Below are 55,128 nucleotides of genomic sequence, written 5' to 3'. Positions count from 1 at the left end.
ATCACCGGCCATGCCGGCGAGCGCGACCGCCGGGTGGCGCTGGAGAAGACGCCGCGCTTCGGCATCGTCGGCCAGAAGCAGGCCGTGACCTTCAAGGTGACCGACGAGGGTGCCCCCGCCGGCGCCCGGGTGGTGGTCACCATCCGCCGCGACGGCGAGGTTATCGCCCGGCCCACGGTCACCGCCGGGCGCAGCACATCCGTGGACGTGGACATCACCCATGCCGGGCCCAACATCGTCGAGTTCGAGGTGCCCGCGCTTGAGGGCGAACTGACGCTGGTGAACAACCGCACCGCCGTCGCCATCGATGGCATCCGCGACAAGCTGCGGGTGCTGCTGGTCTCCGGCGAGCCGAACGTGGGCGAGCGCACCTGGCGCAACCTTTTGAAGAGCGACGCCAATGTGGACCTCGTCCACTTCACCATCCTGCGCCCGCCGGAGAAGCAGGACGGCACGCCCATCAACGAACTCTCGCTCATCGCCTTTCCCACGCGCGAATTATTCCAGACCAAGATCAAGGACTTCGACCTGATCATCTTCGACCGCTACGCCCAGCAGGGCGTGCTGCCGCAGGTCTATTTCGACAATATCGTGCGCTATGTGCGCGCCGGCGGCGCGGTTCTGGTGGCGGCGGGCACGGACTTCATCGACACCGGCTCGCTCTACAACACGCCGCTGGAGGAGATCCTGCCCGGCGTGCCGCGGGGCGAGGCCACCGACGCGCCCTATCACGCCCGCCTCACCGATCCCGGCAAGCGCCATCCGGTAACCCGCGCCCTGCCCGGCTCGGAGACCGACCCGCCGCACTGGAGCCGCTTCTTCCGCGTCATCGACGCCCAGGTGCGCTCCGGCACCAACCTCATGTCCGCCCCTGGCGACAAGCCGGTGCTGCTGGTGGACCGGGTGGGTGAAGGCCGCGTCGCGCTGCTGCTGTCCGACCACATCTGGCTCTGGGCGCGCGGCTATGAGGGCGGCGGCCCGCACATTGATCTGTTGCGCCGGCTCTCCCACTGGCTCATGAAGGAACCTGACCTGGAGGAAGAGCGGCTGAAGCTCACCATCTCCGGACGCGATCTTGTGGTGGAACGCCAGACCATGGCAGACGGCGTTCCCACCGCCACCATCACTACGCCGTCGGGTGCGCTGCGCACCCTCACCCTCACACAGGCCGAGCCCGGCCTGTGGCGGGCGGCAACCCCGGCCGACGAGCTGGGCCTGTGGCGCGCCACCAACGGCACGCTCACGGCGCTCGCCAATATCGGACCGCTGAACCCGAAGGAATTCGCCGAAGTGACCAGTACTCGGGACGTGGTGGCGCCGGTCTCGGCGGCCACCGGCGGTGGTGTGTGGCGGCTCGCGGACCTCGGCGGCTCGGTGCCGCGCCTGGTGCAGGTCTCCGCTTCCGACCGCCTCGCCGGCGAAGACTGGATGGGCCTGCGCACCCGCGATGTCTCGGTGGTGCGGGGCATCGGCTTGTTCCCGCTGTTCGCCGGCCTGTCCGGCCTGCTGCTGCTGCTCGGCGCGCTCACCGCCGCCTGGGTGCGGGAGGGGCGGTGATGGCCATGGGAACGTCTATGGGTACGCCTGCAGGCTCGTCTGCCCTTCTGTCGCGTTCCCTCCTGTCGCGCCGGCGCATGCTCGGTGCCGGCCTGCTGCTCACCGCCCTTTGGGGCGCACCGGCGATGGCACAGGACATGCCGCTCACCCCCGTCGGCGCTTGGCTGGCGGAGGATATCGGCGGTGGCGGGGTGCTGGACCGGATCCAGACCACGCTTGTACTGGGCGCGGATGGCGCGGTTTCCGGCTCCGGCGGCTGCAACAGCTATAGCGGCAAGGCCAAGCTGTCGGGGGCTTCCCTGCGGTTCGGCGGCCTGTCGTCCAGCCGCATGGCCTGCACGCCCGCCGTAATGGCGCAGGAGCAGAAATTCCTGCTGGCGCTGGAACGAACCCTGGCCTGGCGGATCGATCCGCTGAAGCGCAAGCTGATCCTCATTGACCTCACCGGTACCGAGCTGGTCCGCTTTTCTACCAGGTAAGCAGAGCCGGGCGGCGGCGACATGGCGGCCTCCAGCGTTGCGCCACAGGGATGCAGACAAGCCTTTCTGCGGCCCCCTCGGCAGTACCTACCCCGTCATGGCCGCGCGCTCTTCCGCCTGGCGCTGGTTCTCCGCCCGCTTGGTCATGACCGACGCGATGATCACCACCACCGTCACGATGGCGATGAGGATGGTGCAGACCGCGTTGATCTCCGGTGTCACACCGAGACGCACCTGCGAATAGATGCGCATGGGCAGCGTGGTCGCCCCGGGCCCGGTAGTGAAGCTGGCGATGACCAGATCGTCCAGCGACAGGGTGAAGGCCAGCATGAAGCCGGACACCACTGCCGGCAGGATCAGCGGCAGGGTGATCTTGAAGAAGGTCTTGAACGGCGGGCAGCCGAGGTCGAGGGCCGCCTCCTCCAGCGCGCGGTCGAAGGTGACGAGGCGCGACTGCACCACCACCGCCACGAAGCACATGGTGAAGGTGATGTGGGCCAAAAGCACGGTCCAGAAGCCGCGATCGAAATTCACCGCCACGAACAGCAGCAGCAGGGACAGGCCGGTGATCACCTCGGGCATGACCAGGGGGGCGTAGATCATGCCGGAGAACAGGGTGCGACCGGGAAAGCGGCCGTAGCGGGTGAGGGTCAGCGCCGCCATGGTGCCGAGCACGGTGGCCACCAGCGACGAGAAGAAGGCGATGCGCAGGGTGACCCAGGCGGCATCCATGAGCTGCTCGTTCTCAAGCAGCGCCCAATACCATTGGGTGGAAAATCCCGCCCACACGGTGACCAGCCGCGAGGCGTTGAAGGAATAGATCACCAGCAACAGGATGGGGATGTAGAGAAAGGCAAAGCCCAGCACGATGGACGTGATGTTGAACCAGGTGAGGCCTTTTCTCATTTTACCGCCTCCGGCTCGTGTCTCATTTGCCCGCCTCCAGCTCGCGCTGCTGGATGTTCTGGTAGACCACGATGGGGATCACCAGCACGAGCAGCAGCAGCACCGCCACCGCGGACGAAACCGTCCAGGACCGGTTCACGGTGAACTCGGTCCACAGCGACTTGCCGATCATCAGCGTGTCCGAGCCGCCCAGGAGATCGGGAATGACGAACTCGCCCACCGCCGGGATGAAGCACAGCAGGGCCCCCGCGGCCACGCCCGGTAGCGAGAGCGGAAAGGTGATGGTCCAGAACGCCTTGGCCGGCGGGCAGCCCAGATCGGCTGCGGCTTCCAACAGCGTCAGATCGAGCTTTTCCAGCGCCGCGTAAAGCGGCAGCACCATGAAGGGCAAATAGGAATAGACGATGCCGATATAGACGGCGAGGTTGGTGTTGAGAATCTCCAGCGGCGTATCGATCACTCCCAGGGCCAGTAGGGCCTGATTGAGCAGCCCTTCCTGCGACAGGATGCCGATCCACGCATAGACGCGAATGAGGAAGGAGGTCCAGAATGGTAGGATCACCAGCATCAGCAGCGTCGGCTGGATGGAGCGCGGCGCCCGCGCCATGGCATAGGCGATGGGGTAGCCCACCAGCAGCAGCAGCACGGTGGAAATCGAGGCGATGATCAGGCTGGAGCCGTAAGCCTCAAGGAACTCGTTCGAAAAATCCAGCACATAGCCGTAATTGGCAAACGACAGGCCCGACAGGAACTCGGTGAAGCCGGCCCACCCCTGCGCCAGATCGAGGGTTGGCGCGTAGGGCGGCTGGGCCACCACATCCTGCGACAGCGAGATCTTGAACACGATGAGGAAGGGCGCGAGGAACAGCGCCAGGAGCCACAGATAGGGCACCGCGATCACGAACCAGCGGCCGCGCCCCTTCTCCCCCGCCATCGCCATGGTTGCCTCCCGGCGGCTCCGCCAGATGAAAACGCGTCAGAACACTCAACTCAGCCCGTCGCGCGATGGCGCGCGCCGGTTCCCGATCAGGTGAGCACCACGCCCGCGTGGGGTGCGAAGGTCACCCAGACCTTGTCATCCCACGAGATCGGGCGCGCCACCATGCGTGACAGGTTGGGCTGCGAAACCTTGATGCGTTGCCCGCAAGCCAGTTCCACATGGTAAATTGAAAGATCACCCAGATAGCCGATGTCCCAGATCTCGCCTTCGAAAAGGTTCTCGGAGGGGTCGGCCGGCGGTTCCAGCGCGATGCGCAGCTTCTCGGGGCGGATGGCGATGCAGGCGGTGTCCCCGGCCTTGCAAGCCACGGTCTGTGCCACCACCAGCGGAAAGCGCGTCACCGGCGAGGAGATGCGGGTCTCGTCGTGGCTGGCCTGGGTGATGGTGCCCTCGATGAGGTTCACCTCGCCGATGAAGTCGGCCACGTAGCGGCTGGCCGGCTGCTCGTAGATCACCGAGGGCGGCGCCACCTGCACCAGCACGCCGTTGTTCATCACCGCGATTCGGTCGGCCACCGTCATGGCCTCTTCCTGGTCGTGGGTCACGATCAGGAAGGTCATGCCGAGGTCCATCTGCAGGTCCATCAGCTCGAACTGGGTTTCCTCGCGCAGCTTCTTGTCGAGGGCGCCCAGCGGCTCGTCCAGCAGCAACACCTTGGGCCGCTTGGCGAGCGACCGGGCCAGAGCGACGCGCTGGCGCTGGCCGCCGGAGAGCTGGTGCGGCTTGCGCTTCGCGAACTTCTCCAGCTTCACCAGCTTCAACATCTCCTCGACGCGGGCGTCGATCTCGCCCTTGCCCATCTTGTCCTGCTTCAGGCCGAAGGCGATGTTCGCCTCGACATTCATGTGCGGGAACAAGGCGTAGGACTGGAACATCATGTTCACCGGCCGCCGGTAGGGCGGCACGCCGGCCAGGTCCTCCCCCGCCAGGGTCAGGCGGCCCTCGGTGGGCTCCTCGAAGCCGGCGAGCATGCGCATAAGGGTCGTCTTGCCGCAGCCCGACGGTCCGAGCAGGGCGAAGAACTCGCGCTCGTAGATATCGAGGCTCACGTGATCCACCGCGGTGAAGTCGCCGAAGCGCTTCACCACATTCTCGAAGCGAATGAGCGGCGTCTTGGTGGGATCGGTCCAGGGGGCGAACGATCGCCGGACAGCGCCGATGGTTTCCTTTCGCGCCTTATCCGCAGCCATACTGTCCCCCGATCTGGCCTCGTGGAATGGAGGCTATCCGGGGAACCGCAAATGCTCAAGCCGCGTGCACGCGCAAAAATGCGTCGCTGCATCTGCTCAGAGGCGCGCAAAGGCGGCACCTGGGGAGAAGTCGCCTCATCACCCTTCAAGATGCATCACCCCCTTGCACCCGCCCCCCGCCTGTGGCAGAGGAAGCCGCCTGACGACGGCATTGCCCGTCGCCTTTCCGGGCAGGCGGAATTTTCCCTCACGGGATATTCAAGGCCACCCGGTGAGCTGCGGTAGCTCAGTGGTAGAGCACTCCCTTGGTAAGGGAGAGGTCGAGAGTTCAATCCTCTCTCGCAGCACCATCCCAAAGCGTTGCAAACGCTAGAAACCCTTGCAAATCCTCACATCCTGTCCAAAGCTCCGTCCAAAGTTTGTCCAAAACCGAGGCGGACATGGCCGGCAAGGCGAAGTGGTTGAGGCAGCGGGGCACCACATGGTTTGTCCGCGTGGGCGTGCCGAAGGATCTGCGCGAGATCGTAGGGAAGTCAGAGCTTCATGAGGCTCTAGGCGGCAATCAACGCGAGGCGGAACGCCGCTCCCACGCGGTGCTCACCCGCTTCCATGCCATTTTGGACGAAGCCAAGCTAAAGCTGGCACAGGGCAGCGGCACCCCTCCCCGGCTTGCTCGCACCCTGGACGCCGCGAAGCTTGCCCACCACCACTATCAAAGTCAGCTCGACGAGGACGCGGCCCTTCGCGACAGTGGCGCCCTGGCCAAGATCGGGCACGACCGAGCCACCTATCGACGCCTGTTTGAGGGCGGGTACACATCTGCCTTAAGGGAAGTCGTTTCCGGCATCGCGCCAGATGACAAGATCGGCGCGACCATCGGATGGGCCATTGACGCCTATGCCGCCGACAAGCTGACTAAGGCTGAGCCCGGCACCCCCGAATGGCGCGCCCTGGCTCGCACCCTTGCCGGAATCCAATTGGAGGTTCTTCAGCGGCAGAAAGAGCGCGACGAAGGCCAGCCCGAGGCCGAACCGGCACACCCGGCCCTGAAGCCCTCCGCAGCGCCCGTGCAGGCCAAGCGCGACCGCGTCTCTATCCTCGACCTTCTAGACGGCTACCTCGCGGAACTTCGCGCCTCTGGACGCGGGGCAGAGGCAGAGAAGCGCTGGACGCCCGGCTTTAAGCAGTTCGTCCGGCACCTCGGACATGATGACGCTTCGCGCCTAACCAAGGCGGACGTGGTCGCCTGGAAAGACGCCTTGCTCACCACCATGTCGCCGAAGACGGTGCGCGACACCAACGTTGCGGCCCTTCGAGCCGTCTTCCAATGGGCAGTGGACAATGACCGCCTGAAGGCGAACCCCGCGAAAGAGGTGAAGGTGCGTGTCCTGAAGAAGGTACGCAACCGCGAGAAAGGCTTCACCCTCGACGAGGCGAAAGCCGTCTTGAAAGCAGCGCGCGACCATTCCCCCGCGCACTCCGACAATCCCCGCACCCGTGAATCAGCGCCCATGACGGCGGCGAAACGTTGGGTGCCCTGGTTGTGCGCGCATACCGGCGCCCGCGTCGCCGAAATGACGCAACTCCGGAAGCAGGACGTGCGCGAGGAAAACGGCATTGCCTTTGTGCGTATCGCGCCAGAAGCCGGCAGTGTGAAGTCGGGCCAATATCGCGACGCGCCGCTTCACCCGCAAATTGTCGAGATGGGCTTCCTCGACTTCGTGAAGGCCGCGCCAGACGGCCCGCTCTTCTATGTCGATAATCCGAACCGCGCCGGGAAGTCCCATCCCTCCAAACAGATTGCGGGGCGGCTCGCCATGTGGGTTCGCGCTCTGAACGTCATTGCTGCCGAGGTGGACCCGAACCACGGCTGGCGCCACCGGTTCAAAACAGTGGCCCGCGAGCTTGGGCTTGATCCACGCGTCATAGACAAGATCCAAGGCCACGCCGCACGCACGGCAGGCGAGGACTATGGCGACGTGACACTCAAAGCCGCCTACGCGGCAATCAAACAAATGCCACACTATACAATCGCGAAAAAGGCCGACCAGAGCGCCGCCTAGATAGGAGCGCACGGCCGAATATTCAATATCAACACAGATTGACAGCGGCGCCTTCTAGGCTTCCGTCAATCTCACTCCGCTATCTGCGAATTTTTCTCAATTAATTCGACGAAACGGTCTATTCCACGCGATATTCGTGTTATCCTATTGGCTAATACGAATTGGACGCGTTCTTTCCGAATGGGTATTTTCGATTTCTGGCCCTTTCCTCGCCAGCAGGTGACCGAAACCAAAGCGGCGCCGTCTCTTCCGGCGCCCACTCCGCTCACCAGCACCGATGCCGCGTGGCTCTCGCAGTTGATCGGCGCCACGCTTCCGGACACCGGAACGCTTCAGGTTACGGTCAACGAAGGCACCGCAATGAACTGCACCGCCGTCCGGTGCGCCGTTCAGTCGATTGCGGAGGCCGTTGGACAGCTTCCGCTGATCACTTACAAGCGCGGCAAAGATGGCTCCAAGGATCGAGCAACAGAACACGCGCTCTTCAATGTCCTGCGCTATCGTTCCTCCGACGTTTATTCAGCCCAGCATTTTAAGGAACAGCTTACGCGCGACGCATTGCTCTACGGCAATGGCTTCGCGCTGATTAATCGTTCCGGTGACTTCGTTGAGCTGTGGCGTATCCCGCCTACCGCCGTCACCGTTGAACTCGATGAAATCACTTACGCGCCGTTCTACAAGGTCCGCCACGGCGACAATCGCGAAGTGATCTATCAGCCCCATGAGATCTTTCACCTCATGGGACCGTCGCTTGACGGTCTGATCGGCGCCTCGGCGATCCAGCAAGGCAAGCACGCCATTGAATTGGCGCTGATCCTGGAAGAGCACGGGCTTGCGCTTTTTCGCAACCGTGCTGCGCCAAGTGGCGTCGTCACAGTTGATCCCAGCCTGAAGGCCGACCAGCTTAAGGCCCTCAAGGAAGCGTGGAAGGCGGCAGTCGGCGGACGCAAGAATGGCGACATCGCCATGGTGCCCGGCGGCTCCGGATTCACACCGTTCAGCTTCACCTCGACCGACGCTCAATATCTGGAACTGCGCCGGTTTGCGGTCACTGAGATCGCACGTCTCTTTCGTGTCCCGCCGCACATGCTCTTCGATCTTGAGCGCGGGACTTGGGCGAACGTCGGCGAGATGGGTGCGGAGTTTCTGACGTATTCCCTTCGCCCGTGGCTCGCACGATGGGAAAATGAAGTGGCAATGAAGCTCTTCCGTGAAGATGAGCGCGACACCTACTTCGCCGAATTCCTGTCGGATGACCTCACCCGCATGGATATCGCGGCGCGTGCCGACGCTTACAGTAAGCTCATTTCTTCGCGCGTCCTGTCGCCCAATGAGGCCCGCGCCAAAGAAAACCTTCCGCCTTACGATGGCGGCGACGAATTCATCAATCCAAATACCACGTCTTCCACCATTCCGGATCAGAACAATGCTGACAAACCTGCCTGAAATCGCTGCGGCATTTGCCGCCGCACACGGTCCATTCTCCCAGGCCGTGACCATGCTCAAGAGCGTCGCGACCTCTGGCGCGCCCCTGCCGCCCGCAAATCGGAAATGCGATTTCGCCAAGCACGCTGAGCGCCAGCATGACGGCCAGATCGTGCTCGATCTGGACAAGCTCGGAGTCGGTGCGTGACTTCCACCAAGATTAAACGCTTTCTCGGCGACGGCCAGTATGAGTTCAACTTGTCCAGTACGCAGATCGTGAAGCTGGAAAAGCTCTTGAATGTCGGCATCGGCGAGCTTTCGCAGCGCGTCGTCAGCGGCCGATTTCATCACGTCGAGTTGGTCGAGACCGTGCGCCATGGCTTGATCGGCGCGGGTACGTCGCACGAACAAGCCGCAAACCTCATTGCCGTCTACGTGGACGGCTCGCCGCTCAAGCCCGTGCACGCCCTCGCAGTCGAGATCTTGGCTGCCGCTTGGGACGGCGCCCCGGAGCCGGAAGGTGAAACCCATGAGTGACCCTCTGGAAATCGCCTTCACAGTGGACGATGCCGGGATTGAACGTCTGTTTAAAAGCCCGATGTTCAAGCATGTCCACAACATCGCAGAAGGGCTGATCGCACAGGCCGAAGAGGAAGACGCCATTCCCGGCGTACTTGTCTTCGCGCTCGATGCTGCGGCGAAGCGCGACCTTATCGTCGAAATGCTTCAGAGCCTCGACCTTGGGGGCGACGCACCCACGAACACCAATTCTAAGGAGTAATGTGAATGGCTTTTTCAGGTATTGCCGTGCTTCACGGCCGCATCGCACGAGTTGGCGGCAACACCGATATTTTCTGTGACGCGGTTTGGTCGGAAGATCTTCCGGCCCCGGCCACGACCGTCAACGTCGCGACCCTGCCTGACTTCAACGATCGCCTTCGTTCGCAGTCCGCATTTCTGATTCAGGCGGCTGTGGATGCCAAGGTCTATGTCGGCCCCAATCCAGCAGCGGCGGGAACCCCGACGTATCGGTGCTATGCCGGCGCTGAGCGCATCATTCCTGCGAACAAGGGCGACAAGGTTCGTTGGGCGGCAGCTTGAACCGGCTTGAAACCAAAGCCGCGTTTTCGGCGCAGCCCACGGGCGAAATCTCCGGCATCGCGTGGGTGTTTGGCCTTCCCGATGGCGCAGGCGACGTGATCGAGAAGGGCGCTATCGGCGACTTCACCGGCCTTCCGATTCTCTACCAGCACGACACAGCGCAGCGCATCGGCACTTGGGTTTCAGCCGAGGAAACCGACCTCGGACTGATCGTGAAAGGCGTGCTGGATATTGCCAGCAACTCGATTGCCAGGCGCGTTCATGCCGCCGTGAAGGCCGGCAAGCTCACCGGCTTGAGCATGGGTTTCAACCGCCCTGCCCCGCACGAAATGAAGGCCCGACCTGAAGGTGGCCGCGTCTTCTCCAAGATTCACCTCGTTGAAATCTCGGTTGTCCCCGTGCCGTCGCACGGGAGCGCTCGCATCCTCGAAACGAAATCTGCAAAGGGAACTGAAGTGGACGACCTGAACACGGAACACGACGATACCAACACGGCGGACCTGTCCGCCCTGGAAACCAAGATGGTCGGTTACGATACCGAGCTTTCCGGCATCAAGGCGGACCTCGCCAAGATCGCGGCCACCAATGCACAGATTCAGAACCGCCTGAGCCGCCCTGGCATCATCACCAGTAAGGGCGCCGACGAGACCAAGGCCGCCGAACAGAAGGCGTTCGCGACCTATCTGCGCTTCGGCAATGCGGCGCCGGCCGACGAACTGAAGACCCTTCAGGTTTCGACCGACACCATGGGCGGCTATTTCGCCCCCGCCGAGGTGTCCGCCGAGTTCGTCCGCAACCTCGTGGAATTCTCGCCGATCCGTGCGTACGCCAGCGTGCGACCCACCAGTTCGCCGAGCGTCATCTATCCGAAGCGAACCGGCATCACCAACGCCAAGTGGAAGGGCGAGCTTCAGGCTTCCGAGGGTTCCGAGCCCAGCTTCGGCCAGCTTGAAATCCCCGTGCGCGAGTTGACCACGCACGTCGATATCAGCAACCAGCTTCTCGCGGATTCGGCCGGCGCCGCGCTCGCCGAAGTCAATCTCGCTCTCTCCGAGGACTTCGGCAAGAAGGAAGGCGCCGCGTTCCTCAACGGTGACGGCGTGCTTCAGCCCATGGGGCTGCTCTCCGACCCGAACGTGACCGCGCTCGATTCCGTACGGCTGAACGCTCTCGATCCGAATGATTTCGTCGCGCTGAAATACGCTCTTCCGGACGCATATCGCCAGCGTGGCATCTGGCTGATGAACAGCACCACGCTGGCGACAATCCGAAGCTGGCAGACGGCGGACGGCCTGTCGCTATGGCAACCGTCCTTTCAGGAAGGCCAGCCGGAAACCATCCTTGGTCAGCGTGTGGTGGAAGTCCCCGACATGCAGGACCCGGAAGCCGACGCTTTCCCGATTCTCTTCGGCGACATCGCGACGGCCTATCGGATCATTGATCGCGGCTCGCTTTCGACGCTCGTGAATCCCTACGTCCGGGCCGAATTCGGCGAGACGCGCATTCACGCAACCGTCCGCGTCGGCGCTGGCGTGATCCAGCCTGCCGCCATCAAGAAGCTGCGCATCAAGCCGAACATTTGAGGAGATTCAGAACATGCGTGACCTTGCGAACAACATCGGCACGGTGCTGGCGATTTCGCCCGCCGTGCTCGCCGCGACCGTGACCGGCGCGGCCCTCGACCTTCGCGGCTTCAACAGCGCCGTGCTGGTGGTGAACACCGGCGCCATCGTCGGCGCTGGCGCCTTCACCGTGAAGCTTCAGGAGAGCGACACCGACGTTGCCGGCGACTTCGCGGACGTGGCCGCTGCCGACCTTCACGGCGCCTATCCGGCCAGCCTCGCGGCCGACAGCGTGGTGAAGGTGGGCTATCGCGGCTTCAAGCGCTACCTGCGCGCCGTCATCACCAAGAACAGCGGCACCAGCATTGCAGCCGGCGCCGTGCTGGTGAAGGGCGATGCAGTCGCCCGGCCGGTTGCCTAATGCGCCTTCTAGACGAAACCACGACTCTGAAGCTGGACGGCTCCACCGTCCGGCTTCGGCCGACGCTTCGATGCGCCCTGAAGATTTCCGAGGCCCACGGCGAACCCGTGGATTTCTGCAACAAGATCCTGAAAAACAACGTGTCGCTGATCGGCGACCTTTTCGCCCACGGGATCGAGGATGACGACGAGCGCCGGGACGCCCTGGCATGGCTCGCTTACAGCCCGCAGCCGCTCCGCAAGCGTTTGGAACACGTCGCGCTCGACCTCTACGCCTTCACGCTGCACCTCGCTGGCATTGATCCGAATGAGAAGCCGAACACGTCCAAGGCGTCCGGCCCTTCCATGACTTTCAACCGGGAACTTGGTAAATTCTTCAGCTTTGCGACTGGCATCCTGCATTGGGCACCTGAATCGGCCTGGAACGCCACGCCGCGCGAGATTGCCCACGCCATGCACGTTTGGCGTCGCACCCAGCCCGACTACAAGCCGACGGATGAAGAGCGCGAAGAAGCGCGCGCCGAACAGGCCCGAGAACAAGCCATGGACGTCACATTTGACCGCGTCGGCCTTCAGGCGCTGAAGACTTTAGCTTAGGGGGCGGATCATGACGGCGACGTGGCCAGTCGAATAGCGAAAAGTCACCTCCCTGCCCCCGCCGTTCTGGAGAGGCCGGTAAACAAGGGTCAAGGTGACAAGGCCACATCTTTTCATTTCAACGGGAATACTATGGCGTTCGCGGCACCAAGGCGTTGTTCATGTGGCAAGATCGTTCCCTATGGGATGAAATGCGAATGCCAGATTACGCGAGATCGTGCACGCAAAGCCAAGGCTGATCAAAACCGCCCAAATGCTCGCCAGCGCGGATATTCCACGAAATGGGATCGAGCACGCGCCGGCTTTCTCGCTAAGCACCCCATGTGCGCCTGCGGCGCCAAGGCCGTGGTGGTGGACCATATCCGACCCCATCGTGGTGACAGCAACCTGTTCTGGCAGCGTGAGAACTGGCAACCGCTCTGCGTCCGCTGCCATTCCAGCCGCAAGCAAAGCGAAGAGCACCGCAGCGGCAGCAACCCGCTGAGCCATCCCTTCATTGATCGCCCGCCCAACTGCCCCGTAACAATCGTTGCCGGTGCCCCAGGTAGTGGCAAAAGCACCTATGTGGCCAACCGCGCCGGCCCTGACGATATCGTCGTTGATATGCCGACGATCATGGCGAAGCTTGCAGGCACGGCCCTTTATGAGGCACCCGGCAGCTTCGCCCGTGAAGCATTGGAGATCCGGAACAAAGCCCTGCGCATGCTTGGTGAGCGCAACAGCTACAAGCGTGCATGGTTCATCACAGCTGATCCAGATCCCGCCGCACGCGCCACATGGTGCCGTAAGCTGAACGCCCGCATGATCGTCATGCCGGCAACTCTTGATCAGTGCATTGCCCAGATCGAGGCCGATCCTCGACGCGCCCACTGCAAAGAGAAGCACGTCGAGCTTGCACGCGAGTGGTTCGCGAAGAACACCGATGCAGTGAAGGGCAAAGCACAATCGTTCCTCGACTGGCGCAAGGCGAACCAAAGCTCCGACATTGATCAGAAGCCGATACGCAAGCGTGCCCAGCCGATGGACATGCACCACACCGAAGACGTTGACGGTCTCTTCTCTGATCCCGGCGAACGTATCCGTTCACGAACGATCAGTCGTGCCCTTATGGACCTCGACACCATCACGCTCGACGAATCAGACGTGATCCCCAGTGAAGATGAATGATGATGAAGTATGTCAGTCAATACTGACTTACTGTACAATAGTGTAACCCCGGGGGTAGTGAAAAACTTCTCACGATTGACTAGGGACCGGCGCGGGCAGGCTTGCGCGAGTCTCTGTGGAATTGGAGTTTTAAGAATGGCCGTGACGCTGGAAGATCTTAAGGCACACATCCGCGACCTTGGCGATGAAGACGACGCCATTTTGACTCGGAAACTGGCCGTCGCAACCGACATGATCAAGCAGAAGGTCGGCGGTTTCGACAAGTTTGATGGCAGTGTTCCGGCCCCTATCGAGGAAGCAATTCTCATGTACGCCGCGCACCTATACCAGCACCGTGAAGCCACGATTTTCGGCGGACAGGTGTTCATGCTGCCGCTTGGTGTCGAGGATCTTATCTCGACCTACCGCGACGGCTGGACCTACTGAAATGGCGAACATGAGTGATCAGTTCCGCGCGTTTCTTGTAGCCAAAGAGCCCGTCATTCTTGAAGGCGCACTGAAGTCGCAGGAGGCGAACGCGAAGGAATTCGCCCGTGAGGCGCGCCGAAAGGTGCCCAGGCGCTCCGGAGATCTGCGGAAAAGCATCGTTGTCACCGGCCCCGGACAGCGCACGCCTGCCTATTCGCGTGGTGGTGCAAAGACTGTCCCGGCGAACACCTATGTCGTCACGGCCGGCGATGCGAAGACCCGTTACGGGCACATCGTCGAGCACGGAAGCAAAAAGATGAGGGCGCGCCCGTTCTGGTGGAATACTTACCGGACACTTAGGGCGAAGTTCCGCCGTCGCCATAAGGCCGCACTGCGGAGGGCTGTGAAATGACCCTTGATCCTGTGCTTTGCCTTACGAAAATGGTGCGCCAGCGGCTCATTTCTAGCCCCGAATTCCTGGCCCTTTGCCCAGCCGAACGGGTGCTGGACTCGTTTACCGAGACCGGCGCCGGCCCCCTTGTCGCCATCGGCAACGGCGATGCGGTGCCGCCGGACCTCTATGAGACGTGGCACCATCGCGCCTACCTCGACCTCGACGTGTGGACGCGCGGCGAGGGCAGCGCCGTGCTGTGTCGCCGCATCACCCATGTCATCACGAAGACGTTGTCAGGCGTCGCGTGGGCGCCGTGGCAGGGCGACGGCTGGATTGTGCACGGGCTTTCCGCGAGCGTCACGACCGACCGAGACACGACCGAGGCGGACCTCGCGCATGGCGTCGTGTCCCTTGATGCGATCATGCAGGAGGTTGCGCAGTGAAGAACGCACCCGTTCGCGCCGGCTCCCTTCTGGAAAAACTGACGGTCGAGCGCGCCGCTACTGCCGTGGGCGATTTCGGCAACACCGTCACGCTCTGGACGCCCATTTTTGACGTGCGCGCCGAACTGATCGAGCACACGCAAGAGGAAGAGCCTGCCGACACGGGAAGCCGGATCACCATCCGCGCGTCCTTCAGCATCCGCCACACGTCCGCATTGACGATGACGGATCGAGTCATTTGGGGCGGCGAGGCTTTCGATATTGTCGGCCTGAAGGCGCTCGGTCGAAAGCAGGCCCTTCAGGTGGATGTGCGGAGGGTAGGCCCGTGAAGGGACGGAAACCGAGCACGATCAACAGCACGGCCGGCGCCCTGGTGAAAGCCCCTGCCCCGCCCGCTTGGCTTTCCCCGGAGGCCAAGAAGGAATGGAAGCGCTGCATTCGCCCGCTGATCGAGCGCCGCATTCTCACCCAAAGCGACCTTGGGCAACTTGAAAATTATTGCATCGCGCAAGGTCGTGCCCGTGAGATCGAGGGCATGTTGCAGATCAGCTTCGACCTCGCCTTGTGCCGTGCCCAGGACAAGGCATTGGCGACCGCGCGCCAGATCGCTGCGGAGCTTGGCCTTACGCCCGTGAGCCGCAGCCGGCCGGTACTTGCCGGCAACGAAGAAGACGATGCTTCGCCCTATTTGGATTGATGACGGCTCGCCCATCCCGGACCCGTTCGGCTATGGCGAGCGCGCGGTGGAGTGGCTGCGGCGCAGGAAGCATCCGAAGAACCCCGCACCGGGGAGCCCCTTCGTGCTCGATCCGTGGCAAGAGCGGATCATTCGCAAAATCTATGGACCTTGCGACGCGCACGGCCGGCGCCTGGTGCGAGAGGTTTTCCTCGGACTGCCGCGCGGCAACCGCAAAACCAGCCTGTCGGCGGCAATCACGCTTCTGCATCTCTGTGGCCCCGAGATGATACCAGCTTCGCACCTTGTTTCTGCCGCCTCGACGCGGAAGCAGGCCCGCGAGTGCTTCGAAGAAGCCGCCATGATCGTCGAGGCCGACCGCAAATGGCGCGGTAAGCTGAACGTCATCGATCATAAAAACATGATCCGGTTTATCGGCTCGCGCGCCCGATATGAGGCAATCTCTGCCGATGCAGGCGGCGCCCATGGCAGCACCCTCGCCCTCGCAATCGTGGACGAGCTACATGCGCATAAAAATCCGCACCTCTGGCAGGCCGTGCGCACCGGCACCGGCAAGGTTCCCGGCAGCTTGCGCGTCATCGCCACCACGGCCGGCGCCGGCTCTGAGAATGTGTGTTTTGAGCGATGGAGCTACGCCAAGCGCGTGCAGCTTGGGGAGATCGACGACCCGCATTTTCTCCCCGTGATCTTCGCCGCCGAAGAGGGTGACGACTGGCGCGACGAGGCGCTTTGGCATGCCGTGAATCCCGGCCTTACCCACGGATACCCCGACATTTCGGCCCTTCGCGACCATGCACGCGAGGGTGAACACCTCCTGAGCGAGCGTCATGCGTTCCAGCAATTCCACCTGAACCTCTGGCAGGAGCATTCCGACGCGCCGTTCGTGACCATGGATATTTACGACAAGGGCGCCGACGCGGTGGACCTTGAGGCCCTTCGCGAGCGCCCGTGCTGGCTCGCGGTGGACCTCTCCAGCAACCTCGACCTTACCGCCGTGGTGGCATGCTGGCGCGATCCTGAGCACGAAGACGGATACATCGTGCACCCGTGGTTTTTCATGCCGGCCGACCGTGTGGATGGCAGGAAGGTGAAGGGTGACGAGCACACCGACGCATATCGGCGATGGGTGGATGCGGGTTTGATCACCACCACGCCCGGCAATGTGGTGGACTATCGAGCCGTTCAGGCGGCGATTTTCGATATCTGCGACCGCTTCGACGTGCGCCAGATCGGCATCGATCCCTGGCACGCGCAATCGACGATGCAGGTTCTTCAAGACAAGGGCTTGCCCGTTGTCGAGTTTCGGCAGGGTGCTGCATCCATGGTGCCCGCAATTTCCGAGCTGGAGCGCGCCATTGTCGGCGAGCGCTTCACCCACGGCGGACACCCGGTGCTGCGCTGGAATTTCCAGAACATCCGCACCGTCCGGAACAAGAATGACAACATCGAATTCCACAAAACCAAGAGCGTCGACAAGATCGACGGCGCCGTCGCAGCTGCTATGGCAGTTAAACTTGCGTTCGACTCGGACAATCCGGGACGTGCGATTGATGATCCAGATTTCGACTTCTCAAAATTCATGAATCTGTGAGGCACCCATGGCTGAAAATGACGGAAAACTTGAACTTGGATTTAACGTCGATAATTCAACGCTTCAGCGCGGCTTCAAGCGCTCGCAGCAGGTCGCGGACCAGTCCCTTAGCGAGATTGAGCGCCGTGCCGAACGCGCGAGAGGGCGCATCGAACGATCTATGGGCGAAGCGTCTTCCAAGGCCGGCAAAAGCCTTGCGGATCTTGGCCGAGGTGACACCTTCGCGGCCCTTGGCGGAAGGCTCGGCGGCATCGTCGCGGCGGCCTTCAGCGGCCGGGAATTGCTGCGCTACGCGGATGCCTGGACAGGCGTCCAAAACGCCCTGAAGGTGGCCGGATTGTCCGGGAAGGACCTCACCAGCGTGCTGGATCAGCTTTACGCTGCGGCACAGCGGCAGGGCGCGCCATTGAGTGCCCTGGTGACGCTCTATGGTCGCGCATCGCAGTCGGCCAAAGAGCTTGGCGCCACCCGCGAGGAATTGATTCAGTTCTCGGAAGACGTAGCGACGGCCTTGCGCGTCGCTGGCACCAGTCCGGAAGAGGCTTCCGGTGCATTGCTTCAGCTTTCCCAGCTTCTCGGTAGCGCCCGTGTGCAGGCTGAAGAATTCAACAGCATTAACGAAGGTGCGCGCCCGATCCTTCAGGCCGTTGCGCGCGGGATCGACGAAGCCGCCGGCAGTGTCTCCAAACTGAAAGCTTTGGTCACTGAGGGCAAGATTTCTAACACAGCGTTTTTTCGTGGTTTTCAGGCTGGCGTCGGCGAGCTTCGCGACCAAGCCGCGACTGCGGAACCCACCATTTCGCAGGCCACTGAGAAAGTGAAAAACGCGATCATGCGAATGGTCGGCGAGGTGGACAAGTCGGCCGGCTTCAGCCGTGGGCTTGTCTCTGAGCTTGAGAGTATGTCGCAGGGCTTCGAGAAGGCTTCCGAGCCGATCAAAGAGGTTATCGCCCTTCTGCAAAAGCTTGCGGACCTCTACAATTATGTAAACGCGAACGGCCTGAACCTCGGAAAGAAGTTCAATCAGGCGATCTTCGGCACGGACACCGTCGAGGACTTCGTGTTCCCGCCTACTCCAAAGACGACCGGTGGCATCGGTAGTGATCCGGATCGAAATATGCGGACGGCAGCACCTACAAAGCCAATAAAGGCGGCGGATTATCCCGTCATCGGCGGGAAGACGAAGGGCGGCGGCTCGGACAGCCTGGACGAATACGAGCGGGCCATTCGGTCGATTCAGGAGCACACTCGCCTTACCGAGGCCGAGACGGCAGTCGTGGGCAAGTCCACCTACGAGATGGAGCGCGCACGGGACGTTCAGAAGCTTTTGAATGCTGCGAAGGAAGCGGGTTTGGAGATCACGCCGCAGTTGACGGCGGAAATCGAGAAGGAAGCCAATGCTCATGCCCAGGCGACGCAAAAGCTCGCCGATGCGGAACACAAGACGCAGCAGATTCATGACCTACAACAGGCCGTTGGCGATCAGATGGTCGACTCGATTCACGGGCTGATCACCGGTGCCAAATCGCTGAATGACGTTCTCGCGGACGTGCTCGACAACCTGATCAAGCTCGCGCTTCAGGGCGCACTTCTCGGACAGGGGCCGCTTGCGGGCATCCTTGGAGGCGGCACTGGTGGAGGCATCGTCGGCTCGCTCTTCTCTGGTTTTGGCGGCGCCCGTGCTGGTGGTGGCGACGTTGCGTCCGGCAAGTCCTATCTCGTGGGTGAGAAGGGGCCGGAACTTTTCTCGCCTGGACGCTCTGGCACCGTGATTCCGAATGACGTGCTCGCCAACATCCGCGCACCCTCGATCAACATCGCCCCTGCCCAGCCCGCGCCCTCGATCAATTTCGCGCCCACGGTGCATGTGAACGCGAACGGCGGTTCGCACGCGCAGAACGCGGACCTCGCCAAGCAGGTGACAACCGGCATGCAACGCATGGTGCGTGACACCATCATCGAGGAAATGCGCCGGCAGCGTCGCCCCAACGGAGCACTCGCCTGATGGCCCTCGAGACCTTCGTTCCGCCGATCCCGCCGTCGCCCAGCACTGGCAACAAGCCAGAACTGAAGCTCCTGGAAGCCCAGTTTGGCGACGGCTACACGCAGACCACGCGTGATGGCATGAACCACATCCGCGACAACGTCAGCCTGACATGGGACCTCCTATTGCCCGCCCAGGCCGACGCAATCGACGCATTTTTCCGGACCAAGGGCGGCGACACGCCATTCCTTTACAAGCCGGTGATGTTCGCGGCGCCAGTGCGCTGGACCTGCAAGGAATGGTCGCATGACGTGATCGACAACGGCTTCCGCACGATCACGGCGACGCTGAAGCGCGATTTCAATGTTGCGGTTTAGCTGATTGCCGAAGCGCTAGGGCGATGCGCCCGCTATAGTATGGAGTTGCGGATAAAAATGACCGTCTGGTGCGGAGAAACACCAGACGGTCGGAAGCACGTCAGTCAGTCAGGAAATCAAACGCGGTTCAGGAGGCCGCATCTGACATGGGAGATTATAGCAACGATAGCGCCGCTGCGCGCGAAAATTTAGAAAAATTCTCCACACTCTGGCGCGACAAAGAACAGCGTGACAAAGAGATCAAGCGGAAGCTTGGTAGAGTTGCCAAGGAAGCTCGCCAGCGAGATCCATTAGAACGCCGGAGGGATAAGACCCGCGAGCGTGTGGCTCGCTACCGAGCCGCCCACAAGGGGACTTGGGCGCCACGGCCGGTTGACCTCGATAGACTGAGAGATGAGGCCCAGGCGCTGCGCCAGTGGCTCGAACAGTCCGGACAACGCCAAGCACAGCTTCGCGCGCGTGCGAAGGAGATCATGACGAGCCGTGCACTGTACACGTCCCACTTGGCACTCACCGGCGAGGAACCCACGCATAGGCAGCTTTCCGAGGCGCTGAGCGCGAAAACCGGGACGGCTTTCACCATCCGGCAAGGTCAACGCCTGCTCGACACAATCCACATGCTTGAAGACGCAGGCGTCTGGAAGCCGCTTCCGAGCCGGCGAGATGAGATCGTTTTGCCGGACGAGGTTAGCAAGCTTTTGGAAGACCTGGACCTGTGACCGGAGCGTTACCGATTTTCACAGCCCTTGGCGGCACCCTCGGACATGCCGGAGATTTTTCCCTTTGTTTTCAATGGATATCCATCAAACGCCGGATGTATTCAAGGAAGGGCGGTGAAAATCTGTAACGCTTTTCTCCTATGTATATAAGATTCTAAGAATCAAAGAGTCTTATAGATTCCTGGAAAGCGTTACCGATTTTCACCGCCCTCACTCCCCGGCTATGAAAATCTCTTCCGGAGGGCGTACACGGGCGTTTCTAAATCTGAAGCCCCGAACACTCACCGCCCCCAAAACACCCGCCACCGGCTTTCCCTGCTTATTCTGTTCCTGTTTTATAGCGATATAGCTTCCGGCTTCTGGCTATCCGGTAAAGATCAGTCAAAACTGACTTACATCTTTTCTATGTTCTTTGTTTTGTTTCCGTGTCATGTTCCGGCATCCAATGGAGGTGCCGATATGGCTGCGTACATCGACGACGTTTCTTACAATAATATTGTCGAATTTCTCTCGTTTCTCAAACCAGACCCCCGCACCGGCCGGATTGACCGTGACGAGATCATCCTTGCGCTTGGCGAACGCGCCGACATCTGGCCCAAGGGGATCATTCCGGACGTGGCGTGGGCGTGGTGGCACCGCTGCAACCCCTCGCCCCACGTGAATGACAGCGTGAATGACCGTGACTGACAGTCATTCACGGCGTGACTGACAGCGTGAATGACCGTCACTCACGCTCACGAAACCGTGAACGCAATCTGAGCGTGAAGGACGACCTCGCCGCTATAGCGACTCGCGAAGGGGCTGCACCGTGTGGCCCCCGCACCCGAGGTGCATATGGTCGTAACAATCGAGCATCGGCGCGCAAAGGACCGTGAGCGTCAGGCGCGCCGACTCTCCCGCCTCTCACCCGAAGAACGTCGCCAGCGCTGGCGCCACTACCAGCAAGAGCACCGTGCGCGCGTGAAGGTCGCCGAGAAAGCCCCCGCCCCTCTTCCGGCTTTCGTGCCCCCTCCCCCTCCCGTGACGGATGACGACGTTGCCGTCTTCGATGCGGAGATGGCGGCCCTCTGCGCCGAAGAGGCGCCAGCCACCTCCGAACCAGAGCCGCCCGCCGACGATGCGCCGGAAATGGATGACGATATCGTCGCCGATCTGGAAGGCACGATCAGCGAGGGCCTCGCCGATCAGCGGCACATCACCCTGGACGACTCGAAGGTCGAGAACGCGAGCATGCACCGCGACATGGAGTCGTGGCGCGGCACCTACCGCATTTAAGACCAGCCACACGATTCAGTTTCACAACACGGAGATGTATTTATGAGGATGACCATTCAAGAGCGCCGTGATTTCGCGCTCATGCGTTTGGAAATCGCGCAATTGCGTGCCGAGAACGAGCGCCTGCGGGCGACCGTCGAGCCGCTGGACGACGCGGAGTTTGAAGCCCTCCTGGCCGACCTCGCCCGCGAATTCGCGCTGAAGCCCACCATTCGCATCAAGGCGCCATCGCGCGTTCAGGCGTCCACAACGATCATTGATGTTTAAGACGCCTATTTTGATGCTTGAAACATCAAAAACTGCCTACAGGCGCCTAAAGCTTTCCGTTGAAATGTGTGATTAATAGGAGGCCTCCCAACTAGGAGGTAAAAAGTCTATGACTACGTATTGTGAAGATCTTAATGCTCTGGAAGCTCGCCTGATCGGCAGCTCAACCCCGCCGAATGGGAACGAAGCATCTGGATTAGTGGACACCCAACGCATGCCGCTTGTGGAAGCATGTATTGATTTTATCGAAGCGCATCGTCACATAATCACTCGCGATGCCGTACTTCGAATGGCTAACCACCTCACCGGCACTGAGTTTTGTTGTGTGGTGATGGAAAGCGCGCTTGGCGTTGCCGGGGCTCACTACAGGCCGGAGAACTTCCGCATTCCCCATTGGGAAGATTCTCCGGCCGAAAAGCGGCGGACGGCGTCCGACGCAGAGGCCCGCGCGGCGACGAATGCGTTATTGAACAGGGGGAAGGGCGGCGCTTCGAAAGAGATCCGGCACAACGTCGACAATCGGGCAATGGTTCAGGCATTCTTTGGAGAGGACTCCGACAACCCATAGGCATCGCCCATCGGCTACACGGCATGAAAGGCGGCACCCTCACCCGGTGCCGCCTTTTTCAGCTTGAATATGTTCCCCATTTGTTTCATGTCCACCAGATATCCGGAATGCAGACGCGCTTGTGGAGATGAACCATATCTTTAGAATTAAGCGGGCGACATTCGCCGCCGCTCTTATTTTCACCGATGCGACCCCCGACCGGCCTCACGTCAGGCATATTTCAATGGAACTGGAATGAACTCGGAAGAGATAGCAACATATATCTCAACACTCGGAACCACGGTATCCATTCTATTTTCCGGATGGGCCGCCCTTGCTGCATCAAGAGCGGCAAAATCCGCCTCTGAGCAAGCTGAAATTACGAGAAAACAATTAATATCGGATCAACGTGCGTGGATATTAAATGAAGTACTTAATATTGAGGATTTTTCTTTTAACGAAAAATCAATCAGCATGACATTCAATGTTAAAATTTCAAATATTGGAAGGACGCCCGCCCTCGACGTTACTACATATGTTAAGCTTTTAGATTACAAGAATTCCACAATACCTCTAATTGAAGATTTCGTAAAATCTCTTTGCTATGAAGAACCATATTCATCACGTCTGGTGATGCCGGGAGATACATATGTTAGGACATGGTGTCCAAGTTTTGAACTTGTTGACTCCGATTCGAATCAAATGTTCGCTTTAATAGCTATCGTATGTTGTACCTACAAAACCTTGCATGATGACAATTTCCACCAAACGGTCAGGACTTTTATGCTTAGTAAATTTGAGAAACAATCCGTTTTGTTTGATAAAGATACGATAAGTTCGGATATTACGATTTCCAATCATGGCTACGGTAGGGCGACATAGTTTATGTACCTACGTCATTCTATCCAGAATATTTCACGTACGATTTTGTTGATTGTCCAAAACCTGTCCGCCCAAGCGTCCAAAATACCTCCGCTCGCAATTTTTCTTTCATTGTTTTCAATAGCTTATCGCGTTCATTTTTGAATTCAATCCTCTCTCGCAGCACCATTCCAACCCATTGCAAATCTTGAACGATCGCAAGCCTTCGAGGCTGTTTCGGCTCGGGCGCCGCTGGACCTTCCGGGCGTTCGTGCCGGAGGAGCTGCGAGCGATCATCGACAAGCGGGAAATCTGGAAAAGCCTCGGCGCGGTCAGCTACCGCGAGGCCTTGCGCCTGTCACACGTCGAGTCGGTGAAGGCCGACGCCCTGTTCGCGGAGGCGCGGGCGAAGCGCGCCGGCGGCACGACTGACGACACCCCCGCGTCGGTGTCGGACAGGGCATCGCCAAGGCAGCCGCACAAGAGAGCATGCTGCAACTGAACGACGGCCGGGACATTCTCAGGGCCACGGAAGCCCTGCTCCCTCAAGACGAGGTCCAGCGAGCGGGTCATTCCAGTCCACCCCGCCATCGTCGACGAAGGCTTCATGGACCGGCTCAAGGCGGCGCCCGAGGGGCAGCTATTCGGCAGTTCCGCCAGTTCTTATATGAGCCGCTGGGTGCGCTCGGAGAACGTCGGCATCAAGCGCAAGGGCATCTCCCCCAACTGCGCCACCTGCTGAAGGCCCTGGCCCAGCGCTATCAGGTCGGCGACGAGGCTCGCGAATATATTCTCGGGCACGCTTCGGCCGACGTGCACCGGAAATACGGCGCGACTGATGTGATACTGCCGGGACTGGCGGTGGAGATGGAGAAAATCGCCCCCTTGGGCGTTCCGTAGGGGCGTTGCCGTACTCATCGTTCTCGCGGCATTGCCGTTGCAACCGGTTGGCGCGGGCGAGGTGGGAGAAGTCTGGCAACAGCGGTTGCGCGGTATAGAAGCGCACGCCGTCCTCGCCGGTCGCCACCAGCCCCACTCCGTGCCGGGCGAGGAGGCGCGGCACGTCGTGGCTGACGCTCGATCCGGGGCCCAGCACGACAAGCGAAACGAATTGATGCGGGGCAGACCATAGCGTCCCGCCGGCGTCACGCCGCCCCCGGCGCAGTCGAAGGTGAGACAGCCCTCTTCGACCGCCAGCCTTCCCCGGTCGAGGCTGACAAGGCCGTGGCGATCGGAGTGCGGCAGCCGCGCCGTCTCGAGTCCGAGGCGTCCGGGCAGCATTCACGCCTCCGGTGGCGAGAGCAGCAGCATGCCGTAGCCGAACGCACGGTGCCGGCCCACCCCTTGTGGAACGGTTGGTGCTTGCCAGCCATCTTGTGGGCGACGTGGAGGTACAAGCAGAGCCAACGGACGTGGCACCGATCGATGGCGGCTTTCAGTTTCGGTTCGGGCCGCGTGCATTCTTGTATGACCGTTTTGGGCTTCGCATGAGGTCCCCTCAATGAGGAAGAAGGGGCAACGTCACGCGACATCGCAAGAAAGCCGCGCTCATCTTCGGACCGGCATCCCGGTGAGGTTCGGGGTCGTCGTAAGTATCGCAAGATTTGGCTGCCACGGACGATGTCAGCACCGCCGACCCCTCTGAGATTTTGGGATCGCCTGCTGGTGATTATTTGAATTGATTTAATTGCCGAGTGGATCGTTTTTTAGGAGCCAGCAGCGATTCAAGTGCGTGGGGGCGATGGTCCTGAAGGTGTCGGCAGCGCTCAGAAGCGGCGTTGGCATGGGCAAGATTGGCCTTGAAAGGCTTCACCGCTTTTTGGCGTGTCCTGCGCCGTTCATCCGGTCCGGGGATTTCCCTGGCGGCGCCCGCTTCAATCCGCATCATGCTCGATCTGCCCCAAACGGGGCCGTCCGATCCTGAACGGGACGATCCAGAACCGCGATTGATGACATATAACGTCCAATGCCAACAATATTCTTTTAAGAAAAGATAATGTCATCATGATGTTGTCGGGTACGACTTGGACGAACTGGCCGTTGTACACGACCTTGACTGCGCACCTCGATCGCAATTTCACGAGGGACTGCACGACGCTTTTTGTTGATGAAAACCAAGGCATCAGCGCGCGAAATACACGAAATTTCACAAATCATGACAGAATGAATTAGAGTGGGCATGCAAGGGTCTATAGTGCCGGTTAGATGAGGAACATGCCGAAGCTGCCTGTGCGTGCGACCACATCGACCGCGCCACGATCACGGGGGCGTCCCTTGGAGACGGGAAAGCCCTCGCGCGGGTCCCGGCAGTTCCACGTCATCGGCGTCGGCGCTTCGGCCGGTGGGCTCGATGCCTGCAAGAAACTGCTTGCCGCGCTTCCCGCCGATCACGGAATGGCGCTCATACTGGTCCTGCACCTTGATCCGACCCATAAAAGCCTGATGGCGGATCTGCTCGCCCCGCACACCTCCATGGTGGTGCAGCAGGTGGCCGATGGCATGCCGGTGGAGCCGGATCATCTTTATGTCATCCCGCCCGGCTTCTACCTGTCGGTCAATGGCGGCCAGCTGCGCCTCTCCGCGCCTGCGGCGCCCCATGGGGCGCGACTGCCGTTCGACTTCCTGCTGAAGTCGCTGGCCGCCGAGTACGGCTCCAACGCCATCGGCGTGGTCCTCTCGGGAACCGGGACCGACGGCAGCGCGGGCCTCAAGGCGGTAAAGGAGAACGGCGGCTTCACCGTCGCGCAGGATCCGGAGGAGGCCGACTACGACGGCATGCCGCGCAGCGCGATCGCCGCCGGCGCTGTGAATGTTGTGCTGCCCGTGGAGAAGATCCCCGAAGCCTTGCTCACCCGCACCCGGCAGCCGGCCCACCCCCCCATGAACGCCGCTTTGGTGCAAATCGTTGATCTTTTGCGGTCGAGCACGGCGTTCGACTTCACCCTCTACAAGCCCGGAACGCTGCAACGCCGGACCGAACGGCGCATGGCCCTGGCAGCCATGGGCGCCGAGGACATGGAGCGATACCTCGACCTGTTGCGAAAGGACCCTACGGAACTGGACCTCCTCACCAAGGATCTGCTCATCAACGTCACCGAGTTCTTCCGCGACCCCGAGGTCTTCGCCTTTCTCGCAGACAAGATCATTCCCGATCTGGTGCGCGCCCATCCCCCAAGCCACCCCCTGCGCATATGGGTGCCCGCGTGCAGCACGGGCGAGGAAGCCTATTCCCTGGCCATGCTGGTCTTCGAAGCGATCGGGGCACTCAGGCGCAACATCCAGTTGCAGGTGTTCGCCTCGGATGTCGATCCCGATGCCGTCGCAAAGGCGAGGGAAGGCTTCTATCCCGAGGCGATTGCGCAGAGCGTCTCTCCCGAACGGCTCGAACGCTTTTTCATGAAGGACGCGGGAGGCTTCAGGATCGCGGCGGACCTGCGCGCCGCGGTGGTATTTACCGTGCAGAACGTGCTGGCGGACCCGCCCTTCTCACGCCTCGACCTGATTTCTTGCCGCAACCTGCTGATCTATCTGTCTCCCGAGGCGCAGGCCAAGGTCATTTCCCTGTTCCATTTCGCGCTTCTCGACGACGGCCTTCTCCTGCTCGGCACCTCCGAAGAGGTGGGCCAAGCCGACTGCAGGTTCGATGTGGTCTCCAAGCCGGTCCGGCTTTACCGGCGCGTCGGACAGCGCCGAACAGGAACGCTGTCCTTCCAGGTCGGCTCGTCCGATGGCGTGCTCCGCCCTTTGCGCCCAGCCAGGATTGCGACGCCGTCGCGCCAGGCCGCCCTCGCCGAACTCTGCCGGCAGGCCGTCCTGGAGGCCTATGCGCCGGCCGCGGTTTTGATCAACCGTACTTACGAATGCCTCTATTCCCTCGGCTCGACCGATCCCTATCTGCGGCTCGCGCCGGGCCACCCGACCCACGACCTGCTCTCCATGGCCCGGGAGGGCGTCCGCACCAAGCTCCGGGCCGCGATCCAGCAGGCGAGCCAGGAGAAGAAGCGCGTGGTCGTGACGGGCGGCCGGACGCGCGGGGACGGCAAGCCCCTCCCCTTCAGCATCGCCGTGCACCCGTTGCAGAGCGAAGGCGAGGAACTGCTGCTGGTCTGTTTCCTCAATGCCGCCACGCCCGGGGCCTCGCCCGAGCGACCGCTCCCGGCGCGCAATGTATCGCGCGTGGTCGAGCTGGAGCAGGAGCTCCAGTCCACGCGCACGGAACTTGAGAGCGCCATCCGCAATCTCGAATTGTCCAGCGAGGAGCAGAAGGCGGTCAATGAGGAGGCGCTGTCGGTCAACGAGGAGTTTCAGTCCACAAACGAGGAGCTTCTGGCTTCCAAGGAAGAACTGCAATCCCTTAACGAGGAGCTGACAGCCCTCAACGGCCAGCTCCAGGAAACGCTGGAGCGGCAGCGCACCACGTCGAGTGACCTGCAGAACGTGCTTTACAGCACCGACGTGGCAACCCTGTTCCTCGACATGGAGCTGAAGATCCGCTTCTTCACCCCGGCAACGCGCGCGCTCTTCAGCGTCATTCCGGGCGACGTGGGACGGCCTCTGTCGGACCTCCGCTCGCTGGCCGCCGACGGGACGCTGACCTCTGACATAAAGGCCGTGCTTGCGGGTCAAACGGCGCAGGAGCGGGAAATCGAGACCAGCGACGGGGCTTGGTATGTTCGCCGCATTCTGCCCTACCGGACCCAGGACGGCGGCGTCGACGGCGTGGTCATCACCTTCGTCGATGTCACCGAACGCCGCCGGGCCGCCGACGCGCTCGAAACCGCGAAGCGGGACGCGGAACTGGCGAACAGCGCCAAGTCCCGCTTCCTGGCCGCCGCGAGCCACGATCTGCGCCAGCCCCTGCAATCGCTGGTCCTACTTCAGGGGCTTCTGGCGAAGGTGGCGGAGGGCGAGAAGGCGGAGCGGCTGGTCACGCGCCTGGATGAGACCATCAGCGCCATGTCCGGCATGCTGAATGCACTGCTGGACATCAACCAGATCGAGGCCGGCACCATAAAGGCGGACATAACGAGCTTCGCCATCAACGATCTGCTCGATCGCATGCGGGAGGAGCTGACGTATCACGCGCGCGGCAAAAAGCTGAGCCTGAGCGTGATCGCCTGCGGCCTTTCAGTGGAAAGCGATCCGCGCCTGCTGGAGCAGATGCTGCGCAACCTCATCTCGAATGCGCTGAAATACACCCTGCGCGGCCGCGTGCTGGTGGGCTGCCGCCGGCATGGGCCGTGGTTGCGCATCGAGGTGTGGGACACGGGAATAGGCATTCCCCAGACCGAGCTGCGTGCCATCTTCGACGAATACCACCAGCTCAACAACGCGGCCCGCGAGCGCAACCTGGGCCTTGGGCTGGGCCTCTCCATCGTGCAGCGGCTCGGCCTGCTGCTCGGTCATCCTGTCCATGTGCGATCGCGTCCCGGCCATGGCTCGGTCTTCTCGATCGACGTCAAACTCTCTCCTGCGTCTGCGACGCGTCACGATGCGTCCGCCCTCGGCCCCGTCACGGTCACCGGCAAAGATGCCACGAGCCGGAAGGCCGCGGTTCTCGTGATCGAGGACGATCCCGACGTCCGCTCCCTGCTCAAGCTCCTGCTCACGACCGAAGGACACGCCGTGACGGTCGCGCCCGACGGCGACGCCGCGCTCACCTTGGTGGAGCGCAACGCCATCCGGCCCGAACTCATCCTGGCGGACTACAATCTGCCCAACGGCATGACGGGTCTCGATGCCGCAACACGCCTCCGCGCCAAGCTGCGCTGGCGCATCCCCGTGGTTATCGTGACCGGAGACATATCGACGAGCGCCCTGCGCGCCATCGCGGCTCACGACTGCGTACAGCTCAACAAGCCGGTTAAGGCGGAGGATCTGATCCGCGTTATCCAGGGCCAGCTTTCCACGCAGCCGCTACCCGTCGCGCCGGACGTCCCATCCGCGGGCGGGGAACACGCGCCGGCGGCTTCGCCAGTCATCTTCATCGTCGACGATGATGATCCGGTCCGGCAGAGCATGCGCAGCGTGCTGGAGGAGGACGGCCGGACAGTCGAGGATTACGACAGTTGCGAAGCCTTCCTCGAAGCCTTCGGCCCAGGTCGTGACGGCTGTCTGCTCGTCGATGCCTATCTGCCCGGCATGAAGGGGCTGGAGCTGCTGCAACGGCTCCATGCGACCGGTCATGGCATGCCGGCCATCATGATCACCGGCAACAGCGATGTCCGCATGGCGGTCGAGGCCATGAAGGCCGGCGCCTTTGACTTCATCGAGAAGCCGGTGGGCCGCAGGGAATTGCTCGCCTGCGTCAAACAAGCCCTCGACCAGGGGCACGACGCGGAGACGCGGCCGGTATGGCGCGCGGCAGCCGCCGAACAATTGTCGACACTGACGCATCGCCAACGCGAGATCCTAGACCTGGTGCTCGCCGGGCATCCCAGCAAGAACATCGCCGCAGACCTCGGCATAAGCCAGCGCACCGTCGAGAACCACCGCGCGGCCATCATGAAGAAAACCGGCGCCAAGTCGCTGCCAGCCCTTGCCCGCATCGCGCTCGCCGCAGCCTGGACGGCGACCGGCGAACCCTTCACCTGACGTCGACCACGTCTGCCGGGGTGGAAACGCTGCCGAGGCGGCCTCTTTCCATGAGGCCGCCCGCACCTTGAAGCACAACGCCCTTCACTTGGCGCATGTGAAATCCGGAAGGGCCTTCAGAGGCTCCTTCGTCGCGCCGGGATGGCGGCGAGACCGGGTGTCGGCGAGGTGCCCAGGCTGTGCTGCGAAGCTGAGTAGTTTCCGAGCCTGCCGCCGTGCTCTCGCGGAGCTAGAATGTGGTCGATGCAGCGTATCTGCGCAAGTGATCCGCCTGCCGCTTCGCGCGGCCTGAAGACTGCCGGGCCGGACATATCCGGAAGAGTTCCGTCAGTCGAAAATAAGTCAAGGAGGCCGGAACGTGAGCACAATACTTTTGATCGTGGTTCTTATTCTGCTGTTCGGCGGCGGAGGCTATTACGGCTTCAACCGCTATGGCGGTCGCGGGCTCGGGGGCGTACTCGGCCTGATCCTGCTCATCATCGTCGTGCTGTGGCTCCTGGGCGGGCTCCAGGGGCTTCATCTCTGACGCATTGAGAACCGGAAGAGATCAGGCGGGAGCAGCCTTGCATATGGCTGACCCGCGCGCCTGCGGGCCGCCGCTCTGTTCAGGGCGGCGGCATGTTGTCGATCATGCGCTGGATGGCGCGGGTGAGGACTTCTGGCCGAAATGGCTTCTCCACCACAACGGCTGCCGGCAGGACCGCCTTGACGCTCGCCGCATCGCCGCTGACGAAGACGTGGGGCACCTGCCGGCTTCGACAGATGGTCTCGACCGCCGAAATGCCGCTGCCTTCCCGAAGCCAGGCGTCCACGATCAGGAGGTCCGGCCGGCAGCGATCGGCGGCCGCGACGGCCTCGGCCTCCGTCGATTCGACGGCACACACCTCATGGCCCAGGTCCTCGAGCATCTCGGCGAGATGAGTCCCGATCATGAAATCGTCCTCGACGATAAGGATCCGCAGTATCATGCGCAGTATCCCGGGGCCATATGGCAGCCCACCCGCCGGAACGTCCGTCCGAGCGCGACAAGCTCCGCCAAAGTTCCATGCATGAACACCATTGGGCGCCTCCCGGTTGATGCGGCCGGAAATCCACCGGCGGCAGAACACCGCCGCCGGCAGGGCGCGATCGCGGTATGCCGCGGCGGGGGAACCGCACCGCCTGCAGGTTGCACGCTGGAAGGAAGAAAGAGCAGGGTCGGAAACTACTCACCCTGGCAAGGCCGACCCGCCCGCCTCCGGCACCACAACAGACTGTCCCGTCACCAAGGTCGAACGCGATGAACCGGAATATTCTCTACCTTGCCATCGGCGCACTCGTGCTCGCCGTCGCCGTCGTCGGATACCAGCTCTACAAGGAGCGGCAGAAGCCCTCCGGCATCGAGATCAGTATCGGCAAAAGCGGCATCTCCATCGAGGAAAAATAAGGCTGGAATAGACTGAATGCCCCCCCCGCGCGCGGCGCGGAGGGGCCGGCATCCATTCGCCTCGGCGGCGTTCCTGACCGGCGGGACGAGCCGGCGTGAGGTCGGCGCAGGCTCCCTTCAGTGCGGCCCGCCGTGGCGCTTGTCTGGCGTTTCCGAGAGGGTTGCGATCTCGCTTGATCCGGACCTTCCCCCAGATCAAAGGCCCCTTCTGTCTCGGCCGCTCGGGCTGGCACGCCCGCTTCCTGCCGGCGGGGGTGGGAGCCGCGGGGTTTCGGCAGTTTTGCTCCCACAATGGGATGGCTCAGATTTATCATCGCCAGAAAGGGACGCACGAGGCGCAGGTTGCAGAACCCGTGCGGCAGACGAACGGTGCACTGCTGAAAGTGCGCATCAAGCGATCTCCAGCACCTCCACCTCACGGCCGGCCACCATCGCCACATCCCCCACGACCTTGCTCATCAGGGCCTTCGCCAGCGGCGAGACATAGGACACCGAGCCCTTGGCCGGGTCGGCCTCGTCCTCGCCGACGATGCGAAACACCTGGCGGCGGCCATCCTCGCGGTCGATGGTGACGGTGGTCCCGAACTGGACCGACCGGGGATGGGCAACAGCTTCGACCAGCTGGGCGCTGGCCCGCCGGGCGCTGTAGTAGCGCAGGTCGCGGGTCGCCCGCGCCATGGCCATCCGGTCGGCCTGCACATCACCGGTCTGCGCCTGCGCATAGGCGGCCCGCGCCTCGCCCAGGGCCGCATCCAGCGCCGCCATCCCTGTGGGCGTCACCAGATTTGCATGGGGCGAGATCGGCCGGTCCGGGAGGTCGGCTGCGGTCGCTTCGAGGTCGTTTTCGCGCGTAAAGGCGACGGACATGCTGAACGGGATCCAGGTTGGCCAAGACCGGCGAGCATACAACGCGGCTCCCGCAAAGTCGCCCTGCTGCCCGGGCAGCGCTTCCCTGTTCGTTTCCGTGCAACCGGTTGCGTCCCGCCAAACGGCTCACCGTCCGCAGCACTTGACATAAGGTAAGCCGACGGGCTGTGATCCGCCCATGAGCGCGACGACCCACACCCTCCGCCGCCCCTGCCCCATCGCAGGACAGTAGCCCCGCGCTCGGCCCCCGCGCCCCGAGCGCCGGGGTGATGATGTCTCGCCGTGTGCCACCACGGCACACGATGACGGCGCTCCAACGCTCTCCCATTCCCCAAGCCTTGCCCGTGCCACCGCTCAACCGTGGCCGCGCGATGCCAGGCAGTCCTGCGAAGACGCTAATCATGATGAAAAAGCAATCCAACTCCTCATCCAGGTCCCCCCGCCTGCCCGCCCTCGTTCTGAGCCATCCGGATCACGAGCGCCTCGCCAACCTCGCCACGGCCGCGCTCGACCGCATCCCCGACGTGGCCGAAGAGCTGCTCGCCGAGTTGGACAGGGCCCGCGTGGTGCCTATCGCCCGTGTTCCCGCCACCGCCGTGCGGATGGGCTCCAAAGTGACCTACGAAGCGGGTGGCACCACTCGTACCGTGACGCTGGTCTACCCGGAAGACGCCGACATCGCCGCCGCCAGGGTCTCGGTAATGACGCCCATCGGTGCCGCCCTGATCGGCCTCTCCGAAGGCCAGTCCATCTGCTGGACGGCTCGTGACGGCCGCCGCCACGCGCTGAAGGTCATCCAGGTCCAGCCACCGGAGGGCAAAGCGCTCGCCTGAACTCGGGCGTCGCCTCGCCCGTCCGGTCGCTGCAACCCCTTGCACGGCCTTCAAGCCAATCCGACAGAAAGGGGCGCATGACATCCCTGCCCGGTTCGGGAAACATGCGCTCCGGCATCACAAACACCATCCAATGGGAGAAGAGGCCATGGCGGGAGACAAGGTCGCGCTGGTCACGGCAGGCGGCAGCGGCATGGGGGCGGAAGCCGCCCGACGGCTCGCAGGGGACGGCTTCAAGGTGGGCATCCTGTCATCGTCCGGGAAAGGCGAGGCGCTCGCGCAGGACCTGGGCGGGTTTGGCCTGACCGGCTCCAACCAGTCGAACGACGACCTAAAGCGCCTTGTCGATGAGGCGCTGGAACGCTGGGGCCGCATCGACGTGCTGGTGAACAGCGCTGGCCATGGACCGAGGGCACCGGTGCTGGAGATCAGCGATGACCAGTGGCACACCGGGCTCGACGTCTATCTGATGAATGTGATCCGCCCGACGCGCCTCGTCACCCCCGTGATGCAGGCGCAGAAGTGGGGCGTGATCATCAATATTTCCTCGGCATGGGCATTCGAGCCCACCGCCATGTTTCCCACCTCCGCCGTATTCCGGGCCGGCCTTGCCGCCTTCACCAAGATCTTCGCCGACACCTACGCCCCCGACAACGTGCGGATGAACAACATCCTCCCCGGCTGGATCGACAGCCTGCCCGCCACCGAGGAGCGCCGGGACAGCGTGCCCATGCAGCGCTATGGCACGAGCCAGGAGATCGCCGCGACCGTCGCCTTCCTCGCCTCCGATGGGGCGGGCTACATCACGGGCCAGAACCTCCGCGTGGATGGCGGCCTCACCCGATCCATCTGACGCGCGCCCTGGCGCCGTCAGCTCTCTGCGGATCGGGAACCGTCTCGGACAGGGGCGGCCATGCGGGGATCGGCCTTGCCCGCAAGATCCGGGCATGCCTTCAACCGGTTGCTGTGCTGCAGCCGGTTGTACCGTTTGACGGTCGCGGTCATTCCTCGTCGCGGCCGCCCTCGGCCGGGGTCAGTCCTGCCGATCACGATAGGCCAGCAGGCGCAGCGCGTTGAAGACCACCACCAGGGTCGATCCTTCATGCGCCGCGACCGCCGGGCCGATGCCGAGGCCCAGGATCGTCGCCGGCACCAGAAGCGCCACCACCCCAAGGCTGATGAGCACGTTCTGCAGGATGATGGAGCGGCTGTGGCGGCTCAGCCCCACCGCGAAGGGCAGGTGCAGCAGGTCGTCGGCCATGAGGGCGACGTCGGCGGTCTCAAGCGCCACGTCGGAGCCCGCCGCGCCCATGGCAATGCCAACGGTGGCGTGCGCCATGGCGGGCGCGTCGTTCACCCCGTCACCCACCATGGCGACCTTGGCCTCGTCCCGCAGCTTCTGGATCGCCTGGACCTTGTCCTCCGGCATCAGGTTGCCCCATGCCTCGTCCAGCCCCACCTCCCGGGCGATGGCATCCGCCACCTTCTGGTGATCGCCGGAGATCATGATCATCCGCGTGATGCCGAGAGCGCGGAGCCGCTGGAGCGCAATGCGCGCGGTGGCGCGCGGCGTATCCATCAACCCGATCGCCCCGAGGTCCCTGTTGCCGCGCCGAACCACCATCGTGGTTCGCCCGCCCTCGCGCAGGGTTTCGATGGCGCTCGCCATGGCCGCGCCGAGAGGCGCAATCCCGTCGGCGCCGAACATCTCGGTCTTGCCAATCCACACCGGCTGGCCGGCGACCGTGGCGGTAACCCCCCGCCCGGTGAAGCTCCTGAGATCACTCGCCTCGGGAACCGCGCGATCGCCCAGCCGCGCGCGTCCGTCGCGGGCGATGGCGGCGGCGAGGGGATGGTCGCTGAGGGCCTCCACGGCCACCGCCACGGCGAGAAGCTCGCCTTCCGAGACACCCTCGGCCGGCACGACATCGGTGATGCGCGGCGTGCCCTCGGTGAGCGTTCCCGTCTTGTCGAAGGCGATGGCCTTGAGCGAGCCCAGGTTCTCCAGCGGCCCGCCGCCCTTCACCAGCACGCCGCCGCGCGCCGCCCGCGCCACGCCGGAGAGCACCGCGCTCGGGGTGGCGATAGCAAGGGCGCAGGGGCTGGCCGCCACCAGCACCGCCATGGCGCGATAGAAGCTGGCGCTGAACGGCTCATCGATGACCACAAACGCGAACAGCAGCGCCACAGCGAGGATCAGAACCACCGGCACGAAGATCCGTTCGAACTTTTCGGTGAAGCGCTGAGTCTGGGACTTCTGCGTCTCAGCCTCGTTCACCATCTTCACCACCTTGGCCAGCGCCGTGTCGCTGGACAGGCGCGTCACCTCCACCTCGATGGCTCCCGCGCCATTGATGGTTCCCGCGAAGACGCGGGAGGATGAGCCCACCGTATCGGGCCTGGCGCGCGCCGCCGCCGCGTCCTCCACCGGGGACTTGTCCACCGGGATGCTCTCGCCGGTGACCGGCGCCTGGTTGATGGCCGAGGAGCCTTTCACCAGGAAGCCATCAGCCGGCAGCCGTGCGTTGGGGCGCACGACCACGATGTCCCCCACCCGCAGCTCCTCCACAGGCACCTCGTGGGTTTCGCCGCCGCGCCGCACCGTGGCGGTGCGCGGGGCGAGTTCCGCAAGGGCCTCGATGGCCTGCCTGGCCCGGCCCATGGCGTAGTGTTCCAGCGCGTGTCCGAGACTGAACAGGAAGAGCAGCAGCGCGCCCTCCGCGAAGGCGCCGAGGGCTGCCGCGCCGGCGGCGGCCACCAGCATCAGCGTGTCGATCTCGAACTTGCGCAGGCGAAGATTATCAACCGCCTCGCGCACCGTGTAGAAGCCGCCGAAGACGTATGCCGCGACAAAGCAGGCGACGGGCAGCCAGCCGGGTGCTTCGGAAACCAGCCGCTCGATGGCGAAGCCGATCCCAAGCATTGCGCCACAGGCCAGCGAGAAGATCAGCTCGGTATTCGGTCCGAGGAAGCCACCATGGGCGTGATCATGTGCGCCCTCGGCGTGGGCGTGTGTCCCGGCCCCGTGGTCGTGGCCATGGTCGTGGCCGTCCCCGTGATCATGGCCGGCGTGAGCATCCCCCGGTTCCCGCGCAGCGGCGGAACGGGCCTGCGCTACCCCCATTCCCGCCAGCGCGTCCCGGATCGCCTGCTCCGAGGCGATCCCACGGTCGAACTCGACGCGCACCATGCCCGAGGCGCTGGCCTCGGCCTCCATCACGCCCGGCAGCCCGCGCAGGCTCTCGGCGACGGTGCGCGCACGGCGTTCATGGCTGATCCCGTCGACCTGCCACAACACGTGGCCGAACCGCTCGGTGATGCGGGCGCCGACACTCAGCGCAAGCTCACGGATGCGGGGCAGGGTCACCACCGCCGGATCGTAATGGACGCAAAGCTGCACCGGCGCGCTGGCGGTGACGTGGACCTGCTCTATGCCCTCGCGCCCCTGCAACTCGCCGATCAACCGGGTGACACAGGAATCGGCGGCATCGGGCACGTTCGGCAGCAGGATCGGAATGTCCAGGCGCAGCTTTTCGGTCATCGTCTATGGTCCCTCAAGATGAGACGTGCTTCTGGGTCACGTCCACCTGGCAGTTGCGATCCCTTCGGACGGTGCCACTCTCGCGGCCCGCGTGGGATCGTGCGCCTTGCGTCCCTGGTACTTTTTTGCGTGGGGGGCGCTCAAAAATCCTTCTGGATTAACGGGATTTTTCCTTGGAGTTGGGCAATTGCCATCTGAAGCCTGGATGTGGTCGTTCTGAAAAACATGCCGCTTTGCTGGCATTTACGGAAATTGTCCGGCGTTTTCTGCTTCAAGGCCTCTCCGGCAGCCTGGCCGATGGAACTCATTTCAAGCCAGGCCTGATCCACATCGACCCCGACCGAGCGGGCGGACGCGTCCGCGGCACGCAGAACCTGCTGGGCCTCCGAGAGACTGACGGTTGGCTTGAAAGCGGGCTCGGACTGCTCCTGAAACGCTTCCGTGCAGCCTCGGATGGCAAAATACATCCCATACAGGAATTTCAGGTGACTGGTGGCCTGCGCCCGCAGATCGGCGGGCGTTGGCGGGGCCGGCGAGCCTCCTGCGGCTGACACGACCCCCATGTAAGCGGCATTCATGGCAATGAATATACACGCTGCGGAGACAATTAAAATCTTCATATGTCGGTCTCACCCGCTTTGAATTCAGGATGTGGCGAAAAGAGATGAAGTATCGCCGCATCCGATTTCAATGGCGCGGCGGCGCCAACTGGCGTCGGAGGCCATCAGGTCCGCCCGCCCCGGTGTGCCGCTGACGCCCGGCGCCGGAAGCCGGGACGCAGGGGACAGGCCGCCCCCATGACCCGCAGACGGCACGGCAGGGCTCCGCGAGGAGGCTTCACACCCCCGCTTCCTCCGCGAGGCCACCGGGATCGATCGCGGACTCATCGTGGTGCATCTGGAGGGCGCGGGGCGGGCGTGTCGTTGCGCGTCCGCTCCGCGTTGACCGGCGTGCTCCGGCCGTGGGGCGGGGGGTGGCCGAGCCCCAGTTGCGCGTCGCGGAAGTCGTGCCGCTGCTTCTCTCGATAGGTTTTCGGTTGCGGATCAAGCGCCAGGGCCGGCGATGCGACACCAAGAGCCAGCGCGCACAGGGCGCCGCGGACAAGCGCGTTCAGAACTGTCGATTTCACATTGTTCCCCTTTACGGCGCCGTGAACTTCGCCTGCCCGGACTTGCCGGCAGCGGTCCTGATGAGCAGGGTGATGGCGCTTCCCTTGGCGACCGGCGCCGGGGCTTTGCCAACCAGCGCCGGCCCCCCAGCGGCGAGCTGGATGGTCTTGCGGTCGGGACCGGAAACCAGCATGGCGGAACCGGTGAAGCCGGTGGTGTCGACCGGTTTTCCCGCCTCGTCGAGCACGTGGAAAGTCAGGCTCTCGCCCGCGACCACCAGTTCGGCATGAACACCGGCGATATCCTCCATGGGGCCGCCGTTCGGGCCCTTCTGGGCGCCATGGGCGTGCTGGGCCAGAGCCGGGGCGGCGGCGAACAGGCTGCAGGAGACGAGCAGGCACTTGAGCATATGGGGTCTCCGTCTTCGGGGTCAGTGGGGTGCGGCTTCCGCCGATGTGGCGAAGGCCTCGGGGCGCACACGCCTGGTCTCGCGCCGAAACAGCACGTAGAGCGCAGGCAGCACGAGCAGCGTGAGGATGGTGGAGGAGATGATGCCGCCGATGACCACGGTGGCGAGCGGCCTCTGCACCTCCGCCCCGGGCCCGGTGGCGACGGCCATGGGTACGAAGCCGAGCGAGGCGACCAGCGCTGTCATCAGGACCGGCCTTAGGCGGGTCAGAGCGCCTTCGCGCACGGCGGCGGCGATCTCCTGCCCGTCCTCCCGCAGGCGCTGGATGAAGGCGATGATGACGAGGCCGTTCAGCACCGCCACGCCCGACAGCGCGATGAAGCCGATGCCGGCGCTGATGGACAGCGGCAGGTCCCGCAGGATGAGCGCCGCGATGCCCCCGGTGAGCGCCAGCGGCACACCGGAGAACACAAGCAGCGCATCCGCCACCGATCCGAAGCTCATGAACAGCAGCAGGAAGATGAGCAGCAGCGCGACGGGCACCACGATGGCGAGCCGCTGGGTCGCGGAAACCAGCTGTTCAAACTGGCCCCCCCAGCCGATCCAGTAGCCCTCAGGCAGCTTCACGGTTTCGGCCACCTGCCGCTGGGCCTGCGACACGAAGGAACCGAGGTCGCGTTCACGCACGTTGGCGCTCACCACGATGCGGCGCTTGCCGTCTTCCCGACTGATCTGGTTGGGGCCGGGGGCGATGGTGAGCGTGGCAATGGCGGAAAGTGGCACATACCGGATCTGCGCCGTCGCGGTTGGTGTCCAGGCCGCCCGCAGCGGCTTGTCGGCCCCTGTCGCGGGCGGCAGCGGGATGGGGAGCGCGCGCAAGGCCTCGATGTCGGTCCGCAGGTCCTCCGGCAGGCGGACGATGATGTCGAAGCGACGGTCGCCCTCGAACAGGACGCCGGCGCTGCGCCCACCCACCGCAATCTCGATGAGCTCCTGCACCTCCGCGACGCTCACGCCGTAGCGCGCCATCACCGGACGGTTCAGGGTGACGGTCAGCACCGGCAGGCCCGAGACCTGCTCGGTCTTTACGTCTGCCGCGCCCGGAATGGTCCGGATGACGCCCTCGACCTGCCCGGCCACCCGAAGCAGCACGTCGAGGTCATCGCCGAAGATCTTCACGCCCACGTCGGAGCGGATGCCGGAGATCAGCTCGTTGAAGCGCAGCTGGATCGGCTGGGACAGCTCGTAATTGCTGCCCGCCACCTGCTCGGCCGCCTTCTCGATGTTCTCCATCACCTCCGACTTCGACTTCTTCGGGTCCGGCCACTCTGCACGCGGCTTCAGCATCACGTAGCCGTCGGAGATGGAGGGCGGCATGGGGTCGGTCGCCACCTCCGCCGTGCCGGTGCGGGCGAACACCTCTCTCACCTCCGGCACATTGAGCAGACTCTTCTCCAGCGCCTGCTGCATCTCCAGCGACTGGGTGAGGCTGGTGCCCGGCACCCGCAGGGCCTGGATGGCGGCGTCGCCCTCGTCGAGGCTCGGGATGAACTCTCCGCCCATGCGCGCGGCCGCGAGCCCGGAGGCGATGACGAGCGCCCCCGCCCCCACCGCCACGAGGGCGCGGTAGTTGATGGCGGCGTCGAGCAGCGGCGTGTAGATGCGCCGGGCCGCCCGCATGATGAAGTTCTCGTGCTCCGACACCTTGCCGGTGACGAGGAGCGCCACCGCCGCCGGCACGAACGTCATGGAGAACAGGGCCGCCGCGCCAAGGGCCATCAGCACCGTGACGGCCATGGGGGTGAACATCTTGCCCTCGACCCCGGTGAGGGTGAGGACCGGCAAATAGACCACCGCGATGATCATGGTGCCGAACAGGCTCGGTCGGATCACTTCCTTAGCGCCGGCGAGGATGGTCTCGAAGCGCTCGGCCCGCGTCAGCAGGCGGCCGCGGCGGTGCTGCTCGACGGCGAGCAGGCGCAGGCAGTTCTCGACGATGATCACCGCGCCGTCGATGATGATGCCGAAGTCGATGGCGCCAAGGCTCATGAGGTTGGCGCTCACCTTGTTCTCCACCATGCCGGTGATGGTGAGCATCATGGCGAGCGGGATGACGCAGGCGGTCACCAGCGCCGCACGGAAATTGCCGAGCAGCACGAACAGCACCACCACCACGAAGAGCGCGCCCTCTAAGAGGTTCTTCTCCACCGTGGCGATGGTGGCCTCCACGAGGTGGGAGCGGTCGTAGACGGCCCGGGCGATGACCCCCTCGGGCAGCGAGCGGGAGATCTCCTGCAATCGCGTGGCGACGCGCTGGGCCACCGTGCGGCTGTTCTCGCCGATCAGCAGCATGGTGGTGCCGAGCACCACCTCCTCACCGTTCAGCGTCGCGGCGCCGGTGCGCAGGTCGCGGCCCTCCCGCACGTCGGCCACGTCGCCGATGCGGAGGGGGGTGCCCCCCTTGGTGCTGATGACGATATCGCTGATCTGAGCCGCGTCCGCCACCTGGCCGGGCGTGCGCACCAGATACTGCTCGCCGTTGCGCTCGATATAGCCCGCGCCCACATTCGCGTTGTTGGCGGCGAGCGCCGCCATCACGTCGCGGAACGTGATGGCATAGGCCATCAGGCGGGCGGGGTCCGGCAGCACGTGAAGCTGCCGCTCGAAGCCGCCGATGGTGTTCACCTCCACCACGCCCGGAACCGTGCGCAGCTGCGGCTTGATGATCCAGTCCTGGATGGTCCGCAGCTCGGCTGGGGTGAAGGAGGTGCCGTCGGGCTTGGTCGCGCCGGGCTTCGCCTCCACCGTGTACATGTAGATTTCGCCGAGGCCCGTGGAGATGGGGCCGGGCGCGGTCTCGACGCCCTGGGGCAACTGGTCCTTGGCCTGCTGGATGCGCTCGTTCACGAGCTGGCGGGCGAAATAGATGTCGGTCCCGTCGCGGAACACCACGGTGACCTGGGAGAGGCCGTAGCGCGAGAGCGAGCGGGTATATTGCAGGCCCGGCAGGCCGCCCATGGCGGTCTCGATGGGGAAGGTGATGCGCTGCTCCACCTCCAGCGGCGAGAAGCCCGGCGCCTGGGAGTTGATCTGCACCTGCACGTTGGTGATGTCCGGCACCGCATCGATGGGCAGGCGCGTGAAATTCCACGCGCCGAACGCGCCGACGATGAGGCAGGCGATCACCACCAGCCAGCGCTGGCGGATGGAAAAGGCGAGGATGGCGTCGATCATCGCGCCTCCTCCTGATCGCGGGCTTGCGCCTGAGCCTGGGTTTCGCCCGCCTCGCGGATGCGGGAGAAGCGCTCCACCGGCGTGACGAAGACCACGCCGTCACCCCGGCGCCCGGTCCACCCGGCCCGGGTGAGGGTTGCGATCACCGTTTCCACGGCGGCCGCGTCGCAGACGATCTGCATCTGGAGATGGCGCTGATAGGTGAGGTCGTATTCGCTCGCCACATAGGTGCCGCCGGCCCCGCGCCCACGCCCCTGGCCGCGCGCCTCGGTGAGGGTGAAGCCGGGGAATTCGGGCAGTTCGTGCAGGGCGCCCACCACGCGCCCCTCCAGGTGCGGATGGATGATGGCGGTGACGAGCCGCAGGCCGTCGTCGACCACGCCGGAGGACGCCTCAATGCTCATGGCTGGCACTCCCCTTGGCGAGTTCGGCCTTCACCACGAAGCTGTTCTTCGCGGCATAAACATCCCCGGGCACGAGGCCGAAGCTCACCTCCGCCCATTCGCCGTCGCGTTCGCCCAGCTCCACGTCGCGGGGCTCGAAGGCGTCGCCGTTTCGCACGAAGACGACGGTTCGTCCCTCGACGGACTGGAGGGCACCGAGCCGCACGGCGAGGTCCACCGGCTTTTCCGAGAGCGCGATGGTGCCCACCGTGAACAGGCCCGGCCGCAACCGGAAGCCGTCATTGGGAATGACCACGCGGGCCAGCGCCGTCTGGGTATCGGCGGCGCCAATGGGCGAGACATAGGCCACCGCGCCCAGAATGGGCGGGCCACCATCCTCCGGATCCACAGCCACCTTGTCGCCCACCCGCACCCTGGAGAAGTCGTGGCGATAGACCGACAGGTCCACCCACAGCGTGGAGAGGTCCGCCACCACGAAGGCCGGTTTCTGTTCCGAGGCGTATTCCCCGAGCGCCACTTGCCGGTCCACCACGGTGCCTGCCATGGGGGCCTTCAGATCGTAGGTGGTGAGGGACTGGTTGCTCTCGATGACGGCCAGCACCTCGCCCTTCTGCACCGTGTCGCCGATGCGCTTGCGGATCTCGCGCACGATGCCCGGAAAGCGCGGCGTCACCTGCACCACCGCTTCCTGGTTGGTCTGGACGAGGCCGTTCAGGCGCAGCTTCTGCCGCAGCTTTTCCGGCCCTGCGGTCTCAAGGCCGATGCCGGCGGCGGCAAGCTTGGTGTCGTCGAGCTCCACGCCGCCTGCGCCGTGGCCACCCTCCTCGCCGTGCCCCTTTTCCGCGTGTCCCTTTTCCGGGTGTCCCTTGTCCTCATGCCCCTGTTCCCCGTGCCCGCTTTCGGCGGCCGGGCTGGCCGAGGTGAGGCGCATGGGACGATCGGAAAGGGCGTAAAACGCCCCGGCCCCGGCCACGAGGCCGATGAGGATCATGGCAAGGTCGCGTCGCGCCGGGCGGCTCATCTGGTTTTTCCCTTGCTGAAGTGCACCGGCCGCCCGGTCAGGCCTTCGATGGTCGCGAGCGCGACGTGGTAGGTGACGAGCGCATCGAGCTCGCGCAGGGCGGCATCGGTGAGGGAGGACTGGGCGTCGAGGAGTTCCAGCAGCGTATAGCGACCCTGCCCATAGCCCTCCGCGACGCCCTCAAAGGCACTGCGCGCACCGGGAATGGTGCTGGCACGCAGCAGAGCGATCTCGTCATGGGCCGCCGTGAGCTGGTCATGGGCGCGGCCGAGCTGGGAGACGAGGGCGCTGCGGGCGATGGCTTGCTCGGCTTCCGCCTTGAGCAGAGCTTCCCGGGCCTCCGAGATATTCCCCTCATTGCGATCGAAGATCGGAATGGGGACCGAAAGGGTAAGGCGCATGCCGCTGTCGGCGGTCTCGTTGTAGTGGCGGTAGCCGATGCCAAGGGTCACGTCCGGCACGGCCTTGGCCTGTGCCGAGCGCACTTCCGCACGGCGCTGCGCTTCCACGGCCGTGAAGCGCGTGAGCTGCGGGTTGCCCTGCGCTTCCTTCAGGAGCCGCGGCAGCGGGGGTGGGACATGGATCCGCAGGAGGTTACCGGTGACGCGCCCGAACTTTGCGTCCGGCTGGCCCATCAGCAGCGCCAGCTCGCGCCGGGCGGTGCCGAGCGCCGCCCGGGCCCGGTCCAGCTCCACCCGGGCGAAATCCCCGGCGACGCGGGCGCGGGAGATCTCGGCTGGAGACGAGGCGCCGGTTTCCACCCGCTGTTGGAGCAGCGGATGGAGCCGCGCGATGGCGTCCGCCTGGGTCTGCAGCACGTGCATCCGCTGCTGGGCGCCCAGCACGGAGGCGAAGGCGGCTGTGGTCTCAGCCAACACCTGGAGGCGCGTCGCCTCCCGCTCCCAGCGCGCGACACTGGTGCCGGCGCCGGCCGCGGCCATGCGCGCCTCGCGCTTGCCGCCCAGCTCGACGAGCTGGCTGATCTGGAGCGTCTGCTCGGCGAGGTCGAGGCCCTGGTAACTGTTTGAGCCGAAAGCGTTGTCCACCTCCAGCGACAGGTTCGGGTTCGGCAGGGCGGCGGCCTGCCGATCGCGGCCGCTCGCCATGCCGATATCCCGCTCTGCCGCGGTGAGGCGCGGATTGGCGGCAAGCGCACGCGCCAGGGCGCTGGTGAGGGTCAAGGGATGCGCGGGCTCGGCGCGCAGCGGCAACGCCGGAAGCAGCGCGAGCGCTGCCCCAAGCGCGAGCACGCGTCCGAGCGCGCGTCGGAGCGCGCGTCCTTGGGCACGGGGGAACATGATGTGATCCGATGTCTGATGGCACAGCGCCGACGCAAAGCGTCAGCGCGCGGACAGAATGCGGATCAGGCGCGTGGGGGGCGAAGGTCCGTCGGGACGGTACGGCCGAGAACGGAGGGCTCGGTTACGTCGGCGGACACGACGGCAAGGCGCTGGCCCAGGGAGGCCGAATGCGCCGGCATGACCGCCACATGGCAGCCGTGGCAATCATGAAGCACGGAGGTCTGCGATTTCGCTGGCGACTGTGTCTCGGCCGGCGCGGGCTCGATCACGCTCGCATCCGGGGCGCCCGCATCCGGCTCGCCGGCCACAGCCATCAGGGCCGATGCCGATGGGTGCGATACCGCACCCGCCGTCTCATCGCTGACGCACGCTGCAAACGAAGCCTCAAGCGAGCCGACCACCAGGCAGAGGCTGACCATCACCGCGAGGACCCGGCGAAACGCCAGGCCGCGGAAGGATGCCAGAACCAGTGCCAGAACGCGAAGCATGCCTTAGGAAAGAACTCAATTCGCCGGAGGTGTCAAGTCCGTCACGATCGCTGCCGGATGTTCGGGAACACCGGTGTTTTTCTTGCCGAAACTCTTTCGTCGACTGTATCTCCTGCTGTCGTTCCACGTCCGCCCATCCCGGCACAGAGCTCCACCGCCATGCAGTCCGCGGGGCCTCCGCCGGTCCCCTCACAGCGCGCGGCTGGCGGTGCCCTTCATCAGGATGGGGCCGGTGGGGCGGCCGGTGGGGGAGCCGCCGGCCGGTTCCAGCGTCACCTCGAAGAGCTGCTCCGGCACCGCCGTGGGCAGGCCCTTGAGTTGCAGGTCGAGGCTGTGCAAGGCGTTCACCAGGCCCACCGAGACCGGACCGCGCGCGCGGTCCCACAGGGTCCAGACCTGAAGCGCCTTGCCCTCCGGCGCCCGCAGCGCGGCGAGCGGAACCAGTTCGGCGCGGCCGTCCCTGAAGGTGTTGACCACCGCGGCCGGCCGGTTGTCATCGGACAGCAGCACGGCCACCAGCACCGGCGCGCGCGCCGTCTCGCGCATCTGGAAGCCGAGGCCGATGGCGAGCAGCAGCGCCGCAGCCGCAGCTCCCATGCCGATGCCGCGCCACACCGGCAGGCTCTCCCACGCGGCGGCCAGCGCCAGGCGCCAGCCGGATGCCGGCCGCGTGGTGCGGGCGGGCGACGGGGCGGCGGCCGGCCGCGCGGTGGCGGCGGCAATGCGCGCCCAGACCGCGGCCGAGGGGACCTGCGCGGGAGCGGAGAGATCGAATTCGGCGAGGCGGGAGCGCCAGTGCTCCACCGCCCTGGCAAAGGCGGGATCGGCCACAAGGCGCGCCGCGCAGGCCTCGGCCTCATCATGGTCGAGCAGCCCGAGCACATATTCGCCGGCGCGGGCGTCGAGATCCTCGCTCATGCCATGCACTCCCTGAGCGCAAGCAGGCTCCTGCGGATCCACGATTTGGCGGTGCCGAGGGGAATGCCCATGCGGCCCGCCAGTTCACCATGGCTGAGGCCGCGCGTGTAGGCGAGCACGATGGCGACGCGGCGCGGCGGATCGAGCCGCTCCAGGCAGCGCCGCAGCGCGCCCGCCTCCGACAGGGCGCACACCACGGCCTCGGCGTCGGGCGCGTCGCTGGCGAGGGCCAGGGGCTCGAAATCGTCGGTGAGGTCGGTGCGGCCCTCCGCGCGCAGCACGTTGAGCGCGCGGTGGCGCAGGATCGCAAATATCCAGGTGACGGCGCTGCCGCGGGCGGGATCGAACGTCGCCGCCTTCTCCCAGATGCGCACGAATGTGTCGTGCACCACGTCCTCGGCAAGATCGCGCCGGCGCAGCAGGCGGATCGCGACGCCGGTCATCTGCGGCGCGATCCGATCATAAATCTCCCGCAGGCAGGCATGGTCGCCGCGCGCGCAGCCCTCCAGCGCACGCGCCAGCGCGTCGGGATCGATCCGCGTGGCGCTCGATGTCATTACGGCCATCGCCTGCTCAGCCTTCCGCGTTGCTGGTGACCTGCCTTCCGTTACGGCGCCCGAGGAACGGCGGATGCGTCGGATGAAATAATTCTCAACGCCGCCGCATCCGTTGGCGAGGGCCGCGTGTAGCCGCTTCGACCCGGCCGCGATGGTCGGAGCGACAGCAGGAGAACGAGATGAAGAGCACGCTCATGATGGTCGCCCTCGCCGGCGCGATGACGGTGCCCGCGGCCGCCTCTGCCCAGACTGTGGTGGCGCTGATGGATGGCAACCGCATCGCGGTGGTGGACGCCAAGGCGCTGAAGGCCGCAACCCCGCTGAAGGTGTCGGGCGTCTCCGGCAAGCTGCTGGGCATCGACGTGCGCCCGGCGGACGGCAAGCTCTACGGCCTGTTCGAGGATGGCACGGTGGCCACCATCGACCCGGTGAGCGGCACTGCCACGGTGAAGGCGAAGCTGGAAGCCATGCTGCCCGCCGGCACCGCCGCCACCGTGGACTTCAACCCGGTCGCCGACCGCCTGCGCGTCATCGGCGCCGATGGAACCAACCTGCGGGTCAATGTGGATGACGGCAAGGTGGTGCGCGACGGCATGCTGAAGTTCGCCGATGCCGACAAGCACATGGGCAAGCCGGCGGTCATCGTGGCGGGGGCCTACACCAATTCGATGAAAGGCGCGAAGGAAACCGCGCTCTACGACATCGACGGCAAGCTGGGCCTGCTGGTGAAGCAGGCGCCGCCCAATGACGGGATCCTCAACACCGTGGGCACGATCGGCGTGGAAGGCAAAGGCTACGCCTTTGACATCGTGGCGGCGGACGCCGGTGCCAATGAAGGCTGGCTGATGGCCGGGACCATGCTGTACCGCGTGGATCTCGCCACCGGCAAGGCGAGCAGCGCGGGGAAGGTGGCCGGCCTCGATGGCACGGTCACAGACATCGCCATCATCAAGGCCATGTGACGACGGCCGGCGTGACCTCAAGCGGCCCGGCTCAGGACATCCTGAGCCGGGCCGCGCGCCGACCAGCCGTGGCCCGATCGCCGCGCCCGGGGAGCTTGACGGCTGCATGAAGCTTTTCCAGCACCTTGGGGGAAATCGCCCCTGGGCCCAGGACGAATCCTTGATCTTGTGCGCCACCGCGTCACCATGGCCCCATTGCAGGCAACACCGACACGGACAGCGACTCCGACAGCGATATGGCGACGACAACTCTTCCTCTGGTGCGGGCGGCCGCCGCCTTCCCGTTCATGATCTGGCTCAGGGACCAAGGGCACCCGCTGGACCTCCTGCTCCAGGATGCCGGATTGCCCCCCGGCTTCGTCGCCAATCCCGACCAGCCCATTCCCCTGCAGGTGGGCATCGAATTCCTGCGTGCCGTGGCGCACGCCGAAGGGCCCGACATCGGCTGCCGGGTCGTCGCCCATGCCGGCGTCGACCAGCTCGGCCTCATCGGGCTGCTGGTGCGGGCGTCGCAGACCCCGCGCGAAGCCTTCCAGCTGGTGACCCGCGCCTTCTTCCACCACGGCTCCCACGAGGTGCTCACCTTCACGCCCCACGCTGGCGGGGGAACTGTCCGGCACGTGTTCCGGGTGCCGCTCGATGACGAAGCTCTCTTCATCACGCAGCAATTCACAGCGGCCCTGATCGCCAGCGTGGTGACCCGTGGCGGCCAGGACGGGCCCGCCGTCGAGCGCGTGGAACTGACGCCCCATCCGGTGTTCGGACTCTCGCTGCTCGAATCCCATTTCGGCTGCCCCGTCAGCCCCACCCTCACCGGCGCGGTGGCCGTGACCCTCTCCGACGCGATGCTCGACCGGCCCTATGCCCAGCCCCGCATTCCCCTCGACCAGCAAGTGACCGAGGGGTGTGCGGTGATCCGGGGCGACGGCACCCTCGCCGGCTCCATCCGCGCCGTCCTGCCGCTGCTGCTGGCGCGCGGCGGCGAGCCGACGCTGGCCGAGGTGGCCCGGTTCGCCTACATGAGCACGCGCACCCTGCAACGCCGGCTCACCGCCGAGGGCGCCAGCCTGTCCCGGCTGATCGAGCAGGAGCGCGCCGCCCGCGCCCTGGCGCTGCTGACGGCCAGCACCTCGCCCGTGCAGGAAGTTGCGGCCGAGATGGGCTACGGCTCCGGCGCCAGCTTCACCCGCGCCGTGCGCCGCTGGACCTCGGCGCCACCCACCCACCTGCGCAAGGGCAGGTCCGGCTATGGATAGGCCTCGGCGAGGCTCGTTCGCCGAGCTGGCCTGATATTCCCGCCACCATGATGGTCCCGCGAACCGAAACCGCTCTCCGGCGCCTCGCGTTCCGCGGCTTGCGCAGGCCCCTGCCCTTCCCATTGCCGAGACCTCTGGCCGAAGCGGGTGATATAAGCACGTGGCGGTTCGATGTGCGGCGCGCCCGACGCGTCGCAGGACAAGGAGGCACCCCATGTGCTCGAAATACTGGCTTCTCGCAGCTTCGATCCTGATCGCCGGCGCGCCGGTCGCGCTGGCCCAGACACCCGCGCCGGCGCCCGTTCCGGCAGCTTCCCCGGCGCCCACCGTGGTCAAGGCGGAATTGGTCGGCAATAATGGCAAGCCCATCGGCACCGCCACCGCCACCGGGACCGACCGCGTCACCATCGTGCGCCTCGTGCTTCAGCCCGGTGCCATCCCGCCCGGCTGGCACGGCATCCACTTCCACGCGGTGGCCGACTGCTCGGACACCGAGAAGTTCCTGGCCTCCAAGGCGCATGTGAACCACGGCGGCAAGGCCCACGGCCTGCTCAATCCCAACGGCCCCGACGAAGGCGACCTGCCCAACATCTTCGCCGTCGCCGATGGCTCGGTCTCGGCCGAGGTGACGAGCCCCGTCGGCCTCACCGGCGCCAACGGCCTGCTTTCTGCGACGGGCTTCGCGCTGGTGGTCCATGCCGCGCCGGACGACCACACCACCCAGCCCATCGGCGGCGCCGGCGCGCGCATCGCCTGCGCCGCGTTCAAGCCCTGAGGTGGTCTAGCGTATTTTCGAGCGAAGTGGACACCGGTTCGCGTGAAGAAAATACGTCAAATCATGACTCTAGAGCGGTTTACGTGAGCCAAGGCGAGCGGAAAGCGCTCTAGAACCGGAAAACGGCGGCGCCGCCGGTGAGGCCGGCGCCGGCGGCGGCGATGAGCAGCACGTCGCCCTCGCGATACGCCCGGGTGGCCCGTAGCGCCGACAGCGTGAAGGGCACGGTGGCGGCGGACGAATTGCCATAGTCGGCAACGCTCGACAGGGTCCGCTCCGGGCCGATGGCGAGCCGCTCCGCCACCGCCGTGATGATGCGGGCATTGGCCTGATGCGGCAGGAAATGGGTCACCTCATCGAGGGTGAGCCCGGCCTCCTCCAGCGCCGTACGGCAGGAGGCGGCCATCATGCCCACCGCCCGGGAAAACACCGTGCGGCCCTCCCGCATCACCATCCGCCCAGCCCCTGCCTGCCCGCTTGTCGACAAGCGGCTGCCGCTGTCGGGGATCTGGATAAGGTCGTAGCCCGACCCGTCGGAGGCAAGGCAAGACCCGACCACGCCGGCCCCCTCCCGAGGCGAGGGGGCAAGCACCACGGCGCCGGCCGCATCGGCGAACAACGCCGCCGTCGAAGGATCTGCGGGATCGACGCGGCGGGACAGGATGTTGGCCGCCACCACCAGCACCGCGCGACCTGTGGTCCGCACGAAGCCATCGGCCAGCACGAGCGCATAGAGGAAGCCGGCGCAGGCCCCGGTCAGGTCCACCGCGCCGCTCGCCGGCAGGCCGAGGCGGTGGGCGAGCAGAGGCGCGGTCGGCGGCAGCAGATGATCCGGCGTGCTGGTGGCCAGCAAAGTGAGGCCGATGGCGGCCTTCGGCAGGCCGGCATCGGCCAGCGCCATTTCGGCGGCGGCGAAGGCAAGGTCGCTCACCGCCTCGTGCGGCGCCGCCACCCGCCGCGCGCGGATGCCGGTGCGGCCGACGATCCACCCCTCCGCAAGGCCCAGCCCGCGCTCGATCTGCGCGCTGGTCATCACCTCGTCCGGCGCATAATGGCCGAAGCCGGCGATGCGGGTTCCCGCCACGGGCGCTTTTGCCATGCTCAGGCCCGCCCGAAGCGGTCGGCGGCGGTGGCGATGGCGCCATAGACGAGGTCGAGGTCTTCCGCCGTGACGCAATAGGGCGGCATCACATAGAGCGTGTTGCCCAGCGGGCGGATGAGCAGCCCCTCGTCCCGGAAGAAGGCGGCGAGCCGCGGCCCCACATCCGCCAGATAGCCGGGATCGGGCGCCACAAGGTCCAGCGCCGCGATGGTGCCGAGGCGACGCACGTTGGCGAAGCGCCGGTCGTCGCGGAAGCGCGCCAGGCGTTCTTCGTGCGCGTCCCCCAGCGCGGCGATGCGCGCGCCAACCGGCTCGTCCGCCCAGATCTTCAGGTTGGCGACCGCCGCCGCGCAGGCGATGGGATTGGCCGTGAACGAGCTGGAATGGAAAAAGGTGCGCGCCCGGTCGGTGGAATAATGGGCATCGAAGATGGCGCGCCGGCACAGGGTGACGGCCAGCGGCAGCGACCCGCCGGTGAGGCCCTTGGCATAGCAGGCGATGTCCGGCACCGCGCCCGCCTGCTCGCAGGCAAACAGGGTACCGGTGCGGCCGAAGCCGGTCATCACCTCGTCGGCGATGAAGAGCACGCCGTGGCGGGCGCAGATCGCCGCCATTTCGGCCAGCACCGCCGGGGCATAGATGTGCATGCCGCCGGCGCCGAGGATCAGCGGTTCCACCAGCAGCGCGGCCGGCGCCTCACGGCAGGCGGCTTCCAGCGCGTCCAGGGTCACCTGCTCGCGGCCCTTCTCTGGAAACGGCAGGCGCGTCACCTCGAACAGGAACGGCTCGTAGGCCGCGTTGTAGACGCCGCGCGCGCCCACCGACATGGTGCCAATGGTATCGCCGTGATAGCCGTGCTCCAGCGCGAGGATACGGGTGCGCTGCTCGCCGGTGTGGCGCCAGTAGCCTGCCGCCATTTTCAGCGCCACCTCGACCGCAGTGGAGCCGCTGTCGGAAAAGAAGACGTGATCGAGCCCCTCAGGCGTCATGGCCACGAGGCCGCGCGCCAGCGCCTCGGCGGCGGGATGGGTGTGGCCGGCGAAGATCACCTGATCGAGCTGCCCGGCCTGCTCCGCGATGGCGGCGACGATGCGCGGATGGCAATGGCCGTGGGTGATGACCCACCACGACGAGATGGCGTCCAGAATGCGCCCGCCACTGGCGGTTTCCAGCCACGCGCCTTGCCCGCGCACCACCACCGGCGGCTCGGGCGCAAGCGCGTGCTGGGTGAAGGGATGCCAGACAGGAGAAGGGCTTGCGGTCATGGCCGGAGGTCCTCTCGGCGAAAGTCATCCAGGGAGAAAGCCGTCGCGAAGGCGGCTTTGAGCGTGTCGGGCGTCACCGCCGGTAAGTGCGGCAGGCGCCCGAGGCGGCGCGTGCCGCCAAGGTCCGCGATGATCTGCTCGCTGTCCTCGTTGGCCTCGCCGATGAAGGCGACGCCGTGCAGCGTGATGCCCCGGCGCGACAGGGCCTCAATGGCGAGCAATGTGTGGTTGATGGTGCCGAGGCTGGTGCGGGCGCACAGGATCACCGGCAATCCCCACACGACGAACACATCCGCGAAGAGCCGGCGGCGGGTGAGCGGCACCAAAGGTCCGCCGGCCCCTTCGACCACCAGCGGCCGCGACGTGACCGGAAGCACCAGCGCATCGGGATCGATGGCGATACCCTCGGCCTCCGCGGCCCGATGGGGGGACGCCGGCAGGGCAAGCCGGTAGGCCTCCGGCAGGATGCGATCGGGCGCAAGGCCTGACAGCCGCCGCACAACCTGAGAATCCGTCTCTTCGTCCAGGCCGGACTGCACCGGCTTCCAATAGGCGGCGTCCAGCGCGCCGGCGAGGCCGGCGGCGAACACGGTCTTGCCGATCCCGGTATCCGTCCCGGTGACGATGTAGCCGGTCATTCCGCGCGCCTTTCGACCTGACTTCCCGGCTCCGCCGCGAGGGCCTGCGACAGCGCCTCAACCAGCCCATCCAGAGCGGCCTCGGGCACATTGAGCGTCAACGCGACACGCAGGCGCGCCGTGCCCTCCGGCACGGTGGGCGGGCGGATCGCGCGCACGTCGAACCCCTGCGCCTGCAAGGCGGCGGCGATGGCGGTCGCCCGTCGGTCGGACCCCAGAATCACCTTCTGGATTTGCGAAGAGGTCGCCGGCAGACCGATCCCCGCCAGCGCGCGCTGCGCGTGGGCGATGCGCGCCATGAGGCGGTCCCGCCGGTCCTGCGCCGCCTCGACAAGGGTCAGCGCGGCCCGCACGGTGGCGGCCAGCAGCGGCGACGGCGCGGTGGCGTAGATGAAGGGCCGCGACCGGTTGACCATGTAATCCTTCAGCCCGCGCGGCAGGCACACCAGCGCACCCATGACCCCCAGCGCCTTGCCGCAGGTGTGCAGCGTCACCACGTTGGCGCGACCTTCCAGATGCGCGGCAAGCCCCCGCCCCGCCGGCCCATAGACGCCGGTGGCGTGGGCCTCATCCAGCAGCAACATGGCGTCGTGCCGCTCGGCCACTGCGCAAAGATCGTCCAGCGGGGCGAAATCGCCGTCCATGCTGTAGAGGGTTTCCGCCGCGATCCAGGCTCGCCCGCGCCCGCCCTTTGCGCGCCAGGCGCGGATGGCGTCGTCCACGGCATGGGCATCGGCATGCCGCGTCGCCACCGCCTCCACGCGCTCGGCCGAAGAGGCCCCGGCAAGGCCCTCATGGACGCTGGCATGGATGAGTTCGTCATAGACCACCAGATCGCCGCGACGCGGCAGGGTGGAAACCAGCGCGGCGTTGGCGGCAAATCCGCCGGCGAAGAACAAAGCCGCCTCGGCGCCGAAGAAGGCCGCAGCCGCGGCCTCCAGCGCCTCGTGCTCCGGGTGGTTGCCGCGCAGCAGGCGCGATCCGCCGGCTCCAAGCGGCACGCCACGAGCCAGCGCGGCGGCGGCGGCCTGCCGCAGCTCCTCGGATTGGGCAAGGCCCAGATAGTCGTTGGAGGCGAAGTCGGCCCCCTGCGCGGGTGCGAGCGTGCGCAGCCGGCCGCGACGGCCCAGCGCCACGAGCGCCGCCTCATGCGCCTCCATGCGCAACCCCACTGGTTTGTGTGACCTGCAACGCCGGCCGCGCGATACCCGCAGATTCGCGATCTGGCCGGGGGGTGGCCACGATGCGAAACGGAACGGCCAGAGAAATGCGCCGCGCGGCCACCATGCAATCTCCAAATCATGGATCAGTTTTTTTGATTGATCGGTCGTAACTTCCACAGGACGTCGGAAACGACAAGAGGCGCGGCCACGCGTGCTCCCGGGATCGTGAAGCTGCCGCAGTCTGGAATCCGTCGAGAAAGCGGGCTAGCATTCCGTTGTGGAACCATCTGCGTCGGGGCGACGCCATGGTGCCTTGGGGCGTGTCACATGCGCGCCCTCCCCCCTATCAAGCACAGATGCGGCTGTGCCTCTCGCAACAACGAGGTACCCATGGCCGTCACACTCACAGTGAACGGACAGGCGCGCACCGTCGACGCCGATCCCGATACGCCGCTGCTCTGGGTCCTGCGCGACGAGCTGGATCTCGTCGGCACGAAGTTCGGGTGCGGCCAGGCCCTATGCGGCGCCTGCACCGTGCATCTCGACGGCACCCCGGTGCGGTCCTGCCAGACCGCGCTCGGCGATGTCGGCGACGGCAAGGTTGTCACCATCGAAGGCATCCAGGGCCGCGAGGCCGAGGCGGTCCGCGCCGCCTGGGTCAGCCTCGACGTGGTCCAGTGCGGCTATTGCCAGTCCGGGCAGATCATGTCCGCCGTGGCGCTGCTGTCGGAGAACAAGAAGCCCACCGATCCCGACATCGACGCGGCGATGGACGGCAATGTCTGCCGCTGCGCCACCTACCACCGCATCCGCGCCGCGATCCATGACGCGGCCCGCCGGCTGGAGGCCTGATCCATGCACATGCTCCAGAAGTTGGAACCCGGCGCCGTGTCCGGCCTTGCCGCCGCGCTCTCCGGTGCCGCGCAAACGCCGCTCTCCCGCCGCTTCGTCCTCGCCGCCATGGGCGGGGCGGGCATCGGCCTCGTACTCGGGCTGAAGGCTGATGTGGCGCACGCCGCTCCGGCCGGCGCGAATGCGGCCGGGCAAGCCTTCAATCCCTTCGTCAAGATCGCGCCGGACGGCACGGTCACCGTCATCGTCAAGCATCTCGACAAGGGCCAGGGCATCGCCACCGGACTTGCGACCCTCGCCGCAGACGAAATGGACGCGGACTGGTCGAAGGTGACCACGCAGTTCGCCCCCGCCGACGGCAAGACCTACGGCAACGCTCTGTTCGGTGGCGCCCAGGGCACCGGCGGCTCCACCTCCATCGCCGCGAGCTACACCGTCTACCGCACCGCGGGTGCTGCCGCCCGCGCCATGCTGGTGGCCGCCGCGGCGCGGCAGTGGGGCGTTGATCCCGCCACGATCAAGGTATCCAAAGGCATGGTCAGCGCCGGCAGCCGCAGCGCCGGCTTCGGCGCCCTCGCCGAGGCCGCCGCCAAGGAGCCGGTGCCCGCCGAGCCGAAGCTGAAGGAGGCGTCCGCCTTCACCCTCATCGGCAAGGAGGGCGTCCACCGGGTGGACAATGTGGCCAAGACCACCGGCGCCCGCATCTACACCCAGGACCTCAAGCTGCCGGACATGCTGGTGGCGGTGGTCGCCCATCCGCCGCGCTTCGGCGCCACGCCTAAGAGCTTCGACGCCACGGCCGCGAAGGCGGTGAAGGGCGTGCAGGACGTGGTGATGGTGCCGCAGGGCGTCGCCGTGCTCGCCACCACCACCCACGCCGCCATCAAGGGCCGCGACGCCCTGAAGGTGGAGTGGGACGAGAGCAAGGCCGAAACCCGCAGCACCGCAGACATGCTCGCCGACTATCGCGGCGCGCTTGCCAAGCCCGGCCTGCCGGTGGAGACCCACGGCGACGTGGAGGCGGCGCTCAAGGCCCCCGGCGTGAAGCTGGTGGAGGCGGAATTCGAGTTCCCCTATCTCGCCCACGCCGCCATGGAGCCCATGAACGCGGCGGCGCGGGTGAAGGACGGGGCGGTCACCATCTGGACCGGCTCGCAGCTTCCCGTCGCCGATGTACCCAACGCCGCCCGGACCGCCGGCGTTTCGCCGGACAAGGTGGAGATCCGCACCCAATGGGCCGGCGGCAGCTTCGGCCGCCGGGCGCTCGCCAGCTCCGACTTCGTGGTGGAGGCGGTGGCCATCGCCAAGGCCCACGGCAAGGGCGTGCCGGTGAAGCTGGTGTGGACCCGCGAGGACGACATGAAGTCCGGCTATTATCGGCCG

Annotated in this window: 58 protein-coding genes and 1 tRNA gene (2 of these 59 cut by a window edge); 39 read left to right on the top strand and 20 right to left on the bottom strand. The window is 65.1% G+C overall.

The window, feature by feature from the left end:
- Both FBQ73_RS01845 and FBQ73_RS01840 read left to right on the top strand, forming a co-directional pair.
- Positions 1–1,557, top strand: the 3' portion of a protein-coding gene (locus FBQ73_RS01845) for a hypothetical protein (RefSeq protein WP_138397817.1). The gene continues 510 nt to the left of window position 1, outside the view; only the last 1,557 of its 2,067 coding nucleotides appear in the window; the start codon falls outside the window, past its left edge; the stop codon is at positions 1,555–1,557.
- 17 nt (positions 1,558–1,574) lie between these two features.
- On the top strand, positions 1,575–2,036 hold the full coding sequence (locus FBQ73_RS01840) for an META domain-containing protein (protein ID WP_170218709.1): 462 nt from the start codon (positions 1,575–1,577) through the stop codon (positions 2,034–2,036).
- A gap of 87 nt (positions 2,037–2,123) precedes the next feature.
- On the opposite strand, the gene FBQ73_RS01835 is transcribed toward FBQ73_RS01840, so the two are convergent.
- From FBQ73_RS01835 to FBQ73_RS01825, 3 genes are all read right to left on the bottom strand, one after another.
- Positions 2,124–2,942 carry an ABC transporter permease gene (locus FBQ73_RS01835; RefSeq protein WP_138397815.1) on the bottom strand — a complete coding sequence of 273 codons (819 nt, stop codon included), beginning with the start codon at positions 2,940–2,942 and terminating at the stop codon, positions 2,124–2,126.
- Positions 2,943–2,964: 22 nt separating this feature from the next.
- Complete coding sequence (locus tag FBQ73_RS01830; RefSeq protein WP_138397814.1) at positions 2,965–3,882, bottom strand: ABC transporter permease subunit; 918 nt, start codon at positions 3,880–3,882, stop codon at positions 2,965–2,967.
- A gap of 86 nt (positions 3,883–3,968) precedes the next feature.
- Entirely contained in the window at positions 3,969–5,132 is a 1,164-nt protein-coding gene (locus FBQ73_RS01825) for an ABC transporter ATP-binding protein (RefSeq protein WP_138397813.1), read from the bottom strand.
- A gap of 275 nt (positions 5,133–5,407) precedes the next feature.
- On the opposite strand from FBQ73_RS01825, the gene FBQ73_RS01820 reads away from it, so the two are divergent.
- The 27 genes from FBQ73_RS01820 (at position 5,408) to FBQ73_RS23340 (ending at position 23,772) form a co-directional block, all read left to right on the top strand.
- Positions 5,408–5,482: transfer RNA gene (locus FBQ73_RS01820), tRNA-Thr, on the top strand.
- A 90-nt stretch (positions 5,483–5,572) separates the two neighbouring features.
- Positions 5,573–7,195, top strand: coding sequence for a DUF6538 domain-containing protein (locus tag FBQ73_RS01815; RefSeq protein WP_138397812.1), 1,623 nt, complete (start codon positions 5,573–5,575; stop codon positions 7,193–7,195).
- Between the two features lie 180 nt (positions 7,196–7,375).
- A complete protein-coding gene (locus FBQ73_RS01810) occupies positions 7,376–8,641 on the top strand; it encodes a phage portal protein (protein ID WP_138397811.1) in 1,266 nt (421 codons plus the stop codon).
- Positions 8,622–8,828, top strand: a complete 207-nt coding sequence (locus tag FBQ73_RS01805) for a hypothetical protein (protein WP_138397810.1) — start codon at positions 8,622–8,624, stop codon at positions 8,826–8,828. The genes FBQ73_RS01810 and FBQ73_RS01805 overlap by 20 nt, the downstream gene beginning before the upstream one ends.
- A complete protein-coding gene (locus tag FBQ73_RS01800) occupies positions 8,825–9,157 on the top strand; it encodes a gene transfer agent family protein (protein WP_138397809.1) in 333 nt (110 codons plus the stop codon). Before FBQ73_RS01805 ends, FBQ73_RS01800 begins: the two co-directional genes overlap by 4 nt.
- Positions 9,150–9,401 carry a hypothetical protein gene (locus FBQ73_RS01795; RefSeq protein WP_138397808.1) on the top strand — a complete coding sequence of 84 codons (252 nt, stop codon included), beginning with the start codon at positions 9,150–9,152 and terminating at the stop codon, positions 9,399–9,401. The genes FBQ73_RS01800 and FBQ73_RS01795 overlap by 8 nt, the downstream gene beginning before the upstream one ends.
- Before the next feature lie 5 nt (positions 9,402–9,406).
- Positions 9,407–9,721, top strand: a complete 315-nt coding sequence (locus FBQ73_RS01790) for a hypothetical protein (RefSeq protein WP_138397807.1) — start codon at positions 9,407–9,409, stop codon at positions 9,719–9,721.
- Positions 9,718–11,304 (top strand): phage major capsid protein, encoded by a 1,587-nt coding sequence (locus FBQ73_RS01785; RefSeq protein WP_138397806.1) that lies wholly within the window; start codon positions 9,718–9,720, stop codon positions 11,302–11,304. Before FBQ73_RS01790 ends, FBQ73_RS01785 begins: the two co-directional genes overlap by 4 nt.
- 13 nt (positions 11,305–11,317) lie before the next feature.
- On the top strand, positions 11,318–11,704 hold the full coding sequence (locus tag FBQ73_RS01780) for a hypothetical protein (protein WP_138397805.1): 387 nt from the start codon (positions 11,318–11,320) through the stop codon (positions 11,702–11,704).
- Positions 11,704–12,300, top strand: coding sequence for a phage tail assembly chaperone (locus FBQ73_RS01775; RefSeq protein WP_138397804.1), 597 nt, complete (start codon positions 11,704–11,706; stop codon positions 12,298–12,300). The genes FBQ73_RS01780 and FBQ73_RS01775 overlap by 1 nt, the downstream gene beginning before the upstream one ends.
- 132 nt (positions 12,301–12,432) lie before the next feature.
- Positions 12,433–13,467 carry an HNH endonuclease gene (locus tag FBQ73_RS23445; protein ID WP_138397803.1) on the top strand — a complete coding sequence of 345 codons (1,035 nt, stop codon included), beginning with the start codon at positions 12,433–12,435 and terminating at the stop codon, positions 13,465–13,467.
- 135 nt (positions 13,468–13,602) lie between these two features.
- Entirely contained in the window at positions 13,603–13,893 is a 291-nt protein-coding gene (locus FBQ73_RS01765) for a head-tail connector protein (RefSeq protein ID WP_170218708.1), read from the top strand.
- Between the two features lie 10 nt (positions 13,894–13,903).
- The gene (locus FBQ73_RS01760; protein WP_170218707.1) at positions 13,904–14,287 is read left to right on the top strand and encodes an HK97 gp10 family phage protein; all 384 of its coding nucleotides are present in this window, start codon (positions 13,904–13,906) and stop codon (positions 14,285–14,287) included.
- Positions 14,284–14,712: a tail completion protein gp17 gene (gp17, locus tag FBQ73_RS01755; protein WP_138397800.1), complete on the top strand. Its 429-nt coding sequence runs from the start codon at positions 14,284–14,286 to the stop codon at positions 14,710–14,712. The genes FBQ73_RS01760 and gp17 overlap by 4 nt, the downstream gene beginning before the upstream one ends.
- Positions 14,709–15,041, top strand: a complete 333-nt coding sequence (locus tag FBQ73_RS01750; protein ID WP_138397799.1) for a phage head completion protein — start codon at positions 14,709–14,711, stop codon at positions 15,039–15,041. The genes gp17 and FBQ73_RS01750 overlap by 4 nt, the downstream gene beginning before the upstream one ends.
- A complete protein-coding gene (locus FBQ73_RS01745) occupies positions 15,038–15,409 on the top strand; it encodes a P27 family phage terminase small subunit (protein ID WP_138397798.1) in 372 nt (123 codons plus the stop codon). Before FBQ73_RS01750 ends, FBQ73_RS01745 begins: the two co-directional genes overlap by 4 nt.
- Complete coding sequence (locus FBQ73_RS01740; protein ID WP_138397797.1) at positions 15,387–17,000, top strand: terminase large subunit; 1,614 nt, start codon at positions 15,387–15,389, stop codon at positions 16,998–17,000. The genes FBQ73_RS01745 and FBQ73_RS01740 overlap by 23 nt, the downstream gene beginning before the upstream one ends.
- 7 nt (positions 17,001–17,007) lie before the next feature.
- Positions 17,008–19,005 carry a tape measure protein gene (locus FBQ73_RS01735; protein ID WP_138397796.1) on the top strand — a complete coding sequence of 666 codons (1,998 nt, stop codon included), beginning with the start codon at positions 17,008–17,010 and terminating at the stop codon, positions 19,003–19,005.
- Positions 19,005–19,361, top strand: a complete 357-nt coding sequence (locus tag FBQ73_RS01730) for a phage tail protein (RefSeq protein WP_138397795.1) — start codon at positions 19,005–19,007, stop codon at positions 19,359–19,361. The genes FBQ73_RS01735 and FBQ73_RS01730 overlap by 1 nt, the downstream gene beginning before the upstream one ends.
- A 146-nt stretch (positions 19,362–19,507) precedes the next feature.
- A complete protein-coding gene (locus tag FBQ73_RS01725; protein ID WP_138397794.1) occupies positions 19,508–20,080 on the top strand; it encodes a hypothetical protein in 573 nt (190 codons plus the stop codon).
- 459 nt (positions 20,081–20,539) lie between these two features.
- Entirely contained in the window at positions 20,540–20,767 is a 228-nt protein-coding gene (locus FBQ73_RS01720; protein ID WP_138397793.1) for a hypothetical protein, read from the top strand.
- A gap of 147 nt (positions 20,768–20,914) precedes the next feature.
- Complete coding sequence (locus tag FBQ73_RS01715; protein ID WP_138397792.1) at positions 20,915–21,355, top strand: hypothetical protein; 441 nt, start codon at positions 20,915–20,917, stop codon at positions 21,353–21,355.
- Positions 21,356–21,403: 48 nt separating this feature from the next.
- The gene (locus FBQ73_RS01710; RefSeq protein WP_138397791.1) at positions 21,404–21,622 is read left to right on the top strand and encodes a hypothetical protein; all 219 of its coding nucleotides are present in this window, start codon (positions 21,404–21,406) and stop codon (positions 21,620–21,622) included.
- Between the two features lie 109 nt (positions 21,623–21,731).
- The gene (locus FBQ73_RS01705) at positions 21,732–22,190 is read left to right on the top strand and encodes a hypothetical protein (protein ID WP_138397790.1); all 459 of its coding nucleotides are present in this window, start codon (positions 21,732–21,734) and stop codon (positions 22,188–22,190) included.
- 234 nt (positions 22,191–22,424) lie between these two features.
- A complete protein-coding gene (locus FBQ73_RS01700) occupies positions 22,425–23,051 on the top strand; it encodes a hypothetical protein (protein ID WP_138397789.1) in 627 nt (208 codons plus the stop codon).
- Positions 23,052–23,238: 187 nt separating this feature from the next.
- A complete protein-coding gene (locus FBQ73_RS01695) occupies positions 23,239–23,532 on the top strand; it encodes a DUF6538 domain-containing protein (protein WP_138397788.1) in 294 nt (97 codons plus the stop codon).
- A gap of 105 nt (positions 23,533–23,637) precedes the next feature.
- Positions 23,638–23,772: a hypothetical protein gene (locus FBQ73_RS23340; RefSeq protein ID WP_281278774.1), complete on the top strand. Its 135-nt coding sequence runs from the start codon at positions 23,638–23,640 to the stop codon at positions 23,770–23,772.
- A gap of 927 nt (positions 23,773–24,699) precedes the next feature.
- Here the strand turns inward: FBQ73_RS23340 and FBQ73_RS01685 are convergent.
- A complete protein-coding gene (locus tag FBQ73_RS01685; protein ID WP_138397787.1) occupies positions 24,700–24,918 on the bottom strand; it encodes a hypothetical protein in 219 nt (72 codons plus the stop codon).
- A gap of 386 nt (positions 24,919–25,304) precedes the next feature.
- On the opposite strand from FBQ73_RS01685, the gene FBQ73_RS01680 reads away from it, so the two are divergent.
- Positions 25,305–29,624, top strand: a complete 4,320-nt coding sequence (locus FBQ73_RS01680) for a chemotaxis protein CheB (RefSeq protein ID WP_246089509.1) — start codon at positions 25,305–25,307, stop codon at positions 29,622–29,624.
- A gap of 358 nt (positions 29,625–29,982) precedes the next feature.
- Positions 29,983–30,150 (top strand): DUF3309 family protein, encoded by a 168-nt coding sequence (locus FBQ73_RS01675; protein WP_138397785.1) that lies wholly within the window; start codon positions 29,983–29,985, stop codon positions 30,148–30,150.
- A 79-nt stretch (positions 30,151–30,229) separates the two neighbouring features.
- On the opposite strand, the gene FBQ73_RS01670 is transcribed toward FBQ73_RS01675, so the two are convergent.
- Complete coding sequence (locus tag FBQ73_RS01670) at positions 30,230–30,592, bottom strand: response regulator (protein ID WP_138397784.1); 363 nt, start codon at positions 30,590–30,592, stop codon at positions 30,230–30,232.
- A gap of 311 nt (positions 30,593–30,903) precedes the next feature.
- Between FBQ73_RS01670 and FBQ73_RS22655 the strand changes: the two genes are divergently transcribed.
- Positions 30,904–31,050 (top strand): hypothetical protein, encoded by a 147-nt coding sequence (locus FBQ73_RS22655; protein WP_170218706.1) that lies wholly within the window; start codon positions 30,904–30,906, stop codon positions 31,048–31,050.
- Positions 31,051–31,440: 390 nt separating this feature from the next.
- Here the strand turns inward: FBQ73_RS22655 and greA are convergent, their stop codons facing one another.
- Complete coding sequence (gene greA / locus FBQ73_RS01665; RefSeq protein WP_138397783.1) at positions 31,441–31,917, bottom strand: transcription elongation factor GreA; 477 nt, start codon at positions 31,915–31,917, stop codon at positions 31,441–31,443.
- A gap of 401 nt (positions 31,918–32,318) precedes the next feature.
- On the opposite strand from greA, the gene rnk reads away from it, so the two are divergent.
- Positions 32,319–32,750, top strand: a complete 432-nt coding sequence (gene rnk, locus FBQ73_RS01660; RefSeq protein WP_138397782.1) for a nucleoside diphosphate kinase regulator — start codon at positions 32,319–32,321, stop codon at positions 32,748–32,750.
- Positions 32,751–32,898: 148 nt separating this feature from the next.
- Positions 32,899–33,603: an SDR family oxidoreductase gene (locus tag FBQ73_RS01655; RefSeq protein ID WP_138397781.1), complete on the top strand. Its 705-nt coding sequence runs from the start codon at positions 32,899–32,901 to the stop codon at positions 33,601–33,603.
- A 180-nt stretch (positions 33,604–33,783) separates the two neighbouring features.
- Here FBQ73_RS01655 and FBQ73_RS01650 read toward each other — a convergent pair whose 3' ends face one another.
- The 10 genes from FBQ73_RS01650 to FBQ73_RS01605 all read right to left on the bottom strand — a co-directional run bounded on the left by FBQ73_RS01650 (position 33,784) and on the right by FBQ73_RS01605 (position 45,732).
- Complete coding sequence (locus FBQ73_RS01650) at positions 33,784–36,291, bottom strand: heavy metal translocating P-type ATPase (RefSeq protein ID WP_138397780.1); 2,508 nt, start codon at positions 36,289–36,291, stop codon at positions 33,784–33,786.
- A 140-nt stretch (positions 36,292–36,431) separates the two neighbouring features.
- Positions 36,432–36,911, bottom strand: coding sequence for a DUF4345 domain-containing protein (locus FBQ73_RS01645; RefSeq protein ID WP_246089508.1), 480 nt, complete (start codon positions 36,909–36,911; stop codon positions 36,432–36,434).
- 520 nt (positions 36,912–37,431) lie between these two features.
- A complete protein-coding gene (locus tag FBQ73_RS01640) occupies positions 37,432–37,809 on the bottom strand; it encodes a hypothetical protein (RefSeq protein ID WP_138397779.1) in 378 nt (125 codons plus the stop codon).
- 21 nt (positions 37,810–37,830) lie between these two features.
- Positions 37,831–41,043, bottom strand: coding sequence for an efflux RND transporter permease subunit (locus FBQ73_RS01635; RefSeq protein ID WP_138397778.1), 3,213 nt, complete (start codon positions 41,041–41,043; stop codon positions 37,831–37,833).
- Positions 41,040–41,447, bottom strand: coding sequence for a P-II family nitrogen regulator (locus FBQ73_RS01630; protein WP_138397777.1), 408 nt, complete (start codon positions 41,445–41,447; stop codon positions 41,040–41,042). Before FBQ73_RS01630 ends, FBQ73_RS01635 begins: the two co-directional genes overlap by 4 nt.
- Positions 41,437–42,468, bottom strand: coding sequence for a divalent metal ion exporter adaptor subunit IhpB (ihpB, locus tag FBQ73_RS01625; RefSeq protein WP_138397776.1), 1,032 nt, complete (start codon positions 42,466–42,468; stop codon positions 41,437–41,439). The genes FBQ73_RS01630 and ihpB overlap by 11 nt, the downstream gene beginning before the upstream one ends.
- Positions 42,465–43,766, bottom strand: a complete 1,302-nt coding sequence (locus FBQ73_RS01620; RefSeq protein ID WP_138397775.1) for a TolC family protein — start codon at positions 43,764–43,766, stop codon at positions 42,465–42,467. The genes ihpB and FBQ73_RS01620 overlap by 4 nt, the downstream gene beginning before the upstream one ends.
- 65 nt (positions 43,767–43,831) lie before the next feature.
- On the bottom strand, positions 43,832–44,257 hold the full coding sequence (locus FBQ73_RS01615) for a hypothetical protein (protein ID WP_138397774.1): 426 nt from the start codon (positions 44,255–44,257) through the stop codon (positions 43,832–43,834).
- 189 nt (positions 44,258–44,446) lie between these two features.
- Entirely contained in the window at positions 44,447–45,175 is a 729-nt protein-coding gene (locus FBQ73_RS01610) for an anti-sigma factor (RefSeq protein WP_138397773.1), read from the bottom strand.
- Positions 45,172–45,732, bottom strand: coding sequence for a sigma-70 family RNA polymerase sigma factor (locus tag FBQ73_RS01605; protein ID WP_170218705.1), 561 nt, complete (start codon positions 45,730–45,732; stop codon positions 45,172–45,174). The genes FBQ73_RS01610 and FBQ73_RS01605 overlap by 4 nt, the downstream gene beginning before the upstream one ends.
- 179 nt (positions 45,733–45,911) lie before the next feature.
- Between FBQ73_RS01605 and FBQ73_RS01600 the strand changes: the two genes are divergently transcribed.
- The 3 genes from FBQ73_RS01600 to FBQ73_RS01590 all read left to right on the top strand — a co-directional run bounded on the left by FBQ73_RS01600 (position 45,912) and on the right by FBQ73_RS01590 (position 48,725).
- The gene (locus tag FBQ73_RS01600; RefSeq protein WP_138397771.1) at positions 45,912–46,694 is read left to right on the top strand and encodes a DUF4394 domain-containing protein; all 783 of its coding nucleotides are present in this window, start codon (positions 45,912–45,914) and stop codon (positions 46,692–46,694) included.
- A 236-nt stretch (positions 46,695–46,930) separates the two neighbouring features.
- Positions 46,931–47,950, top strand: coding sequence for an AraC family transcriptional regulator ligand-binding domain-containing protein (locus tag FBQ73_RS01595; RefSeq protein ID WP_138397770.1), 1,020 nt, complete (start codon positions 46,931–46,933; stop codon positions 47,948–47,950).
- A gap of 214 nt (positions 47,951–48,164) precedes the next feature.
- The gene (locus tag FBQ73_RS01590) at positions 48,165–48,725 is read left to right on the top strand and encodes a superoxide dismutase family protein (protein WP_138397769.1); all 561 of its coding nucleotides are present in this window, start codon (positions 48,165–48,167) and stop codon (positions 48,723–48,725) included.
- Between the two features lie 109 nt (positions 48,726–48,834).
- On the opposite strand, the gene FBQ73_RS01585 is transcribed toward FBQ73_RS01590, so the two are convergent.
- The 4 genes from FBQ73_RS01585 to FBQ73_RS01570 are packed head-to-tail and all read right to left on the bottom strand — an operon-like array spanning position 48,835 to position 52,890.
- The gene (locus tag FBQ73_RS01585; RefSeq protein WP_138397768.1) at positions 48,835–49,824 is read right to left on the bottom strand and encodes a beta-ketoacyl-ACP synthase III; all 990 of its coding nucleotides are present in this window, start codon (positions 49,822–49,824) and stop codon (positions 48,835–48,837) included.
- A 2-nt stretch (positions 49,825–49,826) separates the two neighbouring features.
- Positions 49,827–51,092 carry an adenosylmethionine--8-amino-7-oxononanoate transaminase gene (locus tag FBQ73_RS01580; RefSeq protein ID WP_138397767.1) on the bottom strand — a complete coding sequence of 422 codons (1,266 nt, stop codon included), beginning with the start codon at positions 51,090–51,092 and terminating at the stop codon, positions 49,827–49,829.
- On the bottom strand, positions 51,089–51,730 hold the full coding sequence (gene bioD, locus FBQ73_RS01575; RefSeq protein WP_138397766.1) for a dethiobiotin synthase: 642 nt from the start codon (positions 51,728–51,730) through the stop codon (positions 51,089–51,091). The genes FBQ73_RS01580 and bioD overlap by 4 nt, the downstream gene beginning before the upstream one ends.
- A complete protein-coding gene (locus FBQ73_RS01570) occupies positions 51,727–52,890 on the bottom strand; it encodes an 8-amino-7-oxononanoate synthase (RefSeq protein ID WP_138397765.1) in 1,164 nt (387 codons plus the stop codon). The genes bioD and FBQ73_RS01570 overlap by 4 nt, the downstream gene beginning before the upstream one ends.
- 393 nt (positions 52,891–53,283) lie before the next feature.
- On the opposite strand from FBQ73_RS01570, the gene FBQ73_RS01565 reads away from it, so the two are divergent.
- Together FBQ73_RS01565 and FBQ73_RS01560 are read left to right on the top strand one after the other, a co-directional pair.
- Entirely contained in the window at positions 53,284–53,745 is a 462-nt protein-coding gene (locus tag FBQ73_RS01565; protein WP_138397764.1) for a (2Fe-2S)-binding protein, read from the top strand.
- 3 nt (positions 53,746–53,748) lie between these two features.
- On the top strand, positions 53,749–55,128 hold the 5' portion of the coding sequence (locus tag FBQ73_RS01560; protein WP_210236638.1) for a xanthine dehydrogenase family protein molybdopterin-binding subunit. Its footprint extends 846 nt past the window's final position; the window shows 1,380 of its 2,226 coding nt (coding positions 1–1,380); its start codon is at positions 53,749–53,751; the stop codon falls past the right edge of the window.

This window comes from Xanthobacter autotrophicus (genome assembly GCF_005871085.1).
Taxonomy (GTDB): Bacteria; Pseudomonadota; Alphaproteobacteria; order Rhizobiales; family Xanthobacteraceae; genus Xanthobacter; species Xanthobacter autotrophicus.
Note: the sequence above shows the minus strand (reverse complement) of the source record. Positions and strands in the feature narration are given on the sequence as shown.

Excerpts from the sequence above, each read along its gene's own strand:
- FBQ73_RS01840 (WP_170218709.1), top strand. The coding sequence starts at position 1,575 with ATGGGTACGCCTGCAGGCTCGTCTGCCCTTCTGTCGCGTTCCCTCCTG.
- FBQ73_RS01835 (WP_138397815.1), bottom strand. The coding sequence starts at position 2,942 with ATGAGAAAAGGCCTCACCTGGTTCAACATCACGTCCATCGTGCTGGGC.
- FBQ73_RS01830 (WP_138397814.1), bottom strand. The coding sequence starts at position 3,882 with ATGGCGATGGCGGGGGAGAAGGGGCGCGGCCGCTGGTTCGTGATCGCG.
- FBQ73_RS01825 (WP_138397813.1), bottom strand. The coding sequence starts at position 5,132 with ATGGCTGCGGATAAGGCGCGAAAGGAAACCATCGGCGCTGTCCGGCGA.
- FBQ73_RS01815 (WP_138397812.1), top strand. The coding sequence starts at position 5,573 with ATGGCCGGCAAGGCGAAGTGGTTGAGGCAGCGGGGCACCACATGGTTT.
- FBQ73_RS01810 (WP_138397811.1), top strand. The coding sequence starts at position 7,376 with ATGGGTATTTTCGATTTCTGGCCCTTTCCTCGCCAGCAGGTGACCGAA.
- FBQ73_RS01805 (WP_138397810.1), top strand. The coding sequence starts at position 8,622 with ATGCTGACAAACCTGCCTGAAATCGCTGCGGCATTTGCCGCCGCACAC.
- FBQ73_RS01795 (WP_138397808.1), top strand. The coding sequence starts at position 9,150 with ATGAGTGACCCTCTGGAAATCGCCTTCACAGTGGACGATGCCGGGATT.
- FBQ73_RS01790 (WP_138397807.1), top strand. The coding sequence starts at position 9,407 with ATGGCTTTTTCAGGTATTGCCGTGCTTCACGGCCGCATCGCACGAGTT.
- FBQ73_RS01780 (WP_138397805.1), top strand. The coding sequence starts at position 11,318 with ATGCGTGACCTTGCGAACAACATCGGCACGGTGCTGGCGATTTCGCCC.
- FBQ73_RS01775 (WP_138397804.1), top strand. The coding sequence starts at position 11,704 with ATGCGCCTTCTAGACGAAACCACGACTCTGAAGCTGGACGGCTCCACC.
- FBQ73_RS23445 (WP_138397803.1), top strand. The coding sequence starts at position 12,433 with ATGGCGTTCGCGGCACCAAGGCGTTGTTCATGTGGCAAGATCGTTCCC.
- FBQ73_RS01765 (WP_170218708.1), top strand. The coding sequence starts at position 13,603 with ATGGCCGTGACGCTGGAAGATCTTAAGGCACACATCCGCGACCTTGGC.
- FBQ73_RS01760 (WP_170218707.1), top strand. The coding sequence starts at position 13,904 with ATGAGTGATCAGTTCCGCGCGTTTCTTGTAGCCAAAGAGCCCGTCATT.
- gp17 (WP_138397800.1), top strand. The coding sequence starts at position 14,284 with ATGACCCTTGATCCTGTGCTTTGCCTTACGAAAATGGTGCGCCAGCGG.
- FBQ73_RS01740 (WP_138397797.1), top strand. The coding sequence starts at position 15,387 with ATGCTTCGCCCTATTTGGATTGATGACGGCTCGCCCATCCCGGACCCG.
- FBQ73_RS01735 (WP_138397796.1), top strand. The coding sequence starts at position 17,008 with ATGGCTGAAAATGACGGAAAACTTGAACTTGGATTTAACGTCGATAAT.
- FBQ73_RS01730 (WP_138397795.1), top strand. The coding sequence starts at position 19,005 with ATGGCCCTCGAGACCTTCGTTCCGCCGATCCCGCCGTCGCCCAGCACT.
- FBQ73_RS01725 (WP_138397794.1), top strand. The coding sequence starts at position 19,508 with ATGGGAGATTATAGCAACGATAGCGCCGCTGCGCGCGAAAATTTAGAA.
- FBQ73_RS01720 (WP_138397793.1), top strand. The coding sequence starts at position 20,540 with ATGGCTGCGTACATCGACGACGTTTCTTACAATAATATTGTCGAATTT.
- FBQ73_RS01715 (WP_138397792.1), top strand. The coding sequence starts at position 20,915 with ATGGTCGTAACAATCGAGCATCGGCGCGCAAAGGACCGTGAGCGTCAG.
- FBQ73_RS01710 (WP_138397791.1), top strand. The coding sequence starts at position 21,404 with ATGACCATTCAAGAGCGCCGTGATTTCGCGCTCATGCGTTTGGAAATC.
- FBQ73_RS01705 (WP_138397790.1), top strand. The coding sequence starts at position 21,732 with ATGACTACGTATTGTGAAGATCTTAATGCTCTGGAAGCTCGCCTGATC.
- FBQ73_RS01700 (WP_138397789.1), top strand. The coding sequence starts at position 22,425 with ATGAACTCGGAAGAGATAGCAACATATATCTCAACACTCGGAACCACG.
- FBQ73_RS23340 (WP_281278774.1), top strand. The coding sequence starts at position 23,638 with ATGGACCGGCTCAAGGCGGCGCCCGAGGGGCAGCTATTCGGCAGTTCC.
- FBQ73_RS01685 (WP_138397787.1), bottom strand. The coding sequence starts at position 24,918 with ATGATGCGGATTGAAGCGGGCGCCGCCAGGGAAATCCCCGGACCGGAT.
- FBQ73_RS01670 (WP_138397784.1), bottom strand. The coding sequence starts at position 30,592 with ATGATACTGCGGATCCTTATCGTCGAGGACGATTTCATGATCGGGACT.
- FBQ73_RS22655 (WP_170218706.1), top strand. The coding sequence starts at position 30,904 with ATGAACCGGAATATTCTCTACCTTGCCATCGGCGCACTCGTGCTCGCC.
- greA (WP_138397783.1), bottom strand. The coding sequence starts at position 31,917 with ATGTCCGTCGCCTTTACGCGCGAAAACGACCTCGAAGCGACCGCAGCC.
- rnk (WP_138397782.1), top strand. The coding sequence starts at position 32,319 with ATGATGAAAAAGCAATCCAACTCCTCATCCAGGTCCCCCCGCCTGCCC.
- FBQ73_RS01655 (WP_138397781.1), top strand. The coding sequence starts at position 32,899 with ATGGCGGGAGACAAGGTCGCGCTGGTCACGGCAGGCGGCAGCGGCATG.
- FBQ73_RS01650 (WP_138397780.1), bottom strand. The coding sequence starts at position 36,291 with ATGACCGAAAAGCTGCGCCTGGACATTCCGATCCTGCTGCCGAACGTG.
- FBQ73_RS01645 (WP_246089508.1), bottom strand. The coding sequence starts at position 36,911 with ATGAAGATTTTAATTGTCTCCGCAGCGTGTATATTCATTGCCATGAAT.
- FBQ73_RS01640 (WP_138397779.1), bottom strand. The coding sequence starts at position 37,809 with ATGCTCAAGTGCCTGCTCGTCTCCTGCAGCCTGTTCGCCGCCGCCCCG.
- FBQ73_RS01635 (WP_138397778.1), bottom strand. The coding sequence starts at position 41,043 with ATGATCGACGCCATCCTCGCCTTTTCCATCCGCCAGCGCTGGCTGGTG.
- FBQ73_RS01630 (WP_138397777.1), bottom strand. The coding sequence starts at position 41,447 with ATGAGCATTGAGGCGTCCTCCGGCGTGGTCGACGACGGCCTGCGGCTC.
- ihpB (WP_138397776.1), bottom strand. The coding sequence starts at position 42,468 with ATGAGCCGCCCGGCGCGACGCGACCTTGCCATGATCCTCATCGGCCTC.
- FBQ73_RS01620 (WP_138397775.1), bottom strand. The coding sequence starts at position 43,766 with ATGTTCCCCCGTGCCCAAGGACGCGCGCTCCGACGCGCGCTCGGACGC.
- FBQ73_RS01615 (WP_138397774.1), bottom strand. The coding sequence starts at position 44,257 with ATGCTTCGCGTTCTGGCACTGGTTCTGGCATCCTTCCGCGGCCTGGCG.
- FBQ73_RS01610 (WP_138397773.1), bottom strand. The coding sequence starts at position 45,175 with ATGAGCGAGGATCTCGACGCCCGCGCCGGCGAATATGTGCTCGGGCTG.
- FBQ73_RS01605 (WP_170218705.1), bottom strand. The coding sequence starts at position 45,732 with ATGACATCGAGCGCCACGCGGATCGATCCCGACGCGCTGGCGCGTGCG.
- FBQ73_RS01600 (WP_138397771.1), top strand. The coding sequence starts at position 45,912 with ATGAAGAGCACGCTCATGATGGTCGCCCTCGCCGGCGCGATGACGGTG.
- FBQ73_RS01595 (WP_138397770.1), top strand. The coding sequence starts at position 46,931 with ATGGCGACGACAACTCTTCCTCTGGTGCGGGCGGCCGCCGCCTTCCCG.
- FBQ73_RS01590 (WP_138397769.1), top strand. The coding sequence starts at position 48,165 with ATGTGCTCGAAATACTGGCTTCTCGCAGCTTCGATCCTGATCGCCGGC.
- FBQ73_RS01585 (WP_138397768.1), bottom strand. The coding sequence starts at position 49,824 with ATGGCAAAAGCGCCCGTGGCGGGAACCCGCATCGCCGGCTTCGGCCAT.
- FBQ73_RS01580 (WP_138397767.1), bottom strand. The coding sequence starts at position 51,092 with ATGACCGCAAGCCCTTCTCCTGTCTGGCATCCCTTCACCCAGCACGCG.
- bioD (WP_138397766.1), bottom strand. The coding sequence starts at position 51,730 with ATGACCGGCTACATCGTCACCGGGACGGATACCGGGATCGGCAAGACC.
- FBQ73_RS01570 (WP_138397765.1), bottom strand. The coding sequence starts at position 52,890 with ATGGAGGCGCATGAGGCGGCGCTCGTGGCGCTGGGCCGTCGCGGCCGG.
- FBQ73_RS01565 (WP_138397764.1), top strand. The coding sequence starts at position 53,284 with ATGGCCGTCACACTCACAGTGAACGGACAGGCGCGCACCGTCGACGCC.